We start from the raw sequence: 55,134 nt of genomic DNA, 5'->3' as shown, positions 1-55,134 counted from the left end.
GCAGGCGCGCTTGCTTTTCAGCCTGTGCTTTCGCATCGGCTTCCGCTTGTAGGCGCGCTTGCTTTTCAGCCTGTGCTTTCGCATCGGCTTCCGCTTGTAGGCGCGCTTGCTCTTCAGCCTGTGCTTTCGCATCCGCTTCCGATTTCAAGCGAGCTTGTTCTTCAGCCTGTGTTTTCGCATCCGCTTCCGCTTGCAGGCGAACTTGTTCTTCAGCCTGTGCTTTTGCATCCGCTTCCGCTTGCAGGCGAACTTGTTCTTCAGCCTGTGCTTTCGCATCCGCTTCTGCTTGCAGGCACGCTTGCTCTTCGGCCTGTGCTTTCGCATCGGCTTCCGATTTCAAGCGGGCTTGTTCTTCAGCCTGTGCTTTTGCATCCGTTTCCGCTTGCAGGCGAACTTGTTCTTCAGCCTGTGCTTTCGCATCGGCTTGCGCTTGCAGGCGCGCTTGCTCTTCAGCCTGTGCTTTCGCATCCGCTTCTGCTTGCAGGCGCGCTTGCTCTTCAGCCTGTGCTTTCGCATCGGCTTCCGCTTGCAGGCGAGCTTCTTCTTCAGCTTGTAAACGGGCTTGCTCAGCCTGTTGTTCTTGTTCGTCGTTCTTTCGGCCGAAACCCAGCCAGGACATAAATCCGCGTTTCTTTTTTTCTGCCATTGGCAAATCCTAAAGCATGATTGGTACAATCAGCACGATGACATCGCGCTAATCTTAAACTGTGAGCACTGCGCCTTATAAATGCAGTGAGGTAACGGCGATGTATTACATACATTGCGGCGCAGAAAATTCGGCGAAAGAGGCCAAAACCCTTACGTCGCTGATCATTTTAAAAAGGGCAAGTTGACCTTGAAAATGCTGAGCCGTTACCGAACCGACATATACTAACACCTTCTTGGCGGTCAAAAAATCTATGGTAAGACGTAACCCTAAAAACCCTGCGAAACAACCTAACGGCAGGGGTAATCATCCTTCATCGAATGCAGGAGGCGGTTCTGGTTTTGTCCGCATTATTTCTGGAAAATGGCGAGGTCGCAAATTGCCAGTTAAGAACGTCGAAGGCCTTCGCCCTACAACAGATCGCGTGAAAGAAACGGTATTCAACTGGCTAGCGGCAGATTTATATCAAGCTAAATGCCTTGATGTGTTCGCAGGTAGTGGCGGTTTAGGGCTTGAAGCTTTGTCTCGTCAGGCTGATCACGTCACGTTACTAGAGCTTGATAAAGGTGCGGCGGCGCAAATCAATCTCAATCTAGCCACCTTGAATGCAGACAACGCGACCGTCCATAACATCGATGCCTTGCAGTACTTATCGCAAACCGGACAGCCATTTGATGTGGTCTTTATCGATCCACCGTTTCGTAAAGACTTGTTGAGTGACGTGTTGAACAAACTCGAGCACAATGGCTGGCTTAATAAGAACGCGTTGATTTACATTGAGGCAGAAAAAGAGCTTGGTGTGCCCGACGTTCCCGCGCATTGGGACATGATTAAGGAAAAGCATGCCGGACAAGTGAGCTTCCGGCTGTATCTAAGAGAGGAAAAATGAAAGCACTCATCTTTTTAGCAAAAGCGGCCATTGGCTTTGTCTGGTTGGTATTGATCACGAATATCATCTCGCCGTTTCCGGGTGTAGCCGCGATGGCACTGTATATTATGACCGCCTTTCTGTTCTGCATGCATGGCTTGCAGATGCTGATCTTTATCGGTGCATTCGGCGATAAAGTCTCCATGACTCGCTGGGAAAAATGGTCCATCCTGATATTTGGGATCTTCGCTCTGCTTGATATCCGCCGCAAGTACATGGTTGGTTGATATACCCAGCACTTAGAAGTGACATTGATACAAAAGATAAACAGCAAAAAGGCCTCTTCTGAGGCCTTTTTCGTTTCACGGTGTCTTTCTGCTCAGTAGCACTCGTTTAGTGCTGACAAATCCGCGCGTCATTCACCACTAACGAGCCTGCTTGTTCAAGAATCTTCTTCCTACGGCGCAAGAACACGAGAACTTCACTAAATGACAGCCCATTTTGGCTGCAAGTATGAAAACGTGCAGATGCACCCCATTGCCCGCTTACCCAGTCAACCAATGCTTGTTCAGACAAAGTTTGGGATTTGAGGTGGTTTAAGACTTCATGAACATGAATTGACACAGGCATAGCAACTCCACAAACGCACAACGATTAATCGGTCGTTATGGAAACACAGTCTTTGCTAGGCTGTTTTGATATGTCGCAAGATTAATCAGAATTCATCACGCGGTGTGCTGCATTGCCAGCACATCTCAAAGCTACCGCCATTTTCTTCTTGGCAGGATGGGCAGAACCACACACTTTCTGCCTGTGCTTCATACTGATGCAATGCAGATCGCGCTTTTTCTTCACGTAAGGTATCCACCCACAAAGTCACAGCAACCACATCGGCGGGAAGCTCGCCGGTGGCACTGGCGAGTGAGTCGCCTTTAAGCAGGACATCCATTCCCATGGATTCAAGCATTCCTTTCAGACTATGTGCCTCGAGTGAATTGCTTGCACTATACACTTGAATCCACGACATTAATGACTCCTCGCTACTACGGCATCACAGACAAAGTTATCAATCCCTGTGCGCAAAAATACGTGCTCATCACCAGCAATACTGAGGCGCGAAAAGGCCCTTTAAATCGCTCAAAGGCAAGAACGGTATCAGATACCATGAACAACAGTGCCCCACCAAACGCATATGCCGCCGTTTGCGAGTGTGCATTCATCCAAAATTCGCCTGCACCCCATGCCATCTGGGCGATCACGGCAATATAAATTCCAACAGGGATCAGCAAAGGCCCAAGATTAGGCAATAAAAGTAAGAAAACAATGACACTTGCCGCACCAATCAACGAGGGAAGCCACCATATCATGGGGCCATCAAACTGCTGCCAGAACGCAACACTATATAAAATATGCGCAATCAGAAAGCTCAATAGCCCTGGTATGAATCGGTCTTTGGGTAGCATCAAGAACACATCACCAAACAACGAAAATAACAGGCCAACTAAGATCAAATAAGTGTAAACATTCGTCTCTCCGCCCACCAAGGCGATCAGCATCATCAATAAAATAGTCAACGGTTTAAACAGATAAAACTGCCAACGCGGACCTTTGTAAGCAGCATTGATGTGCAGCAATCCTGAACAACAAACAGCAAGCCAACTCAACATGATCTCTTCCCTTACATTGCGAGCCAACCAAGTCTAGGGATGCAAGATGGAAAGTCCACCGCACATGTCTCAGAAAGCGAAGCTCGCATCAAAAGCAGGCACCATGACGATTTATATCCGAATAACGCCAGAGCCTGTTCGGCTTTCTCGATCTAAAGCCCTAACGTTACTCCGGTCTATCCCCTTAAAAAGGGTAAGCCTTAGAATATCAGGGGGCGTCTCGATTAAGAGATCAACGATGTATCTCTGTTGACTGTCGATACAATCAAAAAAAGCACCCAAATTGGATGCTCTATTGTTGTTTAGTGCCCGTCTTAGTTACCGATGATGTGACGCCAGTTTTCGATATAAAACCAAACCGCACCGACAGTGACAGCAAAAATCAGGAAGAGGGCAACGCGCCAGATCATGCGATTGCTACGAGGCTGTAGCTCTTTTTCGCATTGCTTGCAGGCCGATACAAAACCACGCATGTCGTCGACTTCATAGCCGTCTTCATGCACGGTTTTATTTCTGATGGTAGCCACAAAGCGCAATTTGGCGATCACATCATGTGGCAACCGCTCTTGGCAACTCGTCACCAACTCGTGAAGTCCTCGCCCTTGAGCGTGATAATGCTCTTTCAGCAAACGCTCCAGACGCCGACTTTGTCTCACAACAACAGCAATGTCATCCATGTAGGCCTCCTATAGGGCGGTGTCTTAGTACCCGCGATCGATGCTTTTCATTAGCTTACGTCATATCACCAAAAATGAGAAAACTCTTTAACTTCGTTTACATTCGCACCGATGCAAATACAGATAAGTGCGATCGATCACGAATTGTTTCTGGTGGCAGTATGTCTACTCCTTCTTCTGAAGTAGACTCTCGCTCGACATTTTACGGCCGGATTAAGGAGACAACCGTGCCCATTTCTCTGATTTTGCTCATGCTCGCCCTTGCGGTGGTTGCTGGTGTCTACTTTGTATTTACCTTCCAAAAGCATTCATTGGGACACGGCGCAGAAGATCGTGCGATCGACATCCGCATTCTTGATAAACAAGCCGTTTCTCTGCCAAGCCCAGATCAACACCAAGACCCAGAAGAATATTGGATCTATGTTGAGCCAATATCAGGCGGTCCGAAACGCGAATTCCAAGTGGGTATTCATTATTATCACGCCCTACAGCCCGGTGATTGTGGCACGCTAACATACCGCGGCGCTGACTTTGTTCACTTTGCTAAATTGCAAAGAATTAACTAATTAGGGCACTAACCACGCCGTCGCGCGCCACTTCGATAATCCGGCACTGGTCCAGTAAGACAAAACAAAAACGACCAATGTCACCAACGGGATGGCTAACCATGCCATCCCAAGAATCACATCACTTTCCCTCAGCGGCCAAAGAAAAATGGGATGGATCAGGTAAATGCCTAATGAGTGGCGACTAACAACCGTCACCCGCCTTTGCCATTTATCAGACACGTTGTCTGCCCATCGCTTACAAAGCACAAACACCATGGTGGCGATGAGCACAGTATTAATCGTCTTATAAGAGAACCAGCCCGCACTTGTGTATGCACCCTTTGCGACACTTTGTGAGATCGCTGTGTACTCGGTCGCCACCAACGCTAACACGCCCAAAAAGAGTAACAAGCCAAAAGGCACTTCACGCCGATGCAGCGCATAGCCCAGTAACAGATAGCCACCGAAAAGCACCAACTCTTCGACAAAACCCAGATCCACACCCATTAATCTTGCCACACACAGTCCCAGCCAAAGCGCCAATACGGTATTGAACATATCCGGCGCTTCTCGTTTCACTAAAGGACGGAGTACTGGAATCAGTAGATATAGCGGCAGGAAATAATAGAAAAACCCCAAGTGATAGTAAGTTTCTTTCACAGGAAATTGTGTCAATCGTTGTACGGTTTCCGACCAATTTACATTTTGTAACGATATTGCCGCGAGAATGGCATAAAAAACAGACCAGACCACAAAAGGCACAAACACTTTCATCACTCGCCGTTTAACAAAATACGAGGGTGAAAATGGCCGGGTGTCTGACAGCATCAATGCACCTGTAATCATAATGAATACGGGGACAGCCCAGCGACTTGCGCCGTTAATTCCAATGGCAGAAAGCCAGTCACTTTGTGGGATCTCGCCTGCGATGTAGCGATAAGGCCCCAAAACATGAATGGCGATCACTGCAATCGCAGCAACAACACGCAACAACTCGATATAAAAGACTTTTTTTTGCATTTCGGTTCCAGAAAGTGGGCGAAAATTCAATGGCGATGCCGTGATTGTAAACCCGTCGATAATTCCACCAAACCGAACAGAAAACAAACAACATATAATACCAAATGTTAATTTTATTTTAAATTATATAGCTGCATTAGTGCTATTTAATAGCACTACATATTGCAATTGACCGTTTAAATGCCCTAGCATGCTTTTCAGATTAAAGATGGATAGTTACCCAACATGGAGGAACTGATGCAGACATCAGCTTCGCAACATCAAAACGGCGGGAAGCCAAAGAAATCCTTTTTTTCCCGTTTTCTCGATACTGTAGAATTTCTCGGTAACCTTCTCCCTCACCCGGTCACCCTGTTTGCCATTTTGTGTGTGGTCATTTTCTTTGCATCGGGCATTGCGGGTTACTTTGGCATGTCGGTCACCGACCCACGCCCAGAAGGCACGGCGGGTCGTGCTGCTGATGGCATGATTTACGTTAAAAGTCTGATGAACGCGGAAGGCGTGCAGCTTATCGTGATGAATCTCGTGAAGAACTTCACCGGATTCGCCCCTCTAGGCACCGTATTGGTCGCCATGATGGGTGTCGCCGTTGCCGAGCATTCAGGTCTACTTTCCGCCACCATGCGCTCTTTAGTGATGGGGGCGTCTCAACGTATGGTGACCTTAACCGTCGTTTTCGCGGGTATCATCTCAAACACAGCATCGGAGCTGGGTTACGTGGTACTTATCCCACTCGCAGCCATGATATTCCACTCTCTGGGTCGTCACCCATTGGCGGGTCTTGCGGCAGCTTTCGCCGGTGTCTCGGGCGGTTATTCTGCCAACTTGCTGCTAGGTACGGTTGACCCACTGTTGTCTGGTATCACTGAAACCGCCGCACAAATGATTGACCCTGTGTACACGGTTGGCCCAGAAGCGAACTGGTACTTTATGTTTGCATCGACCTTCCTGATCACCATTTTGGGTGCCTTGGTTACTGAGAAAATTGTTGAGCCAAAGCTCGGCAAATACGATCAGTCCATGGCGGCAGAAGATTTCGAAGCCAAAGAAGCAGGCAAAGTCACTGACATTGAGAAGCGCGGTATGCGCAATGCAGGCATCGCGGCGCTTATCGTATCAGCCTTACTGGCGATGACCATCGTGCCGGAATGGGGCATTCTGCGTAACCCTGAAACGGGCTTAGTGGCAGGCTCTCCGTTCTTAAAAGGTATTGTTGCCTTCATTTTGGTGTTCTTTGCTATTCCAGGTTACGTTTACGGTAAAACCGTCGGCACCATGAAGACTGATCGTGACGTGATTGATGCGATGGCAAAATCCATCAGCGCCATGGGTCTTTACATCGTGCTGGTCTTCTTTGCCGCGCAGTTCGTGGCACTGTTTAAATGGACCAACTTCGGTCAGGTTATTGCCGTTGGTGGTGCAGACTTCCTGCAAAACATCGGTCTAACTGGCCCAATGTTGTTCTTCGCCTTCATCATCATGTGCGGCATCATCAACCTGACACTCGGTTCAGCGTCTGCGCAGTGGGCAGTGACCGCACCGATATTCGTGCCAATGCTGATGCTGGTTGGCTATGCGCCGGAAACCATTCAGGCGGCATACCGTATCGGTGATTCGGTGACAAACCTTATTACCCCGATGATGAGCTACTTCGGTCTTATTTTGGCGGTAGCCTCACGCTATAAGCGAGATTTAGGCATAGGGACACTGATCGCCACCATGCTGCCATACACGCTGGTATTCTTGTTAGGTTGGAGCATCTTCTTCTACCTGTGGGTATTCGTCGTGGGTATGCCAGTGGGTTCAGGCTCCGCCACGTACTTTAACTTCAGCCAGTAATGACTGCCGTGTAATGATGAAACAGCCAGCATTTGCTGGCTGTTTTTGTTTGTGACTATTTTTCCTTCGACAATGCCTTAACATAGGCGCCCTGTTTTCGCTGACAACTGGCGATATTCCTAACACATACCCGAGCACTTCTCGTGTGTCGTGATATGCTAAATAGAAACCCCGAACCGGAATGTACATGTCAATTGAACGCCCTTTTTTATTTTCTCGTGAAAACGAGTTAGCCACCACCATGGCTGAACAAGTTGCGCCATTTTGGGCAACACGTCAGCAAGGGCAGATCATTGGCCAAGAAGGCCTGCGTCTGCATTGGTGCGCCTTCACCAAGCCTGAGCACACCCGCGCTATCGTGGTGGTCAATGGCCGAATTGAAGCGACTGAAAAATATAAGGAAGTGTTTTTCGATTTGTTCCGTCAAGGCTATGACGTTTACAGTTATGACCATCGTGGACAAGGTCAGAGTCAACGTCTCGTCACAGGCAGTGACATCGGCCATGTGGTGGACTTTGAGCATTACGTTGACGACCTTGAAACCTTTGTCGATGAAATCGTCACGCAAAAGCCCCACCAGCAACGCATGATACTGGCGCATTCCATGGGCGGCGCGATCACCACCCTCTATGCAGCAAGAAAGCCGGCCGCCATTGACGCATTAGCACTCAGTGCCCCGATGTTTGGCATCAATCTTTCACCAACACTGAGAAAAGTGGCTAAGCCGCTGTGCCGTGCATTGTCAATCATCCAACATCCCGCTGGTTATGCGCCAGGCCAGGTTCCGTATTGGCTCAAACCGTTTAAGCACAACTTGCTGACTCACTCAGAAACTCGCTACCAGTGGTTTCGCAAGCTGTATGAAGATAATGAGACACTCAAAGTTGGTGGCCCGAGCAGTCAATGGATTTGGCAAAGTATGTCTGCCTGTGAACGCACGATTGAGGCGGCACGAATGATCGATATGCCGATGCTGGTGATGCAGGCGGCACGCGATGAAGTCGTGTGTAACCACACCATGTTCCATTTTCACCGTGAACGTCAGGCGCTCAATCTGCCTATCAAATTTGATATCGTGCCAAACTCTCGTCATGAATTATTGTTCGAAAAAGACGTGACACGCGACACGGCTCTTAACCTGTCCCTCTCCTTCTTCGATGCGCAATCGGCCGCACCACTTGAGCAAACCGCGTAATCGCTAAATTGCCAGTGAGAAACGAGTCAACCAGCAAATTTGTCGGTTATTTCGCCTAAACGGGAAAAAATAACCGACGATTTGATCCCTTTTCTTTCTTTCGCGCTTGGATACACTGAAGGGGTATTGAACACTCTTCTCTTCGACTTGAGGTACATATGTACAGAATCGTTGCGTCCGATCTCGACGGCACCCTGCTGACACCAGACCATAGCATCGCTCCTTATACTCGTGACGTCTTACAACGCCTGCATCAAAAGGGCGAGCATTTTGTTTTCGCAACCGGTCGTCACCACATCGATGTGGCACACATTCGCCAGAGCGTGGGCATTCCAGCATTCATGATCACCTCAAACGGTGCGCGCGTTCACGACGCGGATGACAACTTGGTTTTCAGCCGCAATGTCGAACCAGAAGTAATCACAGAACTGGTCAACATGATGAAGGACGATGAAACCGTCACGATTCATATCTATCGTGAGAACGATTGGTTACTGAACCGCGTTGACGAAGATTTAGCGAAATACCACAAAGATTCAGGTTTCAGCTTTACGCTGTTTGACCCAGAAAATCCGCCACTTGAAGACGTAGCGAAAATCTTCTTCATTCGTCATGATCATGATTACCTGACGGCCTATGAGAAGAAATTCATCGACACCTTCGGCGATAAAGTCAGCGTGGCTTTTTCTACGCCATTTTGTCTTGAAGTTATGGCCGCTGGTGTATCGAAAGGCGAAGCATTAAAAGCGGTTGCGGAAATCAAAGGCTTTAGCCTTGATGAATGTATCGCGTTTGGCGATGGCATGAATGACGTGGAAATGTTGAGTGCCGCGAAGAAAGGCTTGGTGATGGAAACTGCGCATCCACGCGTAAAAGCCACACTGCCTAACAACGAAGTGATCGGCAGTCATGCAGACGAAGCAGTGGCTCGCTATCTTGAAACACACCTGCTGTAACGCTGTGTTGGCTTGAAAAGCAATAATGTAAAGCGTGTGCTATAACAGATACATAAGATGCAGTACGGCAGCGATTCCCCCCGCTGCCGTTTTCTTTTTCAGTCACTTGACCTAATTCGCCAATTTAACTGACGCTACCCACGGCTACCTTTTGCGTGCTTCCGACATCGCAAGGATTTCGCTCCACTGCATCTCAGTGACGGGCATAATGCTGAGACGACTGCCTTTCTTGACCAGCGGCATCTCTTCCAACGCAGGGTTCGCTTTGATCCGCGCCAGCGACAAGTACGGCAGATGCTGACGATAGGCCACATCGACCATTATCCAACGTGGATTTTCCGGTGAGCTTTTGGGATCAAAATAAGGGCTTTCAGGGTCAAACTGAAAATGATCGGGATACGCGGCCTTCACCACTTCAGCGATGCCTACCACACCCACATCTTTGCACGAGGAGTGGTAGATGAACGCAAGATCGCCAACTTTCATTCCATCACGCATCATATTTCGCGCCTGATAATTGCGCACACCTTCCCAGCACGAGACCTTTTGCTGTTTTAAGGTGTCTATAGAAAAAGTATCAGGCTCGGTTTTTAATAGCCAATACGCCATAATCTCCCCATTGGTGTGAATGCCATCATCATGGTTTTACCCTTTTAGCCCATGAAAGAGAAGAGGAATCTCCGTTGCCAATTCCAAATCACCGCCTTCCAAAACTGCTGAGCCTCGCTGTTATTATTAGCCTGCTTTCTGCCTGCAGCCAATCACCATCTGGGCCCGTTGAACTGGGAAACTCTGATGATTTACAAACACAATCATCGCCTCAATCGGCACCAACGTCAGTCCCGCAACGTTTTATGCTACGTGGTGAAGTCACCTTGAGCCATGAAGTGCGTGCTATCACGCCGTGCGGCAGTAACAGCCAATACTGGCTGCAACTCGACCCATCACTTACACAGCAAGGCTTAGGCTTAAGCGCAAGCCCTTATCGCTCCATCTATGGAGAAGTCGTTGGCGAGTTGGTTGCGCCATCATCAGACGGGTTTGGAGCCGACTACCCTGCCACGTTCAAAGTCACGCAACTCAACCTGATGTCAGCAGAAATTGACGGCTGCCAACAACCCCGTGACCGCACAGTCGCTTCGGGCACGGAGCCTTTCTGGGGAGTGTCTGCTGAAAGCAATACACTGCAATTTAGTCGCTTAGGGCATAACAGCGAAAACGTCACGCTCACTGCTCGAGACATTAGTCCAGAAGCACGAATTTATCAGGCCGATGGCGCAACACTGACGCTCCGTCCTGAGCTTTGTAGCGATGGCATGAGTGACAGCATCTATGGCTGGACATCCAATTTCACCAAGGGCAAGCAATCATGGCACGGCTGCGCAACGTTATCGGCAGATGACCCCACCCAAGAGTGGGTCGGTAATTATCAAGGAGTCACCACACTTGGTGATACCCGATTGACGACCACAGTCACCCTGAACTCAGATCATTCTGCCACCACGCATTATCAGCAAGCCAATGAGCCAGAACTCATCGAAACAGGCATTTGGCAGCAAGTGAACGCCAATGCCGTGCAAGTCATGATGACTCGCCATCAAGGCCAGTACCTGGTGAGTGAACGTCTGTTTGAGCGAAATGGACTGACCCTGACTGCTGACAAAGAGATCGTCAATGGCCGCGAATACAGTCTCGGCGCGCAAGGGTTAACCTTGTCTTTGATGGTTGGCAGCAAAACAGACGCGACCAAAATGTCACAGGGTGTGGAAGGTTCAGCGGAGTTCAACCCAAAGGTTGATGCGGCGTTGAAAGCTTATTTGGGTGAGGCTGCTACCGAAGTAGTAGGCACACGTTATCGTTGGTTGAGCGAAGATCTCAACAACGATGGCAACAACGAATTACTGGTATTGACCGACTGGTGCGGCAGCGGTGGCTGCACCTTGTTAGTGTTTGCTAACCAAAACGGCGATTGGCGCTTCAACAGCCGTATAAGCTTGGTTCATCTCCCTTTCCAAATGAGTAATACGACGCACAATGGCTGGCGTGATTTGATCATGCCTGTCGGTGGCGGTGGCGCCAAAGCCTCCACCCGCGTGCTTCACTTTGACGGCAACCGTTATCCCTCAAACCCTTCGGTTGCCCCCGAGGTTAATCTGCCTGACGCTGCCGATACCTACCTGTTCTCAGATGGCATTTATCCGCAACAGGAAGGCGTTACGCTTAACTAATTGAACGGCGAGGAATACACATTGCCAACCAAACCTGCGCCGTGTGAACATTGCGGCTTTCATTACAACTGCTTGTGCGACCAAACTCCGTCGTTAAACAGCAATGTGCGTATTGAACTATTAATGCACGAAACAGAAGCCAACCGCGCCACCAATACCGGTCGGCTTTTGGAAGCTTCACTGCCGCTTTGTCGACGTCACATCTGGCACCGAAAAACACCACCAGCAGAATTGCTGACCTTACTGGCAGACCCTGCGGCTCAGCCATTTTTGGTATTTCCAAGCGAAACGGCGACCCCGCTAGAGAGATTGACAGAATGTCACCCGTCATCATCAAACAGACAGCCATACGAAAAGCCTCTGCATTTCATCATCGTGGATGCAACGTGGCAGCAGGCGCACAAGATGCTGCGCCAGAGCCCTTGGCTGGAAGATATACCAACGGTGACCTTGCCCGAAGGGCTGACAACCGCCTATTCACTGCGCCGCAATCAACCCTCGGGGTCACTCTGCACCTGTGAAGTCGGCATTGAAATCTTAGCCGCGCTAGGTGAACAGGAGAACGCTCGCGCCATATCTGCATACTTTCATCAATTTATGCTCATGTTCGAAGCAGATCGGCAACATATCGCGTTATCACAATAGCGCACCTAAGACTTGCAAGCCGGCAAGTCTGACTTTACTGTTATGAAACAGATATCGCTCACAGGACGCACAAACATGACCGTGGTATCAATGGCGGCCAATACGCCGCTTGAACAGCAGATAAATGCCTTAGAAACACAGTTTTCTAAGCTGACCGAATTGGGTAAACAAATCCCTGACATTGGCTATGCCGAGCGCATTCAAGACTTAACTTGTCTGCAGCGCGTACTGAAAATCCATACCGACGCGTTAGTTGACGCATTATCGCAAGATTATGGTCATCGCAGTCGCACCGACACCCTGATGGCAGACATCATGCCGTGCTTTCAGATGCTTCGTTATACCAAGCGCAAGCTCAAACGCTGGATGAAACCTTCGCGCCGATCCACCGGTCTTTTGCTCGCCCCCGCCAAGGTTGAAATTCATTATCAGCCACTTGGCGTTGTCGGCATCATCGTGCCATGGAACTTCCCGATCACCTTAAGCCTGATCCCTTTGATGACAGCTATCGCGGCGGGCAACCGCGTGATGCTCAAGATGAGTGAATTCACGCCACTCACCAATCAGGTTGTCAAAACCATGCTCACAGAGGCGTTTTCTGAAGACAAAGTGAGTGTCATTGAAGGTGATGTCGCCGTGGCAACCGCATTCACCAAGCTGCCTTTCGATCACCTGCTGTTTACTGGCTCGACCGAAGTGGGCAAAAAAGTGATGGAAGCGGCTTCCGCAAACCTCACACCTGTCACGCTAGAGTTAGGCGGGAAATCCCCCGTGATTATTGCCCCCGACATTGCCCCCGAGATCGCGGCGGAGCGTCTGTTGTTTGGCAAAAACCTCAATGCGGGGCAAATCTGCGTCGCCCCCGACCATCTTTATGTTCATGAAGATAAACTGGATGATGTCGTCGAAGCGCTTCGCGCTCAATGGAAGGCCGCCTACCCCGAGGGTATTCAAAGCGATGATCGCACGGCCATTATCAATGACCGCCAATTCGCCAGACTGGAGTCTTTGATTGATGATGCACAAAAGCGTGGCGTCACGGTTATCCCGCTGAGTGAGGAAGCCATATTGCCTGCAACACGAAAAATGGCGCTTCACCTGGTGATCAACCCGCCCGCAGACAGCGTCATCATGCAGCAAGAAATCTTCGGCCCCTTGCTGCCCATCATCACATATCACGATGTGCAGGATGTGCTCACGATCATTCGAAACATGCCGCGACCATTAGCCCTGTATTTGATGTCCTTTGATGAAGATTTCAAGCGTCATGTCATCCGACACACGCACTCAGGCTCTATCGCCGTTAATGACACCATTACCCAGGTTGCCGTCGATGACGCACCTTTTGGCGGCGTAGGTCCATCTGGTTTAGGTCACTACCACGGCATCGAAGGCTTCCGCACTTTCAGCCATGCCAAAACCGTGCTCAGCCGAGGCAAGTTCAACCCCGGCAAGCTGATGACACCGCCGTATGGAAAATGGTGGCAAAAGATCATGTTCACGTTGTTTTTGCGATAAAAAAAGGCGCTGCTATTACGTGGCGCCTTTTTCAAAATCTACAAAATTTAAAAATAACAAATCGCGCCACATGAAACATGTGTGATTTATTTTTTAAAATATATTCAAGAATGTGAAATAAAACGTAAATGTAACGTCATGCAGGCATCATTAAGCACGGGATGTGATGATAAATTGCAGTGCTGATATTTTTGGAGAGTGATTGTAATCTAGAAAAGAGTTGTAAATAGAAGGCTTAGAGCGAGAACGATTTATTGCAGGCGAAAAAAAACGCAGATGGATAACCACCTGCGCTCTTCTTTCGAAATTACAGAGCTACTACGTTAGCAGCTTGTGGGCCTTTTTGGCCTTGCTCAACTTCGAAAGATACTTTTTGGCCTTCAGCCAGAGTTTTGAAGCCTTCAGAAGCGATAGCACGGAAGTGAACGAATACGTCAGCACCGCCGTTGTCTTGAGTAATAAAACCAAAACCTTTCTCTTCGTTAAACCATTTTACTAGACCAGTTGTTTTGTTAGACATAATGTGTCCCTTAATATTAATTCATAAAAAATTTCGCAAAAATGCGATGCACTGAAAGCTTGAATTATTGAATGTTACGATGAAGCTAAGGGAAACACAGAGGGCACAACAATTGGAAGGCAAACTGAATTTTTACTTTTACTTTTACGTCTTTCATTAATAACCCTGTTCAACAGAGCGAGGTGAATAATACTCGAACGCCTATTTTTGTAAAGGTTTATTTTTATCGTTTAGAGAATAAATTTTGCGCACTAAGCCCGAGGTCAGCCTCCCCCTAAAAGTGGAAGCGCCAGACCTCGATTCAAGTCTTTCATTTACTTACTGCTAATCACACATTCTGCCCTGCAACCCAGCCGGAACTCCATGCCCACTGGAAGTTGTACCCCCCCAGCCAGCCAGACACATCCATCACTTCGCCGACAAAATATAGCCCTGAGACTTTTTTCGTTTCCATGGTTTTTGAAGACAGTTCATCAGTATCCACGCCGCCCAGCGTGACTTCCGCCGTGCGATAGCCTTCTGTGCCGTTCGGGGCGATATTCCACTGGTGCAGATAATCCGCCAGCGACGCAATCTCTTTGGGGTTGAGCTGCTTGAGCGGCTTATCTTCGATATCACCGCGTGTGATCATGGCTTCGACCAAACGCTTTGGAAGCAATCGTGACAAGCTGTTTTTCAGGCTCTGCGCCGGATGTTTGTCACGCATCGCGTTGATGGTGTCAGCCAGATCTAAATCCGGCAACAAGTTCACCGTGACTTTCTCGCCGGGCACCCAGTATGAACTTATCTGCAACACCACAGGGCCAGACAAACCACGATGAGTAAACAGTAGGTTCTCTTTAAAGGTCACATCATTTTCTGACGTGATGGTGACCGGAATGGCAATACCAGACAAATCAGCAAACGCAGCCTTGTCTTTGTCGTGCAAAGTGAATGGCACTAGGCCTGCGGTGGTCGGTATGCGCTTCAAGCCAAACTGCTCTGCAATGTGGTAACCGAATGGGGTTGCGCCGAGCTTGGGCATTGATAGCCCACCTGTTGCCACCACCAATGACTGGCACGCTACCGTGTCGGTATCGAGTTTTAATGTGAAGCCGTCTTCGTTTTTCTCAATGCTATGCACATCGCAACGATAGCGTTGTTCGACATTGGGCATATCGCACTCTTTTAGCAGCATTTCGACGATATCTTTCGCCGAGTCAATGCAAAATAGCTGGCCGTGCTCACGCTCTTCCCATGCAATTCCGTATTCGTTGATCATGGAAAAGAAGTCCCACTGGCTGTATTGCGCCAGGGCGGACTTAGCAAAATGCGGATTGCCACAGACGAAGTTAGATGCCGTAACGTCGTAGTTAGTGAAGTTGCAACGACCACCGCCGGAGATCAGAATCTTCCGTCCTGGTTTTTTGCCGTTATCGACCACCAGCACGGAACGACCGCGCTTACCCGCTTGCGCGGCACACATCAAGCCTGCTGCACCTGCGCCAATGATCACTACATCAACTTGCTTCATCTCTTCACTCTACTGCTTTAACAACGATCTGCATTAAATAGGGCGGCATTGTAGCCGCCCAGATCCGCTTGAGCCAGTGTGTTGTCTGATTCAGTGCTTGTTCGATGCTGCTTGGATAGCCTCAGGCACGGGAATGGCAGCTTCAGTCATCTCGTCTTTATCAAAGCTGATGGTGCGCGATGGGAACGCGAAGTCTGCACCATGTGCATGAACAATATCGACAATTTTCAGCATTACATCCTGCTTCACTTCGTGATAGCGAGACCAATTGATGGTTTTGGTGAAGGCATAAATAAAGAAGTTAAGCGACGAGCCTGCAAAGGCATCAAAATTCACCATCAAGGTCGACCGCTGTTCAATGTCGGGATGGGTCTCCAGCATCGCTTTCACATCCGTCACAATGGCCGCCATTTTGTCGGCGTCTTTGTAGCGAAGGCCAATGGTTTCGTTGATGCGGCGATGTTGCATGCGCGAAGGATTCAACACCACAATGCTGCTAAATACCGAGTTCGGCACATACAAAGGGCGGCTTTCAAAGCTGCGGATCATGGTCATTCGCATACCGATGCGCTCTACCGTGCCTTCGATGTTGCGATCAGGAGAGCTAATCCAATCGCCCACACTGAAAGGCCGATCGAAATAAATCATCAGCCCCCCGAAGAAATTCGACAATAAATCTTTGGCTGCTAAACCCACGATAAGGCCACCAACACCACCAAAGGTGAGAAGACCTGTCAGGCTAATACCAAATGCTTGTAGCGCCGTTAATACGCCCACGACGGCTAATAACAAGCGCAGTATATGCCCCATCGCAGACACCGTGGTTTGGTCGCGCGTATCGGATTTCATCAAATACGCTTCTATGCGATTAACCAAACGCAGCAATATCCAAAGGATGACTGCAAAAACAAGCACCCGACGCGACACCACCAGCCAGCTTTCACTCACTTTCGCCGTGGCTGCTAACAGGCTGTCGAGCACATAACTCGATGGCCATAGCCATATCAACACGCTAATGGGCGTGCTCACTGTTTGCAGTAAAATGGTGTCCCACTCGGTTTTTGTCTTTTGAGAAATCGCGACCAAACGTCCAAAGACGACGTGCCACACTAACCAAGCAAATGCTGCCATCGCCAACAACACGGCAATGTGTTCTACCCATTCTAAATTGATGCTTTGAGAACTCGAATGCCACCACGCCATGAATCGATCCACGTCGCTCACCCCTTATCGTCAGGTATTTTGGTTTTAGGTCTTTGAATTATTGGTGTCGAGGGTAACAAAAAAAACGCTGACAACTGCCAGCGTTTTTTGATTTTTGCTAAGAGCCTTCGTTAGGCCAGAGCTTCGGCTTTGTTAGTCGCTTCAGTGTTTGCAAAGAAAAAACTTAAAGACCTGCGAACGCCACAAAAAAGAGTGAAACAACCAAAGCGAGTACAAGGGCGGTCGATAAAATAAACAAGTGTCTGACTTTGTTGCACTTGGCAATAAAAGCCGTATCGTGGTGATGAAGATATTCCTGACTTCGAATGTAATGATATAACCGCTTTTGTCGGCTGATATCTCCTTGGGAAGAAAAGAAATTATTGCCACGGGTCATTTGCTGATACAGCAGTGGGTTGGCTTCTCGCATCATCACGAGTAAAACACGAAGTGAACTCACATAACGCAGGATGTTCGCCAGCGTAACAAAGAAAATCGCGATAATTAAGGCGTCTCCGCTCATGGTCTCATCTCCCATTGTTGCCTAAGGGAAGCCCGAGCGAAGACGTAATATGCGTCTTAAGCCACAGGGCTATCCATCACAGAAGTGGGTGCTTGTTTGGCCATTTCTGCCAAATCTTTATCAATGAAGAAGAGGGCTTTTCCGTCTTCCCCTACCAGTTCAATCTTGTCAATCACACTCTTGAAGATTTTTTCTTCTTCGTGTTGTTCAGCGACATACCACTGCAAGAAACTAAATGTAGAATAGTCCTGCGTAGTGAACGCGACGTGTGCCAAATGATTAATTTTCTCAGTAATGAGTTGCTCATGTTTGTACGTTTCACGAAACACTTCACCAAGCGATTCAAAATGGTGGCGAGGCGCTTCAATCGTGCCCAATATCGGCATCGCACCGGTCTCACTCACGTAGGTGAATAGACGCTGCATGTGCTCCATTTCTTCTTGCGCATGCTTACGCATAAACTGCGCTGCACCCTCAAATCCTTTGTCTTCACACCATGCACTCATTTGTAAGTATAGGTTTGATGAAAAAAACTCCAAATTAATCTGCGCATTCAGTTGCTCAATCATGGGTTTTGCTAGCATGCTATTGTTTCCCTTCTATTCAATCTGAGAGTCATTTTGTCTGTCGGTGAACGTTAATTCAACCCCGCCAGTCGATCTGTAGTAACACGTTCACCAAGCACACATCGGCATTGGGATCTCTGCAACAGTCTTGTTTTGGAGACAATGATAGTTTTTGATTGATGTTCATGACGAATATATCCAAAAGTCCCCATCAGATGAGCAAACGACGCCATACATTGCGAAGGAAACTCCACTAATATTGATGAGGATTGGGTATCGTTTTACGGTTTTATTCAGGAGTCAGGCTATGGGTTATAAACACATTCTGGTGGCGGTCGATCTCTCTGCCGACAGCGAAGCACTGGTTCAAAAAGGCGCTGATCTGGCTAAACCCCTCGGAGCAAAACTGTCACTGATCCACATCGACGTCAACTACGCGCAACTCTACACAGGCCTCATAGACGTCAATCTGGTGGAAACGCGCAACCACATTATTGATGAAGCGCAGTCGCAACTGAACACGCTGGCAAAACACGTGGATATTCCCGTCACTCATACGTTGGTCGCCAGTGGTGACTTAGCCGAGGAGATCACCGAATCTATCGGCCATTTCGGCATTGATCTCGTCATTTGTGGTCATCATCAAGATTTTTGGAGTGCGTTAATTTCGTCCGCCAAACAACTGATCAATAAAACCCCTGTCGACATGCTGATGGTGCCGCTACCAAGCTGATCGCACACGCCAAGTACGCTGATCCGTCCAGATTCTCGATCCCTACCTATTGACGCAATTTCCGGTACACTTTGCGGCAGTTTCTTACCAAATATGGATCGTTATGGGATACCTCGCGTTTATTACCCTCTTATGGGCTTTTTCTTTCAGCTTAATTGGCGTTTACCTTGCCGGACAGGTCGATGCTTGGTTTTCAGTCGTTACCCGGGTGGCGTTGGCGGCGGTGGTTTTTCTGCCATTTTTACGCCTCAAAGGTGTGCCTCGTCCGCTCATGCTTAAGTTAATGGCCATTGGTGGCATTCAGCTTGGCCTCATGTATTGCTTCTACTACCAATCCTTTTTATATCTCTCTGTACCAGAAGTACTCCTTTTCACGGTATTCACGCCCGTCTATGTCACGCTGACGTATGATTTACTGCATCGCCGCTTCTCTCCCTGGTATCTGATGACGGCTGCACTGGCCGTGCTTGGCGCGGTAATGATCAAGTTCGCGTCGGTGAATCCAAACTTTATGCTGGGTTTCTTGATTGTTCAGGGTGCAAACCTCTGTTTTGCCATTGGCCAGGTCAGCTATAAATTCTTGATGGAACGCACAGAGACAGACGTGCCGCAACACACGGTGTTTGGCCTGTTTTACCTTGGCGCATTGTGTGTGGCTTTGCCTGCATTTCTGCTGCTCGGCAACACAGACAAGCTGCCCACCACATCGTTGCAATGGGGCATTTTGATTTACCTTGGTACTGTGGCATCAGGCTTGGGCTATTTCTTGTGGAACAAGGGAGCGACACTCGTCAATGCTGGCGCACTGGCGGTGATGAACAATGTGCTGGTACCAGCAGGTATTGTGGTCAATGTGCTGATCTGGAACCGCGATGCGGATCTGGGGACACTTACGATGGGGGGCGCAGTGATTTTGGCCTCGCTCTGGCTCAATGAAACTTGGGTGAAAAAGAAAATATTGGCGTCTAACCACACTCACGCATAAATAAAAAAAACCGCCAAATTGGCGGTTTTTTATCGGCTTAGCGAAGCTACGTTATAGAAATGCAAACGCATCGCCAAACAAGTGGTCACGCTCTGCGCCGCGTTCGGTGCAAAACATTTCGCGTGCCGCGCCTGCCATTTCAAAGCGACCCGCGATATACACGTCATAGGCTGACAGCGACACGAAGTCTTCCATCACGGCTTGCAGCACATTGCCTTCTTTGCCAGCCCAACCTTGCGGTGTGTTTTCTACGACAGGAATGTAAGTCAGTTGGCTGTTTTTCAATGCCAACGCTTCCATTTCATCATTGGCATAAAGCTGACTGATATCACGTCCGCCCCAATAAAGGAAAATCGGCTGCTTGAAGCCTTGGCTCAGACAATGATCCAACATGCTGCGCACGTAAGAAAAACCTGTACCACCCGCAATCAGAACTAATGGGCGTTGGCGTTCTTGACGAAGCCAAGCTTCACCGTGCGGCGCTTCAATCAAAAAGGAGTCATCCCCTTTTTCTAGCGCAGCTTGAGCCGCTTTCACCACATCCATAGCATAGGCATTTTCTTCTGCTGCACCAATGTGCAATTCAAGCTCATGGCCATTTTGACGGCATGGGCTGCTGGCAATCGAGAATGGACGCTTGTCTTTCTCACCCATCACCGCTAGCAGGTATTGACCCGCTTTGTAGCTCACAGGCTGCTCAGGCTTTAATAAAATTCGATAGGTGTTATTGGTCAGTGACGACACTGACGTTACTTCACATTTAATAGTCATCGCTTTCCTCAAAACTAACCACCAGATCACTGCTGGGAATGGCCTGACAGGCAAATATCCAGCCGTGCTCTTTTTCTTGTTCGGTGAGCATAGGCTCCAGGTGATAATGCACATCACCTTCTATCAACCTGCAAAGACAGGTTGCACAAGCACCGATCTGACAACGGTTAGGAAATGGTATTCCTGCGCTGAGCGCGCCTTGTAATAGTGTTTGGTGCGCAGCAACCTCAAACTGGGCTCCTGCTGGCATCAGGTTTACTTTATACATGGATTAAATACCCAACATGCCCCACATTTCGTCTACTTTCGCAACAATTTGCGGATCTTTGGCAATGGGTGTTCCCCATTCACGGGTCGATTCTCCCGGCCATTTATTGGTGGCATCTAACCCCATTCTAGACCCGCACTCGCTAACTGGCGATGCATCACCGCGAGCGTCTTCTCGATAATCATCCGTAGGCGACTTCGCGAACAGGGTATCACGAGCCGGATCCATGCGGGTGGTTATTGCCCAAATTACATCGTTCCAGTCGCGTACATTGACGTCACCATCATCAAATACCATGACGAATTTGAGGTCTATAATTTGCCCCAATGATGCCCAAATGCTTTCCATCACACGAGGAGCATGGCCCACAGAATCTTTCTTAATGGTCACCAATGCCATGCGACTCGCATTGGCTTCAGACGGCAGGTAGAGATCAATAATTTCTGGCAACTGTGCACGCACAGCAAGCATTGCTTCTTTAAGCTTTTCCAGATCAGGCTGCGCATCATTTGGCGAAGGGTAATTGACGGTTTCCGCTTCCCATTTAACGGTGGCGTCGATGCCCATTTTGGAGCCCAACCCCACAACTGGTGATGCAAAGTCGAGAGAATCAATTGGGGTGTTTTCGATAAGCAGCGTGTCACGCATCGGATCCATGCGAGTCGTCATTGCTTGAATAACACTGTGCCAGTCACGGGTATCAACGTCTTCATCAACCACGATGACATACTTGGTGTACATAAATTGGCGTAAGAAAGACCACACACCCATCATCACGCGCTTGGCGTGCCCGGGGTATTGTTTCTTCATGCTCACTACCGCCATGCGATACGAACAGCCTTCCGGCGGCAGATAGAAATCCACAATCTCGGGAAATTGCTTTTGCAAAATAGGCACGAATACTTCGTTCAATGCGACGCCAAGCACTGCTGGTTCATCCGGTGGACGGCCTGTATAGGTGCTGTGATAAATCGGCTTTTGACGCATGGTAATGTGCGTCACGGTGAACACATGATGACGTTCTACTTCGTTGTAATAGCCTGTGTGATCGCCATATGGCCCTTCGTCAGCAAACTCATTCGGATCAATGTAGCCTTCCATCACAATTTCTGCGCTGGCAGGTACATCTAAATCATTGCTGATGCTTTTCACAACTTCGGTCTTACTGCCTCGAAGCAAACCCGCAAACGCGTACTCTGACAAGGTATCCGGCACTGGCGTGACCGCACCAAGAATCGTCGCAGGATCAGCGCCAAAGGCGACAGACACCGGAAAGGGTTCGCCTGGGTTTGTTTCCATCCATTCACGTAAATCCAGCGCACCGCCTCGGTGTGCTAACCAACGCATGATGACTTTGTTTTTACCGATTTTCTGCTGACGATAAATACCGAGGTTCTGGCGTTTTTTATTCGGCCCACGGGTGATGGTTAATCCCCATGTCAGCAGCGGTGCCACGTCATCCGGCCAACAGCTCATCACAGGAATTTTATCAAGATCGACGTCATCACCTTGCCACACGATGTCCTGACACGGTGCTTTGCGCAGTTTTTTGGCTGGCATGTTTAACACTTGTCGAAACACAGGCAGCTTGTCTAACGCATCTTTAAAGCCCTTTGGCGGCTCAGGCTCTTTGAGGTATGCCAGCAATTTACCGACTTCTCGCAGCGCGGTGACGTCATCACGCCCCATGCCCATAGCGACACGCTTTGGTGTTCCAAACAGGTTTGCTAGCACGGGAATATCGTAACCGACCGGGTTTTCAAACAATAACGCGGGGCCACCGTCACGCAAGACGCGATCCGCGATTTCTGTCATTTCTTGATTTGGGTCGACAGGATGAGAGATGCGTTTTAACTCACCGACAGATTCCAAATAGTCGATAAACACGCGTAAATCAGTAAATTTCATAGCCTTCCCGGATGAGATGTAAGGATTCGATTATAACGGGATGTGTCGCGGGTAACACGTTTGTAAAAATGAAAACAAAAGGTCTATCAGTCAGCTTTTGACGCTATCTAGTCCATTCTCGATATTACGACGAGTGACACCCGAGACTTGTTGCAGCAATTGCTCCAACCAAACACGGTGACCCTGTTCAGCCAACAGCGTTGCAATAGATTTACCGCGCTGACGATCGCCAATCTGCTTAAGCAAAAACGTTTTCACATCGTCAGGAAGAGGATGTAAACCTGCTAGCTGTCTGATTGCCATCTCCGCCAATACGGGGTTAACCGTGGCGGCGATCATCTGATCAATATGTTGTTGGCTAACAGGAGGGGTATCCATCTTCCGCAACACTTCCAAACTGGCGCTATCAGTGCGTCGCAGCCAAAGTAAGCTATACAGCGCGTTACTGCGGGTTTGGGTGGCTAACGCTGCCAAAACCGTATTATCAGGACTCCAGTCCATATTTTTGTCACCAAGATACAGCAGCTCAAGTTTATTGAGCGCTTGCGGTGATAAATTAGAGATTAAGCTGACTAACGCTTCTCGTCGCAATGTGTAATCATTTGAAGAGAACGATAGCCATTTCGCTAAGGACAACTGATCATAATTGAGCAGCCTGTTCGCTTCATCACCCAGCAATTTAATTTCCCAGCGATTAAGTACCCATCTCGCTTCGCCCGCATAGTTAAAAGCAGGCATGGTTACCCAATAGCCATTACCCTGACTTTTCACTAAATACTTAGGCTGTTGATGACTGATGGTGACAAGAAACTTTTCGATTTCTGGCGTCATTTTAGAAAAATTCAACGCACGACGAGTCACGACGGTCAGCGCTTCTTCGCGCAACAATTCAGGTAAGGAGGCCAGATAGGTGTCAAGCTGTGGGATCTGGTTAGCATCAAACAAAGTGGTCGCATGCAGAATAGATGACACCGTATTGGGATCGGCGATATGCGACGCCACGTCATCTGGCGATATCGTGATGGCACGCGATACCCCACCAAAAAGGGCGAAGAAAAATATGATTAGTAAAGCGAGTGAACGTTTCATCCCAGAAATCCTGCGCCAGTACATCCCAATCGACTGGCTGAATAATATGCCAGCTCAATTCTGAGGCTCATTCTCATATTTAGCAACTGATAAGCGCCTGACTCGGTCTTTCTTCAAGCAAAAAAAAGCACCGCTAGGCGGTGCTTTTTTAATTCAGCATGGTGCGCGTTATGATTTCTGACGACGCATTGCTTCAAAGAATTCTTCGTTAGTCTTGGTCATCGAAAGCTTATCAAGCAGGAATTCCATCGCATCGCTTTCGCCCATTGGGTGAACAATCTTGCGCAGGATCCACATTTTCTGCAGCTCATCAGACTTCGTCAGAAGCTCTTCACGACGCGTACCTGAACGCGTGAAGTCGATAGCGGGGAAGACACGCTTCTCGGCAATCTTACGAGACAGGTGCAGTTCCATGTTACCTGTACCCTTAAATTCTTCGTAGATAACTTCATCCATCTTAGAGCCAGTATCAACCAGCGCTGTTGCGATGATGGTCAGGCTTCCGCCCTCTTCGACGTTACGTGCAGCACCGAAGAAACGCTTTGGACGATGCAATGCATTCGCATCAACACCACCAGTCAGAACTTTGCCTGAGCTTGGTACCACGGTGTTATAAGCACGTGCCAGACGTGTGATTGAATCCAACAGGATAACCACGTCTTTCTTGTGCTCAACAAGGCGTTTGGCCTTTTCGATAACCATTTCAGCTACCTGAACGTGGCGGCTTGCAGGCTCATCAAAGGTAGAAGCAATAACTTCACCTTTTACCAAACGCTGCATTTCGGTCACTTCTTCTGGACGTTCGTCAATCAGAAGTACCATTAGCTCACACTCAGGGTGGTTGTGGGCAATGCTCTGTGCAATGTTCTGCAGCAAAATGGTTTTACCCGCTTTTGGCGGAGCAACAATCAAACCACGTTGACCTTTACCGATTGGCGATGCCAGATCCAGCACACGTGCTGTGATGTCTTCGGTAGAGCCATTACCACGCTCCATCACCATACGCTCGTTTGCGTGCAGTGGCGTCAGGTTTTCAAACAGGATCTTGTTGCGGGCATTATCAGGTCGGTCGTGGTTAACTTCATTCACTTTTAACAGTGCGAAGTAACGCTCGCCATCTTTTGGCGGACGGATTTTGCCAGAGATGGTATCACCAGTTCGCAGGTTAAAACGGCGAATTTGGCTTGGTGAAACATAGATATCATCTGGGCCAGCAAGGTAAGAGCAGTCTGCACTGCGCAGGAAGCCGAAGCCGTCCTGAAGGATCTCCAGCACGCCGTTTCCAAAAATATCTTCGCCGCTTTTCGCGTGTTGCTTCAAGATCGCGAAGATGATGTCTTGTTTACGAAGGCGGGCAAGGTTTTCAAGGCCCATGCTTTCGCCTAAGGCGACCAGCTCAGAAACGGCCTGATTCTTCAGTTCGGTAAGATTCATAGTGGTAGGTGTCTTGTCAGTCAAATTTGAGGTCTGATTAGTTTGGGTTTGGGAATCACAGGGTGTGATCGAGAGATGAACAGATGTACACTTTACGTGCAATAAGTTAGCACCTGATCGGGGAACTGTCTAGCTGATAGAGACAAATAAGCCGCGACCTGGGCGGTTCACGGCTTACAAGTCACATTATAGGTTTGCGTCTAGGAACTCTTTCAGTTGAGTTTTAGACAGTGCGCCAACCTTCGTTGCCGCCACACCGCCGTCTTTAAAAAGCAGCAATGTTGGGATACCGCGAATACCAAACTTAGGCGGTGTACCCGCATTCTGGTCGATATTCAGCTTACCAATAGTGACTTTCCCTTCGTACTCTTCAGCGATCTCGTCAAGAATCGGCGCGATCATTTTACAAGGACCACACCACTCCGCCCAGAAATCGACCAGCACAGGGCCTTTAGCATTGATAACATCTGCGTCGAAGCTGTCGTCTGTCAGCTGCAAAATCTTGTCGCTCATCTTTCACTCCAATGATTACTTTTTGTCACTGGTGATATACCAACCAGTAAATCATCACACTATTTGAATGTATTCACTATCGTATTGCAAGCCTAAGCTGATATTCTATGCGGATGAAAATGACGCATCTCACAGAGCAAAAATTTGCCGACTTCGGACTTCATGCCGATGTCATCAAAGGTTTGGAAGAAAAAGGGTTTCATAATTGTACCCCTATCCAAGCTTTGGCATTGCCGGTCCTGCTCACCGGCCGAGACATTGCAGGACAGGCCCAAACGGGCACAGGTAAGACACTGGCATTCCTGACTGCGACTTTCCATCACTTGCTGACAACGGAGGCTCCTGCCGACCGCAAGAAAAACTGCCCGCGAGCCATTATTATGGCACCGACGCGCGAACTTGCGATCCAGATCTATAATGATGCTGCCCCGTTACTGGCCTCAACCTCACTGACCGCAGGCCTTGCTTACGGTGGTGAAGCGTACGACAAGCAGAAAGAAGTACTGGAAAATGGCGTTGATATTCTTATCGGCACCTGTGGTCGTATTATCGACTTCTACAAACAGCACGTGATTGATCTGCGCAGCATTCAAGCCGTTGTACTGGATGAAGCTGACCGCATGTTTGACCTTGGCTTTATCAAGGACATCCGTTTCTTGTTCCGTCGCATGCCGGCTCCTTCAGAGCGCCAAAACATGCTGTTCTCTGCCACCCTGTCTTATCGTGTACAGGAACTGGCGTTTGAGCACATGACAAACCCTGAACATGTTGTTGTAGAACCGGACCAAAAAACCGGACATCGCATCCAAGAAGAGCTCTTCTACCCGTCAAACACTGACAAAATGCGCCTGCTGCAAACGCTGATTGAAGAAGATTGGCCAGAGCGCGCCATTATCTTTGCCAACACCAAGCACCGCTGCGAGCAAATCTGGGGCCACTTGGCTGCGGATGATCTGCGTGCTGGTTTGCTAACCGGTGATGTGCCGCAGAAAAAGCGCATGAAGATCTTAGAAGACTTCACGAAAGGTGATATCGACTTCCTAGTTGCAACCGACGTTGCCGCCCGTGGTCTGCATATTCCTCAGGTAACACACGTATTCAACTACGATCTACCTGACGATAGCGAAGATTATGTTCACCGTATTGGTCGAACTGGTCGTGCGGGTGCAAGCGGTCACTCTATCAGTTTCGCGTGTGAAGAATACGCCGTGAACCTGCCGGGTATCGAAGAGTATATCGATCACGCTATCCCAGTGTCTGAATACAATGAAGACGCTTTGATGACTGATTTACCTGCCCCGATACGCCTACAGCGTCCGCGTCAAGTAAACGGCCGCCGTAACACGTCAAGCAGCAAGCCAGGTTCACAACCTCGCGGCCGCGGTCGTCGTCGTCCGCCACAGAATAAAGCGTAAAGCACTCAGGGGTAACACAGCATGGATCACGCGCGTTCGCCCCTGTACGCTGCCATTGACCTCGGTTCAAACAGCTTTCATATGCTGGTTGTCCGCGAAGTTCAAGGCAGCGTGCAAACGCTGGCAAAAATCAAACGCAAAGTCCGCCTCGCCGCAGGCTTGGACAAACAGCTCAATCTCAGCGAAGACGCGATGCAGCGTGGTTGGGACTGCCTTTCCCTTTTTGCAGAACGCCTGCAAGATATTGACACCTCCAACATCCGTATTGTTGCCACCGCCGCTTTGCGCAGTGCAAAAAACGCCGATGTGTTCATCACCAAAGCCAATCAAATCCTCGGTCATCCCATCACAGTGATTACCGGTGAAGAGGAAGCCTGCACCATTTATCAAGGTGTGGCGCATACCTCGGGTGGCAAAGGCAAGCGACTGGTGGTTGATATAGGTGGTGCGAGCACAGAGCTTATTATCGGTGAAGGCTTTGATGCCGCTGCCTTAACTAGCCTCGACATGGGCTGCGTGACTTGGCTTGAACAGCACTTCAAAGACCGCACATTGACCGAAGCCAGCTTTACTCGCGCCATTGACGGCGCAAAACAGGTGTTGGCACCGATTGTTGAGCGTTATCGTTCACTCGGCTGGGATATATGCGTCGGGGCAAGTGGAACGGTTCAAGCGCTGCAAGAAATCATGATTGCGCAAGGTATGGATGAGGTGATCACCCTCGCCAAACTACACCGATTACGTAAACAAGCCATCGGCTTTGGTCAGGTTGAAGAACTCGACATTGATGGTTTGACGCTAGAACGCGCCTTGGTATTCCCAAGCGGCCTATCAATTCTGATTGCGGTTTTTGAACAATTCGACATTGATTCGATGACACTAGCAGGCGGCGCACTGCGTGAAGGCTTGGTGTATGGCATGATGGATACGATGCGCCAACAAGATATTCGCACGCGTACCATTCAAAGCATACAGTCTCGCTATCAGTTAGATCGCGCACAAGCCGACAACGTCGCCAACATGGCACTGAATCTACTCAGCCAATGTGGTGATGAATGGATAGCAGAGCCTATTGCGGAAGAGATGCTGAGATCTGCCACCGAACTCTATGAGATTGGCATGAGTATCGGTTTCAAAAAAGATGGCGTACATGCTGCCTATTTGATTAAAAACCTCGACCTACCTGGCTTTACTCAAGCGCAGAAACAGCTTCTAGCAGAATTACTGCGCCAGTACCGCGAACAACTGCATCCTGTCGGTTCACAAAGCGCCGTGTCTGCAACCAGTGCTAACCGCATTTTGCGACTACTGCGACTGGCCATTATTCTCTGCCACCGCCGTGACAGCAATGTCTTACCGCCGGTGACGTTGAATACCAACAGTGACGAACTAACACTGACGCTGCCCACGACTTGGCTTGCCAACAATCCGCTGATGGCCGCCGAACTGGCACTAGAAGCGCAGCGCCAAAGCGACCAACATTGGCCTCTGACCATTTCGTAAGATTATGTTCAGATACAAAAAAGCACGGCGATTTGCCGTGCTTTTTTATTGTCCATGTATCGGCGGTGAAACCCGTAAATGGTTAAACGTCAATTCCACTGTGGCGTAAAAACGCATCGGGTGACGGCTCGCGTCCACGGAAACGTTTGAACAATTCCATCGGCTCTTCACTGCCGCCACGCTCAAGAATATTCTCCAAGAACGACGCGCCAGTCTCTGTGTTGAAGATACCTTCTTCTTCAAAGCGGCTGAAGGCATCTGATGACAACACTTCTGCCCACAGGTAGCTGTAATAACCCGCGCTATAACCGCCAGCAAAGATATGGCTGAATGAATGCGGGAAGCGATTCCACTCAGGTGATGGCACCACAGACACACGGCTTTTCACTTCTGCCAATGTATCCAGCACTTTCGCCCCTTCTTCTGGGTCAAAGCGGGTGAACAAAGTGAAATCAAACAACGCGAACTCTAGCTGACGCAGGATAAACATCGCCGACTGGAAGTTCTTCGCTGCCAGCATTTTATCTAGCATCTCTTTTGGCAACGGCTCGCCCGTTTCATAGTGACCAGAAATAAACGCTAATGCCTCTTCTTGCCAGCACCAGTTCTCTAAAAACTGACTTGGCAACTCTACCGCATCCCATGGCACTCCATTAATACCCGACACCGCAGACTCGTCCACTTGGGTTAGCATATGGTGAATACCATGACCGAATTCATGGAACAGAGTCACCAGTTCGTCATGGGTAAACAACGCAGGCTTGCCACCAATCGGTTTGTTGAAGTTACACGTTAGGTAGGCGACTGGCGTTTGCAGTTCGCCCGACTCAGTGATGCGTCGAACACGACATTCATCCATCCATGCACCACCGCGCTTGTGTTCACGGGCGTATAAATCGAGGTAGAAACTGCCGCGCAGTTCACCTTGTGCATCAAAGATGTCATAGAAAGAGACCGACTCGTGCCACACATCCACGCCTTCACGACGCTTAACGTCCATACCAAATACGCGTTTCAGTACCTCAAACAGGCCAGCAACCGCCTTGTCTTCAGGAAAATAGGGGCGAAGCTCTTCGTCTGAGATGCTGTATTGGTGTTGTTTAAGTTTCTCTGAGTAGTAGCCGACATCCCAAGGCTCTAATGCTTCCACGCCAAAGGTGTCTTGGGCGAATTGTTTTAGCGCTTCAAACTCTTGCTCGCCTTGTGGACGAGCTTTGTCGACCATTTCGTTGAGGAAGGTCAGTACCTGATCCGTCGATGCCGCCATCTTGGTGGCCAGTGACAATTCACTGTAGCTTGCGAAACCCAACAGGCGAGCAATTTCATTTTTTAGTAACAGGGTTTCACTGATCAGATCCGTGTTGTCCCATTTGCCGGCATTCGGGCCACGATCAGAGGCGCGCGTGGTGTAGGCTTGGTACATTTCTGCGCGCAGTTCACGGTTGTCACAATAGGTCATCACAGGTAAATAAGACGGAATATCCAACGTCAGCAGATAGCCTTCCAGCTCTTTTGCTTCGGCCTGTGCTTGTGCCGCCGCAAGTGCAGATTCTGGCATACCCGCCAACTCACTCACATCAGTGATGTGCTTGCTCCACCCCATGGTGGCATCGAGTACATTATTGGAAAACGTTGAAGAGAGCTCGGAAAGACGCTTACTGATCTCACCGAAACGATGCTGCTCTTTCTGTGGCAAGGCAATGCCCGACAATTCGAAATCACGCAACGCATCCGTCACGGTTTTTTGCTGCGCCGCTGACAAGGAATCAAAATCATCTCGCGCTTTAATCGCTTTATAAGCATCGTATAACGGCTTGTGCTGACCGACCCAAGTCGAGTAATCCGACAGAATAGGCAAACACGCTTCATACGCCTCGCGTAATTCAGGACTGTTCACGACGCCATTCATATGGCCTATCGGTGACCAAATGCGGCTGAGCCTGTCATCACTTTCTGCCAATGGTGCACAAATGGTGTCCCAGCTTGGATCTGTGTTGTTTTCCAACACTGCCTCAATCGCTGCACGGCAATCTGTTATGGCTTGTTCCACCGCAGGTTGAATATTTTCTGGCTTAATATCAGAAAACGGAGGCAAATCGGTAAACGAAAGCAACGGGTTGGACATGATCAGTTCCTTTATTTCTTTCTCTAATGCACTAGTTATGATGGCAAATGAACGGGTTTTCAATGCCGATGCTGCATCCGATCTCGCAATAAGCGATAATGCTCGCTACTTTTGTCCGTTTTCACTCAGGTCTCACATGCTCAGTTATCGTCACAGCTTCCACGCAGGCAACCATGCAGATGTGGTTAAACACATTGTTCAGAGCCTTATCATTGAATCACTGAAGCAAAAAGATAAAGCCTTCGTGTATCACGATACCCACAGTGGTGCGGGACGCTATGACCTTTCCGACGACCACGCTGAGAAAACCGGTGAATACAAACAAGGCATCGGTCAGATCTGGCAACGCGACGACGCGCCAGAAGCGCTCGCGCCATATATCAACACGATCCGCAGCTTAAATGACGGTGATGAACTTCGTTTTTACCCCGGTTCACCGAAAGTAGGCAGAACGCTGCTACGTGATCAAGACCGCGCGATGTTTACTGAACTTCACCCAACCGATTTCCCATTGCTGCTGCAAGAATTTCGTGGCGATCGTCAGGTGAAAATGTTCAAAGAAGATGGCTACGCACGCTTAAAAGCGAGTCTTCCCCCGAAAGAGCGTCGTGGTGTGGTGTTGATTGACCCGCCTTATGAGCTAAAACATGAATATCAAGACGTGGTTGATGCGATGGGTGAAAGCGTCGAACGCTGGGCAACAGGTACTTATGCGATTTGGTACCCTGTCGTCTATCGTAAAAATGTCGATCTCATTACCCAAGGCTTGGAAAAGCTTGGTATTCGTAAAATTCTGCAAATCGAATTGGGTGTTGCACCGGATTCAGAAGAGCGCGGTATGACGGCGTCAGGCATGATTGTGATCAATCCGCCTTGGACACTCGAACAACAGATGAAAGAAATTCTACCTTGGCTGCAAACAATTATTGCACCCGAAACGGGTCACCAATTAGTACAATGGGTTGTGTCTGAATAACAGTTAACAAAAAATCGGTCTGGTAACATTGGGATAATCCCAGTCAGCGGAAAATAGAATTATTAAATGGAGAAAATCATGGCCAAACATTTTGATTACCTTTGCATCGGTGGTGGCAGCGGCGGCATAGCGTCTGCAAACCGAGCGGCAATGTACGGTGCAAAAGTAGCAATTATAGAAGCGCAACACCTCGGTGGAACCTGCGTAAACGTAGGTTGTGTGCCGAAGAAAGTGATGTGGCACGGCGCTCAAATTGCAGAAGCAATCAAACTGTATGGTCCTGATTACGGTTTTGACACCACGGTGAATAACTTTGACTGGGCAAAACTGGTCGAGAACCGTGAGGCTTATATCAGCCGAATTCATACTTCTTACGAAACCGTACTGGGTCGCAACAACATCGAAGTCATCCAAGGTTTCGGTCGATTTGTAGATGCTAAAACCGTTGAAGTGAACGGCGAACACTACACCGCTGACAACATATTGATTGCCGTCGGTGGCACCCCAACCATCCCGAACGTTCCGGGTGCAGAACACGGCATCGATTCCAATGGCTTCTTTGAGCTAACCGAACAGCCTAAGCGTGTGGCTGTGGTTGGCGCGGGTTATATCGCGGTTGAAATCGCCGGTGTATTAAACGCACTGGGCACTGACACCCATCTGTTTGTGCGAAAAGAGTCGCCACTTCGCAGCTTTGACCCAATGATTATCGATACCATTGTTGAAGTAATGGAAGCGGAAGGACCGCACCTTCATACGCAGTCCACGCCGAAAGAAGTCGTGAAAGAAGCGGATGGCTCTGTGACACTGCATTTTGAAAATGGCACCTCACACAACACCGATATGCTGATCTGGGCGATTGGTCGTCACCCAACCACCAGCAAAATCAACCTGGAAGCGACTGGCGTTGAAACCAATGCACGCGGTTACATCAAAGTCGATGAGTTCCAGAACACCAATGTGTCTGGTATCTACTGTGTTGGCGACATCATGGAAGGCGGCGTAGAGTTAACACCCGTTGCTGTTAAAGCAGGTCGTCAGCTTTCTGAGCGCCTGTTCAATGGCAAAACTAACGCCAAGATGGATTACGCCCTGATCCCAACCGTGGTATTCAGTCATCCACCTATCGGCACCATTGGTCTGACTGAGCAAGAAGCCAAAGCGCAGTACGGCGAAGAGAACGTGAAAGTGTATACGTCTGGTTTTACCGCCATGTACACCGCCGTGACTCAACACCGTCAGCCTTGCAAAATGAAACTGGTTTGCGCAGGTGAAGAAGAAACCGTGGTTGGCCTACACGGCATCGGTTTCGCGGTCGATGAAATGATCCAAGGCTTTGGCGTCGCCATGAAAATGGGCGCAACGAAAGCCGATTTCGACAGCGTGGTCGCGATCCACCCAACAGGGTCAGAAGAGTTCGTGACCATGAGATAGTCCTTCGGACTAAGCAATTCAGCCCTGACCGTGCAAATTGGCAGGGCTTTTTTATGCGAAAAAAAAACATACTCAGTCACCCTAATGCATCAAAAAAACCAACCATCTCAGCTGGCAACCGTCCCCAGAATTGCCCAGAAATCGCGTATTCGTGCGCCAACTCTCAATACAAACATCATTAAATGATAATCCAATCAATAATAGTTGCACATCAAGACCAACCTATTGCCTTTTTCATTAGCTTCCAATAATTAGACCTTCATTCCATAAGGCTATTGACCTCAGATCATGTTAGCCAAGTATCAATTCAAATAATTATTCACTCGGGTGAGAAATGAATTTTAAAACATCTTTGTTGGCAGCGTCAGTTGCACTAGTTTTGGCGGGTTGTGGTAGTGATGATTCAGCACCAGTAGTTGGTGCTGATGTTTCAAGTGAGCTAGCGAAAAAGCCTAATATTGCTATTCCCGAAAACGGCCGATTTATCGATGCACAAGTTGAAGGTTTGTACTTCGTGCAAGGCATGGAAGGTGGCGATGGATGGACAACGGCCGACGGCTCTTATGATATCGATACCAGCAACCCGAGTGTAAGATTTGTATTGGGTAATGAGCACGGTGGCTTGTTGCTGGGCAACATTTCTGGCCGCCATATCAGCACACCATACGAAGCACTAGGCACCCAAGACCGTGCGATCGCCTTGGTTCGCTTGCTGCTGACTATCAACGAAAATGCTGATGATGCAGCGATCCGTATTCCAACCGAAATTCGAAACGCTATTGAAGGTTCAACAATCATTGCAACCCTAAAAGCAATTGAACTTGATCGCTTGGATAACACAGCATCTAACTTCTTGTCAGCACTCGCGGCAGAGACTGGTGAAAGTTACGAGCTAGTGTCAGAAAACGACGCGATGGATCACTTGAAAGGTTCTCTGGAAAATTTAGAGCGTGGATCTGATACCAAACTGACGCATTGGGCAAAAGGCTCAAACTGGACCTTTGTAAGCCGTAGCGCTTCCCAGCGCTTTGGTCAGCGAAGTGAAAGTGATGAAGACAACATCTCATACAAACTCATCATTCATGCGGATCGCACGCTTGGTGATGAAATGTTCGAGAAAACCTATCGCTCAGCATCATCAATTTTCACACTCAAAGAAGATAACTATGTCGCGCGTTCCGGCTCAAACGACAGCAGTATTAGCAGTTATTATTCAACTATCTACATGAGCTGTGTTGCAGACAATAAAACATTTGCTTGGGTAGAGGAAGGTGAAGGCGAAAATCTCCAAAAACTGCCTGCCTGTAATGGTGATACCAATTATCAACCTAAGCCTGAGTTCAACAATGTTGGCTTCGTTTACGACTACGAACTGGTCGACCCAAACGGTGTAATCACCGAAGACGAGGCTTATTCTTGGGATGAAGTCGTTGGAATGGGCGCCATGTACAAATGTATGGCAGATGCTAACTGTAGTGAGAAAAGCCTAACCAACTATCAAGTATCTGAGCGCGATGACTCTCATAAAAATGAACGGTCAAAGATGCTGCGTGAAACCCAGTCTGGCTCCTACGACCCAATCACAGATGTTTATACTGAAACACGCGTAAAAGAATATCTAAACGGAAATAACAAAGGACGCATTGCAGAAAGCATCAGCTTCACTTACCCAGTAGAGAAAGTAGGTGACGACCGCCATGTAGACTTTATAGGCTCTTGGAAAGCCACCGCCCTCAACCCTCTATGCCCAGAGATGGTTGCGGAAGCTACCTTCACGTTCCGAGAGACAGGTTTGACAATGTCAGGTGAGGAGCTGAATACCAACGAAAATGGCTGTTACATCAGCACGTACGAAGAAGAAGAATACCCTTACAACGAATTAGCGGGTATGGACTACTGGTGGTTTGGCACTAACAAAGCCGGCGCATCGAAAGCAACCCTAGACCAACTTAACTCTACGGTTCGCTGGAACGATCGCGACGATAATGAAAATCAAGACAACTTCAAGATCAACCGCTTCAGCTATATTCCTGCTGGTAGCAACTGGGATCAAGGCATATTCTACCGCTTCACTCTTAATGATAATGGCAACAAGATCGCAACTGAAACATTGCGCAAAATTGTAAATTAAGCTTACTTAAAGCCAAAGAAAGCGACCTCATGGTCGCTTTTTTGTTTCCGTCATCAACAGCCGTTATCCCATCACTCACACAGCACATTCAACGTTAGCGTGTCTGAAATGGCCACAAACGCCATGTCCAATTTAATATCGTAAACGTTACCGCTGCTTAACCAGTACGGAATGGTCGCTGGGAACTGCTCTCTAGCACCTTGTCGCGAGACAGCGCGGCGAATGGCTGACTCTGATGCCAACCTCTTTCCCGATTGCGTACAGGCCTTTTTAGCGTCCAAATAGGTGGCCCGCCACCAATCTCGTTGGTGGATGGAGTAACGTGCGTCATCACCTTTGGGCTTTGGCGTCCAAAGCCCAACAACAGAATCGAGTTTCCGCACTGTCGCTCCCTTGCTCAGGGTTTGCTTTGGCTTTTTTGTGGATGGCTGGGCTTTGGTAGACTGAGAAGAAGACTTCTCTGGGTAATCTATCTGACGGATGAAAGCATCAGACGTCACGGGCTCTTGGCGAATTTTATCGCGAATGGCAACGGCATCGTTGAATGCTTGATAAGGACCAAGCAGGCATCGAAAGCCTTTCTCTTCTGGCTTTAAAACCCAATCCGCGTTGTTGGCTATATGCTTTTCAATACTTTGTCGGAAAGCTACGCTTGGCAGGTTATCCAAAATGCCGCATTGCACCCAAAAAGCACCGCCTTGTGGTGATGGCTTCTTGCTCCACAGTCCTTCACCTATGGGACACTGAGCAGAGACAATCCCTATGCCTTGCTCAACCTTCAGCGTCGGGCACGCCTTCGTGGCAAAGGTGCTACTGGAGAAGAATAGGCCCATCAGGAATAAGGTACGCGTCATTGCTTTCACTACCACATCAACTTCAATGGCAGATCTGTTTGTCTTACACCCATGCATACCTTCATACCGCTCGTATCATTACACGTTATTGATTCAACGGCACATTGTAGAGAGCGAAGTGTAAAATGAGGGATTTGTTGATAGTTTCTACAGCAGATTTCACAACATGTGCAAAAGGGCGTGGAACAGACGTGGACATGTCATGACGGTAAATGCGTTTTTATTCGCACAGTACCAATAGCACGGATTCTTTTGACAGCGGCATGGGTACCATCATTATCGAATCAAAAGCATATTGCTCAGCAACCCAAAAAGGTAAACGGGTGGGCAATTGGGATTTGTACTCTGCACTCCTTGAAATTGATCTGAGTGTTGATTCGGACACCAGTTTCATTCCATCGTTTTCGCAAGTGGATGTAGCCTCTTTCAAAGAGGCTCGCCACCAAACAAACTTGTCATCGGTGTAACGCTTTTCGCCATCTCTAGGTTTCGGACTTCTTAAACCCAACAAATCAAAATAATCACGCTTAAGATCGGCTTTAGTCGATGATACGTTCCCACTAGCCTTACCGTTGATACTCATTTTGGTAGAAGGGTTACCTGTGACTTTTTCTGCGCCATTTTCCACCATAAGAGCATTCCGAATAAAAGCACGCGACAGCGCTGGCTGTTTTCTCAGTTCGTCACGCGCGCTCACAGCTGTTGAATATTGTACAAACGGTCCAACAAGACAGCGATACTGACTTCCTTCTTGGCGAAAAACCAAGGCTTCTTTGTTAGGAAGACCATTCAGTTTTTGGGCAAACCCAGACTCAGGTAGGCTGCTTAGCAACCCACATTGCACCCAAAATATTCCCGATAGGTTTTCTGGTGCTCTCCCCCACAAGCCTTGTCCAATAGGACACGTATCCTGCACAATATTCCAATTACCCTGTCGCGAAGAGTCACAATCTGCCTCTGCAGACTGAACCATCTTTGATGTTGATAGCAGTAGTAACAACACACCCAATAAGTGAAACAAACGTCTACGCATCGCCCTTCTCCATTGAGGAGTATTTTTATTGTTCAGTTAGTTAGCGTAGCTCGAAATTGCTATCCCGACGAATAGAAAAGCAATGACTCAATAAGCATGAGATCAAAAAGCCCCAGCCAAATGACCAGGGCTTTTGCTAGCAAACTGAAGCGAGCCAAAGGAAGCGACAATAGCCACTTCCGAATTTACATGGCTTACCCTTTGTAGATTTTCGGGTTGAAGACATCTCTTAACCAGTCGCCGAGTAAGTTTATCACCAGCACCAACATAACAAGGACGATGCCAGGGAATGCGGTGATCCACCAAGAACCCGAGAAGATATAGTTGAAGCCTATGCTGATCAACGAACCCAATGATGGCTTATCAACCGGCATGCCTAACCCCAAGAATGAGAGCGCAGCTTCCGACATGATCGCATTGGCGACCTGCACGGTAGAAATGACTAGAATCGGCGATAAGCAGTTTGGCAAAATATGCCTAAACATAATGCGCGGTGCTCTAAAGCCCATGACTTGCGCCGCTTCAACATACTCTTTTTTCTTTTCCGCAAGCACACTAGCCCGCACAGTCCGTGCGTATTGAGGCCATTCAGCGAAACCAATGATGACAACCAACATCAAAATGGCGTATTCACTGTAAAAGTCGCTACCAAAGCTGGCTTTAAAAATCGCAGATACGATGATGGCAACCATCATGGTAGAAAACGACAACTGCACGTCAGCGATGCGCATTAGCAGGCTATCGATTCGGCCACCGAAATAACCCGCACTCAAGCCAATGACGATGCCCAAGAATAACTGCAGTGCAACAGCACCCAAGCCAATCAGCAACGAGATACGCAGGCCATACATGATGGTCGAAAGAATATCTCGGCCTTGATTATCCGTGCCTAATGCAAAACGCTCATCACCAAACTCCATCCACGTGGGCGGTAACTCCGAGTCCATAATATCGATAGACGACAAATCATATGGATCGGCCGGTGACAGGACAGGGGCAAAAACAGCCACCAGCATAAACAACATGAATGCCGTAAAACTGGTAATGGCGACTTTGTCACGCTTGAAGTGGTAAAAGAAATCCGAGGCTAAAAACTGTTGCCAGCGAGAAGGCGCTTTCGGGGTCACAGTGCTCATACTTACGCTCCTTTGCCGGTTAAGTTAACGGTTGGATTGATTAAGCCATACAGCAAATCAACCAAGGTATTGGTGACGACAAATAGCAAACCAACAAAAATGACATACGCGGTAATAAGCGGCGTATCGACACGGTTAATGGCTTCAAGAAATAAAAAGCCTGTACCCGGCCACTGGAACACGGTTTCAGTCAAAATGGTGTAGGCCACCATGGTTCCTATCTGTACACCACCGACGGTGACAACAGGCAGCATGGTATTTTTCAGCGCATGTTGATATTGCACTTTGCGCTCTGGCATCCCTTTCGCTCTAGCAAATTTCACGTACTCGGTACTGAGCGCCTCGAGCATTTCAGAGCGTACAAGGCGAATAAACAGGGGAAGCATAATTGAAGACAATGAAACAGCAGGCAACACCAAGTGTGCTAAACCATCCACTGTGAAAAAGCCTGATTCCCAGCCAAACCAGTTAGCCGTGTCTCCTCGCCCGTATGAGGGCAGCCAATTTAATTCAATCGCAAACACGTACATCAACATGATTGCGGTCAGGAACACCGGCACAGAAATACCAATGATACTAAAGCCCATAATGAGCTTGGTCAGAAAACTATTAGGGTGAATCGCGGAATAAACCCCGAGAGGGATCGACACCAAAACGATAATAATGGCAGCAGCGATAACCAGCTCTAACGTTGCCACCAGTTTGTCGAGAATTACATCAACGACTGGACGCTTATAAAAATAGGAAGTGCCTAAGTCTCCTTCGACGGCGCTCGATATAAAACGGCCATACTTAACAAAAAAAGGATCATTGAGGCCGAGTTCATCGCGTAACTCGTTTCGCTCTGCTTCAGAGACAGACTGCCCAACCAGCTCCCGAAGAGGGTCACCTAGATTGTCCTGGATGGAAAACGCCACCAGGCTGATCACAAACATCACTACCAGTGCCTGAACCAGGCGCTTAACCAAAAACGTAAACATTCATCGCCCCGCAAACAACAAACTGGCTCCGGAAAAGCCCGGAGCCAAAAACACTACGATTACCGCTTACTTTTCAGAGACGACCAATTCGCCGAAGTAAGGGAAGTTCATCGCATTGACGATAGGCTGAATATCGACGTTAGACTTCGCAGCCCACGCTAGGTTTTGCCAATGTAGAGGTACAAACGCAGCCTCGTTATACAAGGTGGTTTCTACTGCTTTCAGCATTTCAGCGCGTTTCGTCGGGTCAGTTTCTACGTTTGCTGCTTCCACCAGCTTATCCACTTCGCTGTTAGAATAGTGACCACAGTTGTACTGGCCTTTACCCGTGTCTGCATTACGCGTCATGGTCAAGAACTCAGTAAAATTCGCGGAGTCTTCTGTGTCAGAGTGCCAGCCGATCATTTGCATGCCCGCTTCACACTTGTCAAACTCAGGCCAGTACTGCGCTTTTGGCATGGTTTGAAGATCCACTTTGATGTCGATCTTTGACAACATTGCCGCCACTGCCTGTGCAATTTTCTCGTCGTTCACGTAACGGTTGTTTGGCGCAATCATGGTGATGGTGAAACCATCGCCGTAGCCTGCTTCTTTCATCAAAGATTTGGCTTTTTTCAGATCATAGCGAGGCTTAAGATCAGGATTATGACCCACATAACCTGCTGGGCTTTGCTGTCCAGCGGTCGTTGCGAAACCTTTCATGATCTTTTGTGCAATGCCTTCGTTATTAACGGCATAGGCAATGGCCTGACGAACACGTGGGTCACGTAACGGTTCAGACACATTTTGGTTCAATTGGAACGTGATGATACGCGTGCCCGGTAGTGTCACCAGATCAATGCCTTTCGCTTTCTCAACACGTTTATGATCGTTTGGAGAAACCGGTGCAATCATATCAACATCGCCAGATAGCAGCGCTGCAACGCGGGTTGCGTCTTCTTTGATTGGCACGAGCGTTAGTTTGTCGACATTGCCTGGGCTTTCTTTATCCCAATAGTCGCCAAAGCGATCAAATTCGACCTTCACGCCCTGCTCGCGAGATGACACGACAAAAGGACCGGTACCTGAAACATTGGTAGAAGCAAAAGTAGAACCGCTTTTTTGGATTTGCGATTTGTCTGCACCAGCGTCGGTTTTACCTGAGTAGAAATCGGCATCCATCGGGAACACGTACGTCATGGTTTGCAGCACAAGTGGATATGGGCCATCAGTGATAAAATCGACGGTGTAGTCATCCACTTTCTGCACTTCCGCGATTGGCGTGAAGATGCCTTTGAAATCAGGTGATGATTGCAAACGCTCAACCGTCCAAATCACATCATCGGCAGTAAAATCATTGCCAGAATGGAATTTCACCCCTTCGCGCAGCTTGAATCGTACGGTTTTGTCGTCGATACGCTCCCAGCTTGATGCCAAACGCGGCTCAAATTGCAGGTCTTGCGTCCAGCGAACGAGAGGATCAAAGACCATGTGTGACAGCTGCAGGGTACCGCCTGACAGTTGCTCATGGGGATCTAAGGATACAGGATCTGCATCATAAGCAACGGTAATGTCTGCGGCTGATGCAGCAAAGCTCAAGCCCGCTGCCATCAACGCAATGGCGATTTTGCTCTTCATGGTTTTCATTGCATGACTCCTTATGCTGGGAGCGAACTCCCGATCTGTTGTGTATTTGCAAAGCGCTAGGTCTCGCAAAATTAAACCGATAACGGACACAACCATCCTTTCCACTATCGGCATTAAATTATTGTGGTGCGGCAGCAGCCTCTAACGCACTCATCCCCTTAAATTCAGGCATAAGAGATATCAGCTTCTTGCTGTACGGGTGCTGGGGTGACGTAAACAAGTCTTCCGTCTTGGCAACTTCGAGCAAGGTGCCTTTTTGCATGACACCGATGCGATCGCACATTTGACGGATCACAGGTAAATCATGGCTGATGAACAACATGGTCAAATTCAGCTCTTGCTGGAGATCTTTCAGCAAATTCAATATCTGAGCTTGAACAGACACATCCAATGCAGACGTTGGTTCGTCACAAATCAGCAGACGTGGGCGCGTTGCCAGTGCACGAGCGATAGAGATACGCTGGCGCTGACCGCCGGAGAATTCATGTGGGTACTTAATGCCGCTTGCGCGACCAAGACCGACATGGTCGAGCAAGTCACCCACAATCATTCGGATTTGGCTTTCGTTCTCAGCAAGACGGTGAAAACGAATTGGCTCCGCAATGATGTCTTGCACTTTCATACGGGGGTTCATGGATGAATACGGGTTTTGAAACACCATTTGCATCTGACGGCGTATGGGACGGCGCTGAGCTTCACTTTTCAGCGCAGTAAGGTCGATACCTTCGAAAGTGACCTTACCGGAGTTAGGTGGGTACAAACCGGCGATAACTCGCGCAATGGTCGACTTCCCTGAACCAGACTCACCGACAAGACCAAATGTCTCGCCCTCATGCACATCAAAGCTAACGTCATCCGACGCTTGCACATATTCACGGCGGCTTTCAAAGAAAGAGTCTTTGGTGACAAAGCGAAGGTTCACGTTTTCAACGCTAAGCAACGGCCCAGTGTACGAGCGCTGATCCTGACTTTGACCCAGCCAATGGGTTTTCACGTCCAGCGGCTTCATGTCGACCGCTTCTTCGATGTAGCTGACCAATGGAAAGCGATCGAGCTTAATGTCTGATCGAGGCACAGCGGAAATCAAGCTTCTGGTATACGGGTGCTCAGGAGTATTCAACACCTTGGCGGTTTCGCCAAATTCGACCAAGTCCCCGCGATACATGACTGCGATTTTGTCCGTCACATTAGAAACAACACCCATGTCATGGGTGACGAGCATGCAACCTACGTTCTTTTTCACGCAAAGTTCACGGATCAGATTAAGGATTTGATCTTGAATCGACACATCTAAAGCCGTTGTCGGTTCATCTGCAATGATTAAGTCCGGCTCTCCAGCAAGCGCAATGGCAATAACCACACGCTGACGCATCCCACCTGAGAATTGGTGCGGATACTGTTTAATCCGCACATTGGCATCAGGGATCCCGACCTGTTCCATCAGAGAAACAGCACGTTCTTTCGCTTCATCAACGCTCAAACCAAGGTTAGTGGTAATCGTTTCTACAAGCTGTCTTTCAACCGTGAAGAGTGGGTTCAATGAAGTCATCGGATCTTGAAAAATAAATCCAATTCGCGCGCCGCGATAATGGCGCATTTTTTCCGGCGAAAGACCAGAGATCAACTCACCTTCGAGATATACCTCACCACTGGCAACATGCCCGGGTGGGCTTAAAAGATCGATAACTGCATTACCGACCGTCGATTTTCCTGCGCCAGACTCACCCACAACGCCAACAATTTCGCCACGTTCGATAGAAAAGGAGAGATTTTTAACTGCGGCAAAGATGCCGTGACGAGACGGATACTCAATACGAAGATTTTTTACTTCAAGCAATGCCATTGACCAGACCCTTGATACTGCACAATTCCGTGCCTGTCTGAAAACAATCCCTGTTTACATCAACAAAACAAGACCAATTTAACGCCCTACAATCTGTCAAATGTTTCACGAAAAATCAACAAACTAACACTTATTACTGAAAATATGACACTTAATCGAATAAATATTCATCAATACACTAATTAGCAGCATCGACATGCTTGGTCAATGTCGGAGAATAACGCGTAAAACCAATGTGTATCAGATACAAAACCGCAATGCTTGCTGAAATTTGGGATCGTCTAAGTATTCAACCAAGAGCAATATAGCTGTAACAAAAGGTAGGGAATTCTCACCTCACGCGCGTTTATTTGGTGAGATCTGTGAGGACACGCAGTCAAAGATAAGGCAAACGAGAAGGATTTCTTGAAGATGTGTTATCAAAAGTTATATCGCAGATACGAAAAAGCCCGCTCTATTGAGCGGGCTTTCTCTGAATGTGGTCGGTGAAGAGGGATTCGAACCCCCGACCCTCTGGTCCCAAACCAGATGCGCTACCAAGCTGCGCTATTCACCGAGTGGGGTGGCTAACGGGACTCGAACCCGCGACAACTGGAATCACAATCCAGGACTCTACCAACTGAGCTATAGCCACCACATTACTTTTTTTGCCAATTTGTTTCCATTTCCGGTTTGGTGCGCCCGACAGGATTCGAACCTGCGACCTTCGGCTCCGGAGGCCAACGCTCTATCCAGCTGAGCTACGGACGCTTTGTCCCTGTCGGCGGAGTCGCATATTACGGAGATCACCCCTTGCCGTCTAGCACTTTTTTTAATTTTCTTCCCGACCGCTCTCTTTTTGCTCAATCAGGATAAAAACCGCGCCAATGACCATAATCATAACGGTTTAACGCAACAATCTAAAGCGCTATAATCACTTAGTGTTTACACGGAGTTAACCTAATTACGGCATAGCTTCGTAGTCAGTCATATCACAAAAGCTCAAAAGATCGACCTAGTTAGCCGATCAACACCACGAGTTGTGATAAAAATAACTAACAGCATAAAAAACGCCCGAATTTTCGGAGCTAAAAACATATTGGGAGTGAAGCCGTGAGCGCAAAGGGAATTTTTTTACGTCGTTTAGCAGTGTCAGCTATCACCGCGCTATCTCTGATGGGCGCAGCGAATGCCGCTGACATGTCTGAAGAAGCCATTGCCGAGCGAATCGCACCGGTAGGCTCTGTTTATTTGGAAGGTGAAGCTCCAGTTGAAACTGCGGCCGCTCCTACTGGTCCTCGCACGGGCGATGCCGTCTACAACACCTATTGTATGGCCTGTCATGCGACAGGGGCCGCGGGTGCACCTTTAGCAGGTGACGCCGCAGCGTGGGAGCCACGCCTCGCTCAAGGCCGTGACATTGTGAATAACCACGCCATCAATGGCTTTAATGGTATGCCAGCTCGCGGTACGTGTATGGATTGTTCAGACGAAGAGATCGTTGCTGCTATCGACCATATGCTGGCGCTGTAATACGATTTAATCGACGAAAAAGGCGACCTGATGGTCGCCTTTGTGTTTTGTGAAGCGGTCATTTCACTGTGTCATCTTCAATCTTTGTTCAACATCGCGCGAAGGTTTGCGATGGCTGCGGTTCCTTTCGCCATGCGTTCTTCCTGAGTCTGGGGCTTTTTCTTTTCTTCCCACTCCACATCATCGTAGGGTAGCTCTTCGAGAAAACGACTCGGCAGCGGTTTTATCAGTTCACCATATTGTCGACGCTCTTTACAAAGCGTGAACGTCATTTCTTTCTGCGCGCGAGTGATACCCACATACGCAAGCCGACGCTCCTCCTCGACGTTATCCTCGTCGATACTCGATTGGTGTGGCAACAACCCTTCTTCCATACCAACCAAAAAGACATACGGGAACTCGAGGCCTTTCGAGGCATGCAAGGTCATCAATTGCACCTGATCGGCATCATCGCTGTCTTCGCCTCGCTCCATCATGTCTCGCAATGTCAGACGCTGAACCACTTCACGCAGTGTTTTTTGCTCATTGTCTGGATTGTCACCCTCTAAGTCAGCCACAATCCAACTGTACAAGTCGGAGACATTTTTCATCGCCATTTCTGCGGCTTTCGGGCTGGATGAGTTTTCATACAGCCAATCTTCATAGTGTGAGTCACGTACGAGCGATCGCACGGCATCCACTGCATCACCGCGCTCGAACTGATCCGACAATTCGACAATCCAACGCGTGAAGCGTTGGAGCGATTCCAAACCGCGACCAGCAAGATGTTCTTGAAGCCCGATTTCGAAGCTCGCTGCAAACAGGCTTTTTCCACGCATGTTCGCGTAAGTACCGAGCTTTTCCAGTGTTACTGGCCCAATTTCGCGACGTGGCGTGTTCACGATACGTAGAAAGGCGTTGTCATCGTCTTGATTGGTCAGTAGGCGCAAGTACGCCATGATGTCTTTGATTTCAGCCCGAGCGAAAAAAGAGGTGCCGCCTGAAATTTTGTAGGGGATACGGTTTTGCATCAGCGCTTTTTCGAACAGGCGTGACTGATGGTTGCCACGATACAAAATCGCATAATCTTTGTAGTCAGTTCGCTTCATGTAACGATGCGCGATGATTTCACCCACCACTCGCTCTGCTTCGTGCTCTTCGTTATTCGCTTTAAGCACGGTCAACATTTCACCATCAGGAAGCGCCGAGAATAGCGTTTTCTCGAAAACATGCGGGTTGTTCGCGATCAGGATATTAGCCGACCTCAAAATTCGACTGGTTGAGCGATAATTCTGCTCCAGCTTAATCACTTTGAGCGAAGGAAAGTCCTCACTGAGCATCAATAGGTTTTTAGGCTGTGCGCCGCGCCAGCTATAAATGGACTGATCATCATCGCCCACCACAGTAAACCGCTCTCGTTCTCCCACCAGCAGTTTCACTAGCTGATATTGACTCGTATTGGTGTCTTGGTATTCGTCCACCAACAGGTAACGAATTTTATTTTGCCAACGTTCACGCACTTCTTGATTGGTTTTTAGCAAGATCACGGGCATCAAGATGAGGTCGTCAAAATCGAGCGCGTTATACGCCTTCATCTGCTTTTGATACATGGTGTAGCAATGCGCAAACAGTTGGTCACGCTCGCCCATGGCTGCAGATTCTGCTTGCAGTGGCGTCAGCATGTCATTTTTCCAATTGGAGATGGTATGAAGAAGCTGTTTGAGTAAATCCTTATCGCCCTCAAGTTCATCTTCTGTCAGTTCTTTCAGCAGCGCCATTTGATCTTGATCATCAAAAAGCGAAAAGCCCGCTTTTAAGCCAAGGCTTTTGTATTCCCGACGAATGATGTTGAGGCCCAGTGTGTGAAACGTGGACACCATTAGCCCGCGTGATTCCTGGCGGCTGAGCGTTTGATTAACGCGTTCTTTCATTTCACGTGCCGCTTTGTTGGTGAACGTCACGGCTGCAATGTGGCGCGCTTTGTAGTCGCACTGCTGAACGAGGTAAGCAATTTTATTGGTAATAACGCGGGTTTTACCTGAGCCAGCGCCTGCCAGTACTAGGCACGGTCCAGACACATGATGGACAGCGTCATTTTGGGCAGGGTTCAGTTTCATGGTGTCCTCGGATATATGGAGTATTAGTTTGCTCATGCATTGTATACCCAAGCAACGTCAAGATGCTTGCTCAGCGAGAATTTGTTGGCTTGAGGCAAGCTGCTCTGCGTGGCGCTGATTTGAGAACACACTCACCATTTAATTAAAAAAACCAGTAAATTCAATGATAGTTTTACCTTGCAGACAGTCTCAAAACAAATACAATGAATGAACGTTCATTCATTGTAGGCAAAATGTATGTCCGACAAAAAAACACAAATTCTAGAAGCCACCGAGCGATTATTGGCAGAACACGGTTTTGATCGCCTTTCCATGCAAATGGTCGCGAAAGAGGCAGGGGTTGCTGCTGGTACCATCTATCGGTACTTCTCAGATAAAAACGATTTACTCGCTCAACTTCGCCACCATGTCATGAGCCAATGTGCAAAGAAAATAGTGCACGGACTGACTGACAATATGTCGATGAAACAACAATTTGTTACTGCATGGCGAAACGCTTGGCAACTCACCATCAGTCGTGACGGCCATGCAATAAATCGCGAACAGTTTGATAGCTTGCCTTATCAAAACAGCTCAGAACAAAGGACGATGGAAAAAGCGCTTTTCGCTCCAATCCACAACCTTTTTCAGGCTGGTGTCGCGAATGGAACATTCAAACCACTCCCCAGTGATGTGCTTTCTGGGATAGGGCTTGAACCCGCGATTTGTTTAGCTCGCAAACAGGCCCGGGGTGTTATAAATCTCAACGCTTCAGCAATCGACGATGCCGTCGAGGCTTGCTGGGACGCTATTAGCCTTCATAAAGAACCGGAGAAATCTAAATGAAGAAATGGTTTGTTGTCATGTTGATCGTGGCAATTATGCTGTTTGGTACAGTTATCGGCTTTAACATGTTCAAGCAACAGAAAATCGCCGAGTACATGGCAAATATGCCTGAGCCGGATTTCCCGGTCACGGTCACCGAATTATCGGCCACTGAATGGGTACCCACCATTGAGGCCATCGGCTTCATCGAGCCGAATCAGGGTGTCACACTATCGACAGAAGTGAACGGCATCATCGACAGCATTAATTTCGAATCAGGGCAGCCAGTTAAACAAAATGATGTGCTGCTTGCGCTGGATTCAAAGGTCGAACTCGCAAACCTGAAGAGTACCCAAGCACGTTTGCCTGCAGCGGAAGCTAAGTACAAACGTTATCAGGGCTTGTTCCGTAAGGGCTCAATATCGAAAGAAGCACTGGACGAAGCAGAAGCCAACTTCCGCTCACTTCAAGCGGATATAGAAAGTCTGAATGCATCTATCGACCGCCGTACTATCGATGCACCTTTTGATGGCGTTGTCGGTTTGCGCAATGTGTTCTTGGGGCAATATCTGCAGCCAGGCACTGAGATTGTGCGATTAGAAGATACCTCTGTCATGCGACTACGTTTTACTGTGCCGCAAACAGACATCGCTAAAATTCACCTTGGTCAACGAATCAATATCTCTGTCGATGCATACCCAGAAACACCATTCACGGGAAAGATCAGCGCTATTGAACCTGCGGTGAACTTCCAAAGTGGCCTGATTCAAATCCAAGCGGATATTCCAAACAACGACGGTCAGTTGCGTTCAGGTATGTTTGCTCGCGCCAAAGTCATTTTGCCCACCATTGAAGATCAAGTTGTGGTCGATCAAACCGCTATCAATTTCACCCTATATGGCGAAAACGTCTATGTTCTGCGTGAAGAAGACGGTAATACCCGCGCTTATCAGCAAGTCGTGAAGGTCGGTGAGCGTAAAGGTCATATTGCCCATGTTCTTGATGGCCTAAACGCTGGCGATAAAGTCGTCACTTCAGGTCAGGTTCGTTTGAGCAATGGTGCCAAGGTTCGCGTTGTTGAAAATGACGCGCTGACACCACCGACACAATTGCCACAGCTGTAATGAGGTCGCGATGAAATTTACGGATATTTTCATAAAGCGTCCGGTTTTGGCGGTGTCGATCAGTTTTCTGATCGCGCTGCTCGGCCTGCAATCTATTTTCAAGATGCAGGTTCGTGAATACCCGGACATGACCAACACCGTGGTCACCATTAGCACCAGTTACTATGGTGCTAGTGCTGATTTGATCCAGGGCTTCATTACCACACCGCTAGAACAAGCTGTTGCACAGGCCGATAATATCGATTTTATGACGTCTGAATCGGTGCTTGGCAGCTCGACGGTGACTGTCTACATGAAGCTCAACACAGACCCAAATGCAGCATTGGCTGATATTCTCGCCAAGGTAAACTCGGTGCGCGCACAATTACCCGGAGAGTCGGAAGACCCTTCAGTGAGCATGTCCACGGGTTCGACTACAGCGGTCATGTATATTGGCTTTACATCAGATACGCTCGATTCCAGCCAGATCACTGATTACCTAGAACGAGTGACCAAGCCACAGCTATTTACCGTTAACGGTGTATCGAAAATTGACCTTTACGGCGGTCTGAAATACGCATTACGTGTATGGCTAGATCCAGCGAAAATGGCTGCATTCAACCTGACCGCGACCGATGTGATGGGTGTATTGAACGCCAATAACTATCAGTCAGCAACAGGTCAGTCTATTGGTACCTTTATGGTGTATAACGGCTCTGCCGACACTCAGGTATCTAACACTGAAGAGCTCAGCCGCTTGGTCGTCTCGACCGAAAAAGGTCAGGTACTTCGCCTTGGCGATATTGCCACGGTATCTTTGGAGAAGAGCCACGATATTTATCGTGCGACGGCCAATGGCTCTGAAGCCGTGGTTGCCGCGATCAATGCCGCGCCTACCGCTAACCCTATCAACATCGCGGCAGATGTGATGGCCAAACTTCCCGAGCTTGAGCGCAATATGCCAAGCACCATTAAGATGAACGTGTTGTATGACTCGACCGTTGCCATCAATGAATCGATTAATGAAGTGGTGAAAACCATCATTGAAGCGGCATTGATTGTACTAGTGGTTATCACCCTGTTCCTCGGTTCGTTCCGTGCCGTCCTCATTCCTATTATCACAATCCCACTGTCGTTAATCGGTGTGGCGATGATAATGCAGGTGTTTGGCTTTTCGCTAAACCTGATGACGCTATTGGCAATGGTACTGGCTATCGGTCTGGTGGTGGATGACGCCATCGTTGTATTGGAAAACGTAGACCGTCATATAAAGCTCGGCGAAACCCCGTTTCGGGCAGCAATCATTGGTACGCGTGAAATCGCCGTACCGGTCATTTCAATGACCCTGACACTCGCAGCAGTGTATGCGCCAATCGCCTTGATGGGAGGCATTACAGGCTCCCTATTCAAGGAGTTTGCGCTCACTCTGGCAGGTGCGGTGTTTATTTCAGGCATTATCGCGCTGACACTGTCCCCAATGATGTGTTCTAAAATGCTTAAAGCCAATGAGCAGCCAAACAAGTTCGAGGCCACAGTGCACAGCTTCCTCGATCGCATGACCGAAGGCTACGCGCGCCTACTGGCTGGTGTCATGACGATTCGACCTGTGATCATTACCTTCGCGGTCATTGTGTTTGTTAGCCTGCCGATTCTGTTCAAGTTCATTCCAAGTGAGCTGGCTCCTGCAGAAGACAAAGGCGTCATGGTAATGATGGGTACAGCCCCATCAACAGCAAACTTGGATTACATCCAAAACACCATGAACGAAGTGAACGAGAAATTGGCTTCTCAGCCAGAGGTGTCATTCGCACAGGTGTTCTCGGGCGTACCTAAGTCTAATCAAGCGTTTGGTATTGCGTCTTTGGTTCCTTGGAGTGATCGCGAAGCCAGTCAGGCAGATGTAGTTAAACGCATGACAGAAGAGGTAAAAGATGTTCCAGGAATGGCAGTAACGGCATTCCAGATGCCAGAGCTTCCAGGTGCATCGTCGGGCTTGCCAATTCAGTTTGTGATCACTACGCCAAGCAACTTCGAAAGCCTGTTCCAAGTAGCGGCGGAAATCTTGGCTGAAGTGAAAACCAACTCTCAGTTCGTTTACGCGGATATGGATCTGAACTTCGATTCTGCGACGATGAAAATCAACATCGACAAAGACAAAGCGGGTGCGTACGGCGTAACCATGCAGGACATTGGTATCACCCTGGGTACCATGATGGCGGATGGCTACGTCAACCGAATCGACCTAGATGGCCGTTCCTATGAAGTGATCCCGCAAGTAGAACGTAGATACCGTCAGAACCCTGAATCAATAAAGGGTTACTACGTACGCTCTGCCAGTGGTGAAGCAGTGCCTCTTGGCTCGTTGGTAACGATTGATGTGGTTGCTGAGCCTCGGGCTCTGCCTCACTTTAATCAGCTTAACTCCGCGACGATTGGTGCGGTTGCCGCGCCAGGCGTTGCCATGGGTGACGCGATTGACTGGTTTGAAAGCATCGCAGCCGAGAAATTGCCACGCGGTTATCAGCATGACTACCTAGGAGAATCTCGTCAGTTCGTGACCGAAGGTAGCGCCTTGCTTGGCACCTTTATGCTAGCACTGGCTGTGATTTATCTTGTTCTTGCGATTCAATTTGAATCATTGCGTGATCCGCTAGTCATTCTGGTATCCGTACCGCTGGCTATCTGTGGTGCTTTGATAGCCCTTGCGTGGGGCGCTGCAACCATGAACATATATTCTCAAGTCGGTCTCATCACCTTGATTGGTCTCATTACCAAACACGGTATTCTTATCTGTGAAGTCGCCAAAGAAGAACAGCTGCTGCACGGCAAGAGCAAAATGGATGCAGTGATGGAGGCGGCAAAAGTGCGTCTTCGCCCAATCCTGATGACAACTGCAGCGATGATTGCTGGCCTGATCCCACTGATGTATGCAACGGGTGCAGGTGCTGCTCAACGTTTCAGTATCGGTATTGTTATCGTTGCAGGTCTGGCTATCGGTACCCTGTTCACCCTGTTCGTTCTGCCTGTGATTTACTCATATTTGGCTAGCCGCCACGAGCCGCTGCCTGTATTTGAGGAAGACATAGAGAGAATCGCAGAGGAAAAACCAGCGCATTAATTTATGTGTAAACAAAGGGTCTCATGATGAGGCCCTTTTTTTTATCATTACGTATCAAGATGAAACACGCTTTCACCAAAAGTGCGCAAGACAGTTTCGACAAAAGGTATGGTGTTGCTTAGAATAACGGCATCAAATTAAGGAGTAATGCATGTTCGATCCAAAAAAACTGGAGCAAATTGCCAAGCAAATCCATGAGTCTATGCCGAAGCCGGTCAAAGATCTGGGTAATGATGTTGAGCAGAAAGTTCGAGAAGTCATCCAAGGTCAATTGGCAAAGCTGGACGTAGTTAGCCGCGAAGAGTTTGATGTACAAACTCAAGTGTTACTGCGCACTCGCCAAAAGCTTGCAGAAATGGAGCAAAAATTGGTGGAGTTCGAACAGAAGCTAAATGAGAAGAGCAGCGGATAAATTTCTTTCTCAACAGTAAAAAGAACATAAAAAAACCCGGCAGAAGCCGGGTTTTTCAATTCTATTTACAGTGATGCGAATTAATCGCCAACCGCAATGCGTTTCATGTCAGTCATGTAGCCGCGAAGCTCCTGACCAATCCACTCCACTGGGTGAGTACGTACCGCATCATTAACAGCAATCAAGGTTGCGTTGTCAGCGTCATTACCAACATTGCCCAAGCCTTTACCGATAACGTCAGTACCAACGCCCGGCATGAATTTTTCGCGCAGCAGAGGCGTTGCAACGTTAGCGAACAGGTAGTTACCGTATTCTGCAGTGTCAGAAATAACCACGTTCATTTCATAAAGGCGCTTACGAGCAACAGTGTTAGCGATCAGTGGAAGTTCGTGCAGTGATTCATAATATGCAGACTCTTCGATGATGCCTGATGCTGTCATTGCTTCAAATGCCAATTCAACACCCGCACGAACCATCGCAACCATCAAGATACCGTTGTCAAAGTATTCTTGCTCTGCGATCTTAACGTCAGACTCTGGGTATTGCTCGAACGCCGTACCAGCCGTTTCTTCACGCCAGCCTAGTAGTTCTGCATCGTCGTTTGCCCAATCAGCCATCATGGTCGATGAGAAGTGACCTGAAATGATGTCATCCATGTGCTTGTTGTATAGTGGGCGCATTAGATCTTTCAGATCTTCTGATAATTCGAACGCTTTGATTTTCGCAGGATTAGACAGGCGATCCATCATGTGCGTGATACCACCAAACTTCAGCGCTTCAGTGATGGTTTCCCAACCAAACTGCAGCAGTTTACCCGCGTACGCTGGTTCAATACCGTCGGCAACCATCTTCTCGTAACATACGATAGAGCCCGCTTGAAGCATGCCACAAAGGATGGTTTGCTCACCCATCAGATCAGATTTCACTTCGGCAACAAATGAAGACTCAAGAACACCTGCACGGTGACCACCAGTTGCAGCAGCCCATGCTTTTGCAATCTCGTGACCTTCACCTTGCGGATCATTCTCTGGGTGAACCGCCATCAATGTTGGTACGCCGAAACCACGCTTGTACTCTTCACGTACTTCGGTACCTGGGCACTTAGGCGCAACCATCACAACAGTGATGTCCTTACGAATTTCCATGCCTTCTTCAACGATGTTGAAGCCATGTGAATATCCCAATGCAGCGCCTTGTTTCATCAATGGCATAACCGCGCTTACAACACTAGTATGTTGCTTATCGGGTGTTAGGTTTACAACCAAATCCGCTTGTGGGATTAGGTTTTCGTAAGTGTCGACATTAAAGCCGTTTTCTTTCGCGTTTTTGTAAGACTGGCGTTGTTCATCGATTGCAGCCTGGCGAAGAGCATAAGACACGTCTAGACCTGAGTCGCGCATATTCAAACCTTGGTTCAGACCCTGCGCACCACAGCCAACGATAACTACTTTTTTACCTTTAAGGTAATCAGCTTCATTAGCAAATTCCGCCTTATCCATAAAGCGGCAAACACCCAACTGAGCCAATTGCTCGCGTAAGTTTAAGGTATTGAAATAGTTAGACATGTCGAATACTCCGTAAGAAAAAACTGTCCTGAGCGATGTAAGCATGACAATCTGCCCCATCGAATTGGCTTCATAATAGAACAGGCATAAGATTGCTTAAAGTGATATATTCACAACATGTAATTGCATTTTTTGCAACACGAGAGACCGTTCATGGACGTCAGGCATCTCCAATTTTTTATTCACCTTTGCGATAGCAAAAACTTCTCAAAAACAGCAGCGGCAATGCACATCAGTCCATCAGCGCTGAGCCGTCAGATTCAAAAACTAGAACAAGAAGCGAATCAACAACTCTTCCTACGTGATAACCGAAGTGTCGAACTCACATTGGCAGGTAAAAAACTTCTTCCAATCGCACTCAAAATTCTCAGTGAATGGCAGCAATATCAAAACTTGTTCAATGGCTCAGGTAACGAGCTTCAAGGCGAAATACGTCTATTTTGTTCGGTGACAGCCAGCTATAGCCATTTACCGGAACTGCTCTCTGAATTCAGACTTCGTCATCCCTTGATTGAGCTGAAAGTTTCAACAGGCGACCCTGCTCAAGCAATAGACAAAATCCTTTCTAGCGATGCTGACATTGCGATATCGGCAAAGCCCGAACAACTGCCAAATAAAATCGCTTTTGAAGCCATTAGTGAAATCCCACTGTCTGTTATTGCACCTGCAGGGATCAGCAGCTTTGCCGATACTCTTCAAAACGATACCCCGAATTGGTCATCCATTCCATTTATAGTGCCAGAAGCAGGTACAGCGAGAGAGCGTGCCAACACTTGGTTCAAGACGATGAAGATAAAGCCAAATATTTACGCACAAGTATCAGGCCATGAAGCCATTGTTAGCATGGTGGCATTAGGTTGTGGCGTGGGGATCGCGCCAGATGTTGTAATAAATAACAGCCCAGTACGAGAAAAAATCAATAGGCTCAGGCTAGCTCCCATCAAGCCTTTTGAGCTTGGTGTATGTTGCCTGAGATCTCAACTCGACAACCCTTTAGTGAAAGCTCTTTGGGATGTCGTTGAAAGTAAAACCATCACGCTCTAATCATTTCCGGTACAGTCTCGATATCGCCCTCCTCGTTCATTGCAGGTTTTGACGCCGCCCATTAGTCTGAATTTATGAGTAAACGTCAGCCTGGAACAATATGACCCTTATAGAACGCTTTGGAAGAGCACTCGAGCCTGTCATGCTCGTTATGGGGCTTGTTAGCCCGCTTGCCACACTGCCTCAACTGTACAAACTATATTTTTCTCACAGTGAACATGCTGCTGGGTTATCTTTGATAACTTGGCTGCTGTACGCAGCTATTGCCCTGCTTTGGACGATCTACGGTCTTTACCATAAAAACCCAACGATATGGGCAGGTAACGGGTTGGGATTTCTGATGTACGTCGCTATGGTGCTGGGAATTTGTATCCATACAGGAGGGACTTTTTGATCGTGTAAAGGAGGATTTGTGACAATAGCTAATAGATGGGCAATGAACTCGATAGGGGTTCAAATATCGATCTTGTATTATCCCTTTGATAAATTCTAGACGATAAAAAGCCCCGTCATTTCTGACGAGGCTTCTTCATAAATGGCGGAGCGGACGGGACTCGAACCCGCGACCCCCGGCGTGACAGGCCGGTATTC

Annotated in this window: 49 protein-coding genes, 3 tRNA genes and 1 pseudogene; 23 read left to right on the top strand and 30 right to left on the bottom strand. The window is 48.4% G+C overall.

Translation table 11 applies throughout. The features are described from left to right. Positions 1 to 646 (bottom strand): annotated as a pseudogene (locus ACED36_RS04195) (signal recognition particle-docking protein FtsY); the annotation flags it as partial. Between the two features lie 253 nt (positions 647 to 899). Here ACED36_RS04195 and rsmD point away from each other — a divergent pair. Together rsmD and ACED36_RS04185 are read left to right on the top strand one after the other, a co-directional pair. Continuing rightward, complete coding sequence (gene rsmD, locus ACED36_RS04190) at positions 900 to 1,535, top strand: 16S rRNA (guanine(966)-N(2))-methyltransferase RsmD (protein ID WP_016960611.1); 636 nt, start codon at positions 900 to 902, stop codon at positions 1,533 to 1,535. Next, the gene (locus tag ACED36_RS04185) at positions 1,532 to 1,801 is read left to right on the top strand and encodes a DUF1145 domain-containing protein (RefSeq protein ID WP_016960610.1); all 270 of its coding nucleotides are present in this window, start codon (positions 1,532 to 1,534) and stop codon (positions 1,799 to 1,801) included. The genes rsmD and ACED36_RS04185 overlap by 4 nt, the downstream gene beginning before the upstream one ends. A 106-nt stretch (positions 1,802 to 1,907) precedes the next feature. Here the strand turns inward: ACED36_RS04185 and ACED36_RS04180 are convergent, their stop codons facing one another. The 4 genes from ACED36_RS04180 to ACED36_RS04165 form a co-directional block, all read right to left on the bottom strand. Then, entirely contained in the window at positions 1,908 to 2,144 is a 237-nt protein-coding gene (locus ACED36_RS04180; protein WP_016960609.1) for a YecH family metal-binding protein, read from the bottom strand. Positions 2,145 to 2,229: 85 nt separating this feature from the next. Then, the gene (locus ACED36_RS04175; protein ID WP_016960608.1) at positions 2,230 to 2,541 is read right to left on the bottom strand and encodes a DUF2007 domain-containing protein; all 312 of its coding nucleotides are present in this window, start codon (positions 2,539 to 2,541) and stop codon (positions 2,230 to 2,232) included. Positions 2,542 to 2,557: 16 nt separating this feature from the next. Continuing rightward, positions 2,558 to 3,181 (bottom strand): lysoplasmalogenase, encoded by a 624-nt coding sequence (locus ACED36_RS04170; RefSeq protein ID WP_371732851.1) that lies wholly within the window; start codon positions 3,179 to 3,181, stop codon positions 2,558 to 2,560. Positions 3,182 to 3,495: 314 nt separating this feature from the next. After that, positions 3,496 to 3,858: a hypothetical protein gene (locus tag ACED36_RS04165; protein WP_016960606.1), complete on the bottom strand. Its 363-nt coding sequence runs from the start codon at positions 3,856 to 3,858 to the stop codon at positions 3,496 to 3,498. A 227-nt stretch (positions 3,859 to 4,085) separates the two neighbouring features. Here ACED36_RS04165 and ACED36_RS04160 point away from each other — a divergent pair, with 227 nt between their 5' ends. Beyond that, on the top strand, positions 4,086 to 4,424 hold the full coding sequence (locus ACED36_RS04160) for a DUF2500 domain-containing protein (RefSeq protein ID WP_016960605.1): 339 nt from the start codon (positions 4,086 to 4,088) through the stop codon (positions 4,422 to 4,424). On the opposite strand, the gene ACED36_RS04155 is transcribed toward ACED36_RS04160, so the two are convergent. Beyond that, positions 4,425 to 5,426, bottom strand: coding sequence for an acyltransferase (locus ACED36_RS04155; RefSeq protein ID WP_371732850.1), 1,002 nt, complete (start codon positions 5,424 to 5,426; stop codon positions 4,425 to 4,427). 237 nt (positions 5,427 to 5,663) lie between these two features. Between ACED36_RS04155 and ACED36_RS04150 the strand changes: the two genes are divergently transcribed. The 3 genes from ACED36_RS04150 (at position 5,664) to ACED36_RS04140 (ending at position 9,416) form a co-directional block, all read left to right on the top strand. After that, on the top strand, positions 5,664 to 7,265 hold the full coding sequence (locus tag ACED36_RS04150) for an AbgT family transporter (RefSeq protein WP_371732849.1): 1,602 nt from the start codon (positions 5,664 to 5,666) through the stop codon (positions 7,263 to 7,265). Between the two features lie 187 nt (positions 7,266 to 7,452). Then, on the top strand, positions 7,453 to 8,460 hold the full coding sequence (locus ACED36_RS04145) for an alpha/beta fold hydrolase (protein ID WP_371732848.1): 1,008 nt from the start codon (positions 7,453 to 7,455) through the stop codon (positions 8,458 to 8,460). Positions 8,461 to 8,618: 158 nt separating this feature from the next. Next, a complete protein-coding gene (locus ACED36_RS04140) occupies positions 8,619 to 9,416 on the top strand; it encodes a Cof-type HAD-IIB family hydrolase (RefSeq protein ID WP_016960601.1) in 798 nt (265 codons plus the stop codon). Positions 9,417 to 9,560: 144 nt separating this feature from the next. On the opposite strand, the gene ACED36_RS04135 is transcribed toward ACED36_RS04140, so the two are convergent. Further along, positions 9,561 to 10,025, bottom strand: coding sequence for an EVE domain-containing protein (locus ACED36_RS04135; protein WP_016960600.1), 465 nt, complete (start codon positions 10,023 to 10,025; stop codon positions 9,561 to 9,563). A gap of 74 nt (positions 10,026 to 10,099) precedes the next feature. Here ACED36_RS04135 and ACED36_RS04130 point away from each other — a divergent pair, with 74 nt between their 5' ends. The 3 genes from ACED36_RS04130 to ACED36_RS04120 all read left to right on the top strand — a co-directional run bounded on the left by ACED36_RS04130 (position 10,100) and on the right by ACED36_RS04120 (position 13,807). After that, complete coding sequence (locus ACED36_RS04130; protein WP_016960599.1) at positions 10,100 to 11,644, top strand: COG3650 family protein; 1,545 nt, start codon at positions 10,100 to 10,102, stop codon at positions 11,642 to 11,644. 21 nt (positions 11,645 to 11,665) lie between these two features. Further along, positions 11,666 to 12,289 carry a tRNA-uridine aminocarboxypropyltransferase gene (locus ACED36_RS04125; protein ID WP_026024362.1) on the top strand — a complete coding sequence of 208 codons (624 nt, stop codon included), beginning with the start codon at positions 11,666 to 11,668 and terminating at the stop codon, positions 12,287 to 12,289. Positions 12,290 to 12,364: 75 nt separating this feature from the next. Beyond that, a complete protein-coding gene (locus ACED36_RS04120) occupies positions 12,365 to 13,807 on the top strand; it encodes a coniferyl aldehyde dehydrogenase (RefSeq protein ID WP_016960597.1) in 1,443 nt (480 codons plus the stop codon). Between the two features lie 307 nt (positions 13,808 to 14,114). Here the strand turns inward: ACED36_RS04120 and ACED36_RS04115 are convergent, their stop codons facing one another. From ACED36_RS04115 to ftnA, 5 genes are all read right to left on the bottom strand, one after another. Beyond that, positions 14,115 to 14,327, bottom strand: coding sequence for a cold-shock protein (locus tag ACED36_RS04115; RefSeq protein WP_016960596.1), 213 nt, complete (start codon positions 14,325 to 14,327; stop codon positions 14,115 to 14,117). 328 nt (positions 14,328 to 14,655) lie between these two features. Continuing rightward, complete coding sequence (locus tag ACED36_RS04110; RefSeq protein WP_016960595.1) at positions 14,656 to 15,840, bottom strand: NAD(P)/FAD-dependent oxidoreductase; 1,185 nt, start codon at positions 15,838 to 15,840, stop codon at positions 14,656 to 14,658. Between the two features lie 90 nt (positions 15,841 to 15,930). Further along, on the bottom strand, positions 15,931 to 17,043 hold the full coding sequence (locus ACED36_RS04105; protein ID WP_016960594.1) for a mechanosensitive ion channel family protein: 1,113 nt from the start codon (positions 17,041 to 17,043) through the stop codon (positions 15,931 to 15,933). A gap of 184 nt (positions 17,044 to 17,227) precedes the next feature. After that, positions 17,228 to 17,566, bottom strand: coding sequence for a universal stress protein UspB (uspB, locus tag ACED36_RS04100; RefSeq protein WP_016960593.1), 339 nt, complete (start codon positions 17,564 to 17,566; stop codon positions 17,228 to 17,230). Positions 17,567 to 17,622: 56 nt separating this feature from the next. Then, positions 17,623 to 18,150, bottom strand: coding sequence for a non-heme ferritin (gene ftnA, locus ACED36_RS04095; RefSeq protein WP_016960592.1), 528 nt, complete (start codon positions 18,148 to 18,150; stop codon positions 17,623 to 17,625). A 289-nt stretch (positions 18,151 to 18,439) separates the two neighbouring features. On the opposite strand from ftnA, the gene ACED36_RS04090 reads away from it, so the two are divergent. Next, complete coding sequence (locus ACED36_RS04090) at positions 18,440 to 18,865, top strand: universal stress protein (protein WP_016960591.1); 426 nt, start codon at positions 18,440 to 18,442, stop codon at positions 18,863 to 18,865. A 103-nt stretch (positions 18,866 to 18,968) separates the two neighbouring features. Continuing rightward, positions 18,969 to 19,850: a carboxylate/amino acid/amine transporter gene (locus tag ACED36_RS04085; protein ID WP_016960590.1), complete on the top strand. Its 882-nt coding sequence runs from the start codon at positions 18,969 to 18,971 to the stop codon at positions 19,848 to 19,850. A gap of 51 nt (positions 19,851 to 19,901) precedes the next feature. On the opposite strand, the gene fre is transcribed toward ACED36_RS04085, so the two are convergent. The 6 genes from fre to trxA all read right to left on the bottom strand — a co-directional run bounded on the left by fre (position 19,902) and on the right by trxA (position 25,833). Then, positions 19,902 to 20,621, bottom strand: a complete 720-nt coding sequence (fre, locus tag ACED36_RS04080) for an NAD(P)H-flavin reductase (RefSeq protein WP_016960589.1) — start codon at positions 20,619 to 20,621, stop codon at positions 19,902 to 19,904. Then, the gene (locus tag ACED36_RS04075; protein WP_016960588.1) at positions 20,611 to 20,889 is read right to left on the bottom strand and encodes a 2Fe-2S iron-sulfur cluster-binding protein; all 279 of its coding nucleotides are present in this window, start codon (positions 20,887 to 20,889) and stop codon (positions 20,611 to 20,613) included. The genes fre and ACED36_RS04075 overlap by 11 nt, the downstream gene beginning before the upstream one ends. 3 nt (positions 20,890 to 20,892) lie before the next feature. After that, positions 20,893 to 22,797, bottom strand: a complete 1,905-nt coding sequence (gene ubiD, locus ACED36_RS04070) for a 4-hydroxy-3-polyprenylbenzoate decarboxylase (protein WP_016960587.1) — start codon at positions 22,795 to 22,797, stop codon at positions 20,893 to 20,895. Between the two features lie 90 nt (positions 22,798 to 22,887). After that, a complete protein-coding gene (locus ACED36_RS04065; protein WP_017007534.1) occupies positions 22,888 to 23,886 on the bottom strand; it encodes a hypothetical protein in 999 nt (332 codons plus the stop codon). Positions 23,887 to 24,054: 168 nt separating this feature from the next. After that, positions 24,055 to 25,320 carry a transcription termination factor Rho gene (gene rho / locus ACED36_RS04060; RefSeq protein ID WP_016960585.1) on the bottom strand — a complete coding sequence of 422 codons (1,266 nt, stop codon included), beginning with the start codon at positions 25,318 to 25,320 and terminating at the stop codon, positions 24,055 to 24,057. A gap of 186 nt (positions 25,321 to 25,506) precedes the next feature. Further along, a complete protein-coding gene (gene trxA, locus ACED36_RS04055; protein ID WP_016960584.1) occupies positions 25,507 to 25,833 on the bottom strand; it encodes a thioredoxin TrxA in 327 nt (108 codons plus the stop codon). A 113-nt stretch (positions 25,834 to 25,946) separates the two neighbouring features. Here trxA and rhlB point away from each other — a divergent pair, with 113 nt between their 5' ends. Both rhlB and gppA read left to right on the top strand, forming a co-directional pair. After that, positions 25,947 to 27,248: an ATP-dependent RNA helicase RhlB gene (rhlB, locus tag ACED36_RS04050; RefSeq protein ID WP_026023762.1), complete on the top strand. Its 1,302-nt coding sequence runs from the start codon at positions 25,947 to 25,949 to the stop codon at positions 27,246 to 27,248. Positions 27,249 to 27,269: 21 nt separating this feature from the next. Further along, positions 27,270 to 28,751, top strand: a complete 1,482-nt coding sequence (gppA, locus tag ACED36_RS04045; RefSeq protein WP_371732847.1) for a guanosine-5'-triphosphate,3'-diphosphate diphosphatase — start codon at positions 27,270 to 27,272, stop codon at positions 28,749 to 28,751. 82 nt (positions 28,752 to 28,833) lie between these two features. On the opposite strand, the gene prlC is transcribed toward gppA, so the two are convergent. Next, complete coding sequence (prlC, locus tag ACED36_RS04040) at positions 28,834 to 30,876, bottom strand: oligopeptidase A (protein ID WP_371732846.1); 2,043 nt, start codon at positions 30,874 to 30,876, stop codon at positions 28,834 to 28,836. 136 nt (positions 30,877 to 31,012) lie between these two features. Here prlC and ACED36_RS04035 point away from each other — a divergent pair, with 136 nt between their 5' ends. From ACED36_RS04035 to ACED36_RS04025, 3 genes are all read left to right on the top strand, one after another. After that, a complete protein-coding gene (locus ACED36_RS04035; RefSeq protein ID WP_371732867.1) occupies positions 31,013 to 31,852 on the top strand; it encodes a 23S rRNA (adenine(2030)-N(6))-methyltransferase RlmJ in 840 nt (279 codons plus the stop codon). A gap of 66 nt (positions 31,853 to 31,918) precedes the next feature. Then, positions 31,919 to 33,286, top strand: coding sequence for a glutathione-disulfide reductase (gene gorA / locus ACED36_RS04030; protein WP_198929569.1), 1,368 nt, complete (start codon positions 31,919 to 31,921; stop codon positions 33,284 to 33,286). A gap of 334 nt (positions 33,287 to 33,620) precedes the next feature. Then, positions 33,621 to 35,417, top strand: a complete 1,797-nt coding sequence (locus ACED36_RS04025; protein ID WP_016960578.1) for a hypothetical protein — start codon at positions 33,621 to 33,623, stop codon at positions 35,415 to 35,417. 71 nt (positions 35,418 to 35,488) lie between these two features. Here ACED36_RS04025 and ACED36_RS04020 read toward each other — a convergent pair whose 3' ends face one another. The 9 genes from ACED36_RS04020 to ACED36_RS03980 form a co-directional block, all read right to left on the bottom strand. Then, positions 35,489 to 36,328, bottom strand: coding sequence for an SPOR domain-containing protein (locus ACED36_RS04020; RefSeq protein WP_371732845.1), 840 nt, complete (start codon positions 36,326 to 36,328; stop codon positions 35,489 to 35,491). Positions 36,329 to 36,491: 163 nt separating this feature from the next. Beyond that, entirely contained in the window at positions 36,492 to 37,304 is an 813-nt protein-coding gene (locus ACED36_RS04015; RefSeq protein ID WP_371732844.1) for an SPOR domain-containing protein, read from the bottom strand. Between the two features lie 194 nt (positions 37,305 to 37,498). Beyond that, positions 37,499 to 38,440 (bottom strand): ABC transporter permease, encoded by a 942-nt coding sequence (locus tag ACED36_RS04010; protein WP_016960575.1) that lies wholly within the window; start codon positions 38,438 to 38,440, stop codon positions 37,499 to 37,501. Positions 38,441 to 38,442: 2 nt separating this feature from the next. Then, the gene (locus ACED36_RS04005; RefSeq protein ID WP_016960574.1) at positions 38,443 to 39,420 is read right to left on the bottom strand and encodes an ABC transporter permease; all 978 of its coding nucleotides are present in this window, start codon (positions 39,418 to 39,420) and stop codon (positions 38,443 to 38,445) included. A 66-nt stretch (positions 39,421 to 39,486) separates the two neighbouring features. Beyond that, entirely contained in the window at positions 39,487 to 41,046 is a 1,560-nt protein-coding gene (locus tag ACED36_RS04000) for an ABC transporter substrate-binding protein (RefSeq protein WP_016960573.1), read from the bottom strand. 118 nt (positions 41,047 to 41,164) lie between these two features. Further along, positions 41,165 to 42,889 (bottom strand): ABC transporter ATP-binding protein, encoded by a 1,725-nt coding sequence (locus tag ACED36_RS03995; RefSeq protein ID WP_016960572.1) that lies wholly within the window; start codon positions 42,887 to 42,889, stop codon positions 41,165 to 41,167. 479 nt (positions 42,890 to 43,368) lie between these two features. Next, positions 43,369 to 43,445: transfer RNA gene (locus ACED36_RS03990), tRNA-Pro, on the bottom strand. 2 nt (positions 43,446 to 43,447) lie between these two features. Beyond that, positions 43,448 to 43,523, bottom strand: a tRNA-His gene (locus ACED36_RS03985). A gap of 39 nt (positions 43,524 to 43,562) precedes the next feature. Beyond that, a tRNA-Arg gene (locus tag ACED36_RS03980) sits at positions 43,563 to 43,639 on the bottom strand. Between the two features lie 342 nt (positions 43,640 to 43,981). Between ACED36_RS03980 and ACED36_RS03975 the strand changes: the two genes are divergently transcribed. Continuing rightward, positions 43,982 to 44,401, top strand: a complete 420-nt coding sequence (locus ACED36_RS03975) for a cytochrome c5 family protein (protein WP_016961629.1) — start codon at positions 43,982 to 43,984, stop codon at positions 44,399 to 44,401. A gap of 77 nt (positions 44,402 to 44,478) precedes the next feature. On the opposite strand, the gene rep is transcribed toward ACED36_RS03975, so the two are convergent. Then, positions 44,479 to 46,497: a DNA helicase Rep gene (gene rep, locus ACED36_RS03970; RefSeq protein WP_016961628.1), complete on the bottom strand. Its 2,019-nt coding sequence runs from the start codon at positions 46,495 to 46,497 to the stop codon at positions 44,479 to 44,481. Between the two features lie 237 nt (positions 46,498 to 46,734). Here rep and ACED36_RS03965 point away from each other — a divergent pair, with 237 nt between their 5' ends. From ACED36_RS03965 to ACED36_RS03950, 4 genes are all read left to right on the top strand, one after another. Further along, positions 46,735 to 47,322, top strand: coding sequence for a TetR/AcrR family transcriptional regulator (locus ACED36_RS03965; protein WP_371732843.1), 588 nt, complete (start codon positions 46,735 to 46,737; stop codon positions 47,320 to 47,322). Continuing rightward, complete coding sequence (locus tag ACED36_RS03960) at positions 47,319 to 48,425, top strand: efflux RND transporter periplasmic adaptor subunit (RefSeq protein WP_016961626.1); 1,107 nt, start codon at positions 47,319 to 47,321, stop codon at positions 48,423 to 48,425. Before ACED36_RS03965 ends, ACED36_RS03960 begins: the two co-directional genes overlap by 4 nt. A gap of 10 nt (positions 48,426 to 48,435) precedes the next feature. Further along, positions 48,436 to 51,522, top strand: a complete 3,087-nt coding sequence (locus ACED36_RS03955) for a multidrug efflux RND transporter permease subunit (RefSeq protein ID WP_371732842.1) — start codon at positions 48,436 to 48,438, stop codon at positions 51,520 to 51,522. A 151-nt stretch (positions 51,523 to 51,673) separates the two neighbouring features. Further along, positions 51,674 to 51,934: an accessory factor UbiK family protein gene (locus ACED36_RS03950; protein WP_016961624.1), complete on the top strand. Its 261-nt coding sequence runs from the start codon at positions 51,674 to 51,676 to the stop codon at positions 51,932 to 51,934. 80 nt (positions 51,935 to 52,014) lie between these two features. Here the strand turns inward: ACED36_RS03950 and ilvC are convergent, their stop codons facing one another. Beyond that, positions 52,015 to 53,499 carry a ketol-acid reductoisomerase gene (ilvC, locus tag ACED36_RS03945; protein WP_016961623.1) on the bottom strand — a complete coding sequence of 495 codons (1,485 nt, stop codon included), beginning with the start codon at positions 53,497 to 53,499 and terminating at the stop codon, positions 52,015 to 52,017. A 153-nt stretch (positions 53,500 to 53,652) separates the two neighbouring features. On the opposite strand from ilvC, the gene ilvY reads away from it, so the two are divergent. After that, positions 53,653 to 54,543: an HTH-type transcriptional activator IlvY gene (gene ilvY / locus ACED36_RS03940; protein ID WP_016961622.1), complete on the top strand. Its 891-nt coding sequence runs from the start codon at positions 53,653 to 53,655 to the stop codon at positions 54,541 to 54,543. A gap of 100 nt (positions 54,544 to 54,643) precedes the next feature. Further along, complete coding sequence (locus ACED36_RS03935) at positions 54,644 to 54,937, top strand: SemiSWEET transporter (RefSeq protein WP_016961621.1); 294 nt, start codon at positions 54,644 to 54,646, stop codon at positions 54,935 to 54,937. Positions 54,938 to 55,134 lie beyond the last annotated feature (197 nt).

Origin of the sequence: Enterovibrio sp. FF113, from assembly GCF_041439165.1 — a bacterium.
Taxonomy (GTDB): domain Bacteria; phylum Pseudomonadota; class Gammaproteobacteria; order Enterobacterales; family Vibrionaceae; genus Enterovibrio; species Enterovibrio norvegicus_A.
The sequence above is the reverse complement of the archived record's forward strand: the minus strand, read 5'-3'. Positions and strand labels throughout refer to the sequence as shown.

Bases quoted from the DNA above. Each gene is read 5' to 3' on its own strand.
- ACED36_RS03995 (WP_016960572.1), bottom strand. From the start codon at position 42,889: ATGGCATTGCTTGAAGTAAAAAATCTTCGTATTGAGTATCCGTCTCGT.
- ACED36_RS04145 (WP_371732848.1), top strand. From the start codon at position 7,453: ATGTCAATTGAACGCCCTTTTTTATTTTCTCGTGAAAACGAGTTAGCC.
- fre (WP_016960589.1), bottom strand. From the start codon at position 20,621: ATGACTATTAAATGTGAAGTAACGTCAGTGTCGTCACTGACCAATAAC.
- uspB (WP_016960593.1), bottom strand. From the start codon at position 17,566: ATGAGCGGAGACGCCTTAATTATCGCGATTTTCTTTGTTACGCTGGCG.
- ACED36_RS03955 (WP_371732842.1), top strand. From the start codon at position 48,436: ATGAAATTTACGGATATTTTCATAAAGCGTCCGGTTTTGGCGGTGTCG.
- rho (WP_016960585.1), bottom strand. From the start codon at position 25,320: ATGAATCTTACCGAACTGAAGAATCAGGCCGTTTCTGAGCTGGTCGCC.
- ACED36_RS03960 (WP_016961626.1), top strand. From the start codon at position 47,319: ATGAAGAAATGGTTTGTTGTCATGTTGATCGTGGCAATTATGCTGTTT.
- rhlB (WP_026023762.1), top strand. From the start codon at position 25,947: ATGAAAATGACGCATCTCACAGAGCAAAAATTTGCCGACTTCGGACTT.
- ACED36_RS04185 (WP_016960610.1), top strand. From the start codon at position 1,532: ATGAAAGCACTCATCTTTTTAGCAAAAGCGGCCATTGGCTTTGTCTGG.
- ACED36_RS04085 (WP_016960590.1), top strand. From the start codon at position 18,969: ATGGGATACCTCGCGTTTATTACCCTCTTATGGGCTTTTTCTTTCAGC.
- ACED36_RS04020 (WP_371732845.1), bottom strand. From the start codon at position 36,328: ATGCATGGGTGTAAGACAAACAGATCTGCCATTGAAGTTGATGTGGTA.
- ACED36_RS04075 (WP_016960588.1), bottom strand. From the start codon at position 20,889: ATGTATAAAGTAAACCTGATGCCAGCAGGAGCCCAGTTTGAGGTTGCT.
- ftnA (WP_016960592.1), bottom strand. From the start codon at position 18,150: ATGCTAGCAAAACCCATGATTGAGCAACTGAATGCGCAGATTAATTTG.
- gppA (WP_371732847.1), top strand. From the start codon at position 27,270: ATGGATCACGCGCGTTCGCCCCTGTACGCTGCCATTGACCTCGGTTCA.
- ACED36_RS03935 (WP_016961621.1), top strand. From the start codon at position 54,644: ATGACCCTTATAGAACGCTTTGGAAGAGCACTCGAGCCTGTCATGCTC.
- ilvY (WP_016961622.1), top strand. From the start codon at position 53,653: ATGGACGTCAGGCATCTCCAATTTTTTATTCACCTTTGCGATAGCAAA.
- ACED36_RS04010 (WP_016960575.1), bottom strand. From the start codon at position 38,440: ATGAGCACTGTGACCCCGAAAGCGCCTTCTCGCTGGCAACAGTTTTTA.
- ACED36_RS03950 (WP_016961624.1), top strand. From the start codon at position 51,674: ATGTTCGATCCAAAAAAACTGGAGCAAATTGCCAAGCAAATCCATGAG.
- ACED36_RS04065 (WP_017007534.1), bottom strand. From the start codon at position 23,886: ATGAAACGTTCACTCGCTTTACTAATCATATTTTTCTTCGCCCTTTTT.
- ACED36_RS04180 (WP_016960609.1), bottom strand. From the start codon at position 2,144: ATGCCTGTGTCAATTCATGTTCATGAAGTCTTAAACCACCTCAAATCC.
- ACED36_RS04175 (WP_016960608.1), bottom strand. From the start codon at position 2,541: ATGTCGTGGATTCAAGTGTATAGTGCAAGCAATTCACTCGAGGCACAT.
- prlC (WP_371732846.1), bottom strand. From the start codon at position 30,876: ATGTCCAACCCGTTGCTTTCGTTTACCGATTTGCCTCCGTTTTCTGAT.
- ACED36_RS04135 (WP_016960600.1), bottom strand. From the start codon at position 10,025: ATGGCGTATTGGCTATTAAAAACCGAGCCTGATACTTTTTCTATAGAC.
- ACED36_RS04005 (WP_016960574.1), bottom strand. From the start codon at position 39,420: ATGTTTACGTTTTTGGTTAAGCGCCTGGTTCAGGCACTGGTAGTGATG.
- rep (WP_016961628.1), bottom strand. From the start codon at position 46,497: ATGAAACTGAACCCTGCCCAAAATGACGCTGTCCATCATGTGTCTGGA.
- ACED36_RS04155 (WP_371732850.1), bottom strand. From the start codon at position 5,426: ATGCAAAAAAAAGTCTTTTATATCGAGTTGTTGCGTGTTGTTGCTGCG.
- gorA (WP_198929569.1), top strand. From the start codon at position 31,919: ATGGAGAAAATCATGGCCAAACATTTTGATTACCTTTGCATCGGTGGT.
- ACED36_RS04025 (WP_016960578.1), top strand. From the start codon at position 33,621: ATGAATTTTAAAACATCTTTGTTGGCAGCGTCAGTTGCACTAGTTTTG.
- ACED36_RS04170 (WP_371732851.1), bottom strand. From the start codon at position 3,181: ATGTTGAGTTGGCTTGCTGTTTGTTGTTCAGGATTGCTGCACATCAAT.
- ACED36_RS04000 (WP_016960573.1), bottom strand. From the start codon at position 41,046: ATGAAAACCATGAAGAGCAAAATCGCCATTGCGTTGATGGCAGCGGGC.
- ACED36_RS04110 (WP_016960595.1), bottom strand. From the start codon at position 15,840: ATGAAGCAAGTTGATGTAGTGATCATTGGCGCAGGTGCAGCAGGCTTG.
- ilvC (WP_016961623.1), bottom strand. From the start codon at position 53,499: ATGTCTAACTATTTCAATACCTTAAACTTACGCGAGCAATTGGCTCAG.
- ACED36_RS04150 (WP_371732849.1), top strand. From the start codon at position 5,664: ATGCAGACATCAGCTTCGCAACATCAAAACGGCGGGAAGCCAAAGAAA.
- ACED36_RS04165 (WP_016960606.1), bottom strand. From the start codon at position 3,858: ATGGATGACATTGCTGTTGTTGTGAGACAAAGTCGGCGTCTGGAGCGT.
- ACED36_RS04015 (WP_371732844.1), bottom strand. From the start codon at position 37,304: ATGCGTAGACGTTTGTTTCACTTATTGGGTGTGTTGTTACTACTGCTA.
- ACED36_RS04035 (WP_371732867.1), top strand. From the start codon at position 31,013: ATGCTCAGTTATCGTCACAGCTTCCACGCAGGCAACCATGCAGATGTG.
- rsmD (WP_016960611.1), top strand. From the start codon at position 900: ATGGTAAGACGTAACCCTAAAAACCCTGCGAAACAACCTAACGGCAGG.
- ubiD (WP_016960587.1), bottom strand. From the start codon at position 22,797: ATGAAATTTACTGATTTACGCGTGTTTATCGACTATTTGGAATCTGTC.
- ACED36_RS04105 (WP_016960594.1), bottom strand. From the start codon at position 17,043: ATGGCGTGGTGGCATTCGAGTTCTCAAAGCATCAATTTAGAATGGGTA.
- trxA (WP_016960584.1), bottom strand. From the start codon at position 25,833: ATGAGCGACAAGATTTTGCAGCTGACAGACGACAGCTTCGACGCAGAT.
- ACED36_RS04090 (WP_016960591.1), top strand. From the start codon at position 18,440: ATGGGTTATAAACACATTCTGGTGGCGGTCGATCTCTCTGCCGACAGC.
- ACED36_RS03965 (WP_371732843.1), top strand. From the start codon at position 46,735: ATGTCCGACAAAAAAACACAAATTCTAGAAGCCACCGAGCGATTATTG.
- ACED36_RS04140 (WP_016960601.1), top strand. From the start codon at position 8,619: ATGTACAGAATCGTTGCGTCCGATCTCGACGGCACCCTGCTGACACCA.
- ACED36_RS04115 (WP_016960596.1), bottom strand. From the start codon at position 14,327: ATGTCTAACAAAACAACTGGTCTAGTAAAATGGTTTAACGAAGAGAAA.
- ACED36_RS04120 (WP_016960597.1), top strand. From the start codon at position 12,365: ATGACCGTGGTATCAATGGCGGCCAATACGCCGCTTGAACAGCAGATA.